Origin of the sequence: Rhodococcus sp. 7Tela_A2, from assembly GCF_049311045.1 — a bacterium.
Lineage (GTDB): Bacteria > Actinomycetota > Actinomycetes > Mycobacteriales > Mycobacteriaceae > Rhodococcus.
Genome location: NZ_JAXION010000021.1, coordinates 1 through 45966, shown reverse-complemented (window position 1 = coordinate 45966; position 45966 = coordinate 1). Strand labels below are relative to the sequence as shown.

Annotated in this window: 37 protein-coding genes and 1 pseudogene; 10 read left to right on the top strand and 28 right to left on the bottom strand. The window is 68.3% G+C overall.

Annotation, left to right across the window (positions count from 1 at the left end):
• Positions 1-90: 90 nt before the first annotated feature.
• From ffh to TVH25_RS06265, 18 genes and pseudogenes are all read right to left on the bottom strand, one after another.
• Positions 91-1659 (bottom strand): signal recognition particle protein, encoded by a 1569-nt coding sequence (ffh, locus tag TVH25_RS06350; RefSeq protein WP_169652434.1) that lies wholly within the window; start codon positions 1657-1659, stop codon positions 91-93.
• Between the two features lie 112 nt (positions 1660-1771).
• A pseudogene (locus TVH25_RS06345) lies at positions 1772-4287 on the bottom strand ([protein-PII] uridylyltransferase).
• Positions 4277-4615 carry a P-II family nitrogen regulator gene (locus TVH25_RS06340; RefSeq protein ID WP_169620532.1) on the bottom strand — a complete coding sequence of 113 codons (339 nt, stop codon included), beginning with the start codon at positions 4613-4615 and terminating at the stop codon, positions 4277-4279. Before TVH25_RS06340 ends, TVH25_RS06345 begins: the two are co-directional and overlap by 11 nt.
• An 89-nt stretch (positions 4616-4704) precedes the next feature.
• Positions 4705-6012, bottom strand: coding sequence for an ammonium transporter (locus TVH25_RS06335; protein WP_169620531.1), 1308 nt, complete (start codon positions 6010-6012; stop codon positions 4705-4707).
• A gap of 268 nt (positions 6013-6280) precedes the next feature.
• On the bottom strand, positions 6281-7783 hold the full coding sequence (gene ftsY, locus TVH25_RS06330; RefSeq protein ID WP_378527885.1) for a signal recognition particle-docking protein FtsY: 1503 nt from the start codon (positions 7781-7783) through the stop codon (positions 6281-6283).
• Positions 7784-7795: 12 nt separating this feature from the next.
• Entirely contained in the window at positions 7796-11422 is a 3627-nt protein-coding gene (gene smc, locus TVH25_RS06325; RefSeq protein WP_422423612.1) for a chromosome segregation protein SMC, read from the bottom strand.
• Between the two features lie 22 nt (positions 11423-11444).
• Positions 11445-11726, bottom strand: coding sequence for an acylphosphatase (locus tag TVH25_RS06320; protein ID WP_296550953.1), 282 nt, complete (start codon positions 11724-11726; stop codon positions 11445-11447).
• A gap of 7 nt (positions 11727-11733) precedes the next feature.
• Entirely contained in the window at positions 11734-12171 is a 438-nt protein-coding gene (locus TVH25_RS06315) for an OsmC family protein (protein WP_169620527.1), read from the bottom strand.
• 57 nt (positions 12172-12228) lie between these two features.
• On the bottom strand, positions 12229-13092 hold the full coding sequence (gene mutM / locus TVH25_RS06310; RefSeq protein WP_296550952.1) for a bifunctional DNA-formamidopyrimidine glycosylase/DNA-(apurinic or apyrimidinic site) lyase: 864 nt from the start codon (positions 13090-13092) through the stop codon (positions 12229-12231).
• Positions 13093-13096: 4 nt separating this feature from the next.
• Positions 13097-13870 (bottom strand): ribonuclease III, encoded by a 774-nt coding sequence (gene rnc, locus TVH25_RS06305; protein WP_169620525.1) that lies wholly within the window; start codon positions 13868-13870, stop codon positions 13097-13099.
• A gap of 13 nt (positions 13871-13883) precedes the next feature.
• Positions 13884-14066, bottom strand: coding sequence for a 50S ribosomal protein L32 (rpmF, locus tag TVH25_RS06300; protein WP_006551208.1), 183 nt, complete (start codon positions 14064-14066; stop codon positions 13884-13886).
• A gap of 2 nt (positions 14067-14068) precedes the next feature.
• Positions 14069-14593, bottom strand: coding sequence for a YceD family protein (locus TVH25_RS06295; protein WP_240952119.1), 525 nt, complete (start codon positions 14591-14593; stop codon positions 14069-14071).
• Positions 14594-14794: 201 nt separating this feature from the next.
• Entirely contained in the window at positions 14795-15553 is a 759-nt protein-coding gene (locus TVH25_RS06290; RefSeq protein ID WP_422423610.1) for a DivIVA domain-containing protein, read from the bottom strand.
• A gap of 140 nt (positions 15554-15693) precedes the next feature.
• Positions 15694-16197 (bottom strand): pantetheine-phosphate adenylyltransferase, encoded by a 504-nt coding sequence (gene coaD / locus TVH25_RS06285; protein ID WP_422423609.1) that lies wholly within the window; start codon positions 16195-16197, stop codon positions 15694-15696.
• Positions 16194-16760: a 16S rRNA (guanine(966)-N(2))-methyltransferase RsmD gene (gene rsmD / locus TVH25_RS06280; RefSeq protein ID WP_422423608.1), complete on the bottom strand. Its 567-nt coding sequence runs from the start codon at positions 16758-16760 to the stop codon at positions 16194-16196. The genes coaD and rsmD overlap by 4 nt, the downstream gene beginning before the upstream one ends.
• Positions 16757-20026 carry a pyruvate carboxylase gene (locus TVH25_RS06275; RefSeq protein ID WP_422423607.1) on the bottom strand — a complete coding sequence of 1090 codons (3270 nt, stop codon included), beginning with the start codon at positions 20024-20026 and terminating at the stop codon, positions 16757-16759. The genes rsmD and TVH25_RS06275 overlap by 4 nt, the downstream gene beginning before the upstream one ends.
• A 196-nt stretch (positions 20027-20222) precedes the next feature.
• Positions 20223-22541 (bottom strand): ATP-dependent DNA helicase RecG, encoded by a 2319-nt coding sequence (recG, locus tag TVH25_RS06270; RefSeq protein WP_422423606.1) that lies wholly within the window; start codon positions 22539-22541, stop codon positions 20223-20225.
• Positions 22542-22587: 46 nt separating this feature from the next.
• Entirely contained in the window at positions 22588-24300 is a 1713-nt protein-coding gene (locus TVH25_RS06265) for a DAK2 domain-containing protein (protein ID WP_296550949.1), read from the bottom strand.
• A gap of 177 nt (positions 24301-24477) precedes the next feature.
• Between TVH25_RS06265 and rpmB the strand changes: the two genes are divergently transcribed.
• Together rpmB and TVH25_RS06255 are read left to right on the top strand one after the other, a co-directional pair.
• Positions 24478-24666, top strand: coding sequence for a 50S ribosomal protein L28 (rpmB, locus tag TVH25_RS06260; RefSeq protein WP_072698660.1), 189 nt, complete (start codon positions 24478-24480; stop codon positions 24664-24666).
• Between the two features lie 112 nt (positions 24667-24778).
• Positions 24779-25573, top strand: a complete 795-nt coding sequence (locus TVH25_RS06255; RefSeq protein WP_169620517.1) for an enoyl-CoA hydratase/isomerase family protein — start codon at positions 24779-24781, stop codon at positions 25571-25573.
• Between the two features lie 24 nt (positions 25574-25597).
• Here TVH25_RS06255 and TVH25_RS06250 read toward each other — a convergent pair whose 3' ends face one another.
• From TVH25_RS06250 to TVH25_RS06240, 3 genes are all read right to left on the bottom strand, one after another.
• The gene (locus tag TVH25_RS06250; RefSeq protein WP_346765086.1) at positions 25598-26293 is read right to left on the bottom strand and encodes a uracil-DNA glycosylase; all 696 of its coding nucleotides are present in this window, start codon (positions 26291-26293) and stop codon (positions 25598-25600) included.
• A 73-nt stretch (positions 26294-26366) separates the two neighbouring features.
• Positions 26367-26888, bottom strand: coding sequence for a gamma carbonic anhydrase family protein (locus tag TVH25_RS06245; protein ID WP_378527917.1), 522 nt, complete (start codon positions 26886-26888; stop codon positions 26367-26369).
• Between the two features lie 10 nt (positions 26889-26898).
• Positions 26899-27870 (bottom strand): thiamine-phosphate kinase, encoded by a 972-nt coding sequence (locus TVH25_RS06240; RefSeq protein WP_296550968.1) that lies wholly within the window; start codon positions 27868-27870, stop codon positions 26899-26901.
• Between the two features lie 109 nt (positions 27871-27979).
• Between TVH25_RS06240 and TVH25_RS06235 the strand changes: the two genes are divergently transcribed.
• Complete coding sequence (locus tag TVH25_RS06235; RefSeq protein WP_169620515.1) at positions 27980-28618, top strand: DUF3515 domain-containing protein; 639 nt, start codon at positions 27980-27982, stop codon at positions 28616-28618.
• 31 nt (positions 28619-28649) lie between these two features.
• Here TVH25_RS06235 and TVH25_RS06230 read toward each other — a convergent pair whose 3' ends face one another.
• Positions 28650-30236: an acetyl-CoA hydrolase/transferase family protein gene (locus tag TVH25_RS06230; protein ID WP_169620514.1), complete on the bottom strand. Its 1587-nt coding sequence runs from the start codon at positions 30234-30236 to the stop codon at positions 28650-28652.
• 365 nt (positions 30237-30601) lie between these two features.
• Here TVH25_RS06230 and TVH25_RS06225 point away from each other — a divergent pair, with 365 nt between their 5' ends.
• The 5 genes from TVH25_RS06225 to TVH25_RS06205 all read left to right on the top strand — a co-directional run bounded on the left by TVH25_RS06225 (position 30602) and on the right by TVH25_RS06205 (position 36210).
• Positions 30602-32740, top strand: coding sequence for a RecQ family ATP-dependent DNA helicase (locus TVH25_RS06225; RefSeq protein WP_169620513.1), 2139 nt, complete (start codon positions 30602-30604; stop codon positions 32738-32740).
• Positions 32741-32881: 141 nt separating this feature from the next.
• A complete protein-coding gene (ectA, locus tag TVH25_RS06220) occupies positions 32882-33400 on the top strand; it encodes a diaminobutyrate acetyltransferase (RefSeq protein WP_169620512.1) in 519 nt (172 codons plus the stop codon).
• 61 nt (positions 33401-33461) lie between these two features.
• Complete coding sequence (ectB, locus tag TVH25_RS06215; protein WP_169620511.1) at positions 33462-34745, top strand: diaminobutyrate--2-oxoglutarate transaminase; 1284 nt, start codon at positions 33462-33464, stop codon at positions 34743-34745.
• A 57-nt stretch (positions 34746-34802) separates the two neighbouring features.
• Complete coding sequence (locus TVH25_RS06210; protein ID WP_422423605.1) at positions 34803-35201, top strand: ectoine synthase; 399 nt, start codon at positions 34803-34805, stop codon at positions 35199-35201.
• A gap of 73 nt (positions 35202-35274) precedes the next feature.
• Positions 35275-36210 (top strand): D-isomer specific 2-hydroxyacid dehydrogenase family protein, encoded by a 936-nt coding sequence (locus TVH25_RS06205; protein WP_169620509.1) that lies wholly within the window; start codon positions 35275-35277, stop codon positions 36208-36210.
• A gap of 18 nt (positions 36211-36228) precedes the next feature.
• Here the strand turns inward: TVH25_RS06205 and ligD are convergent, their stop codons facing one another.
• Complete coding sequence (ligD, locus tag TVH25_RS06200; protein ID WP_422423604.1) at positions 36229-37191, bottom strand: non-homologous end-joining DNA ligase; 963 nt, start codon at positions 37189-37191, stop codon at positions 36229-36231.
• 129 nt (positions 37192-37320) lie between these two features.
• Between ligD and TVH25_RS06195 the strand changes: the two genes are divergently transcribed.
• Together TVH25_RS06195 and TVH25_RS06190 are read left to right on the top strand one after the other, a co-directional pair.
• Entirely contained in the window at positions 37321-38859 is a 1539-nt protein-coding gene (locus TVH25_RS06195) for an ATP-dependent DNA ligase (RefSeq protein ID WP_422423603.1), read from the top strand.
• Positions 38860-38867: 8 nt separating this feature from the next.
• On the top strand, positions 38868-39716 hold the full coding sequence (locus tag TVH25_RS06190; protein WP_422423613.1) for an NAD-dependent protein deacetylase: 849 nt from the start codon (positions 38868-38870) through the stop codon (positions 39714-39716).
• Between the two features lie 3 nt (positions 39717-39719).
• Here TVH25_RS06190 and proB read toward each other — a convergent pair whose 3' ends face one another.
• The 5 genes from proB to TVH25_RS06165 all read right to left on the bottom strand — a co-directional run.
• Positions 39720-40820, bottom strand: a complete 1101-nt coding sequence (proB, locus tag TVH25_RS06185; RefSeq protein WP_296550944.1) for a glutamate 5-kinase — start codon at positions 40818-40820, stop codon at positions 39720-39722.
• A 17-nt stretch (positions 40821-40837) separates the two neighbouring features.
• The gene (gene obgE / locus TVH25_RS06180; RefSeq protein ID WP_169620504.1) at positions 40838-42295 is read right to left on the bottom strand and encodes a GTPase ObgE; all 1458 of its coding nucleotides are present in this window, start codon (positions 42293-42295) and stop codon (positions 40838-40840) included.
• 169 nt (positions 42296-42464) lie between these two features.
• Positions 42465-42728 carry a 50S ribosomal protein L27 gene (rpmA, locus tag TVH25_RS06175; RefSeq protein WP_169620503.1) on the bottom strand — a complete coding sequence of 88 codons (264 nt, stop codon included), beginning with the start codon at positions 42726-42728 and terminating at the stop codon, positions 42465-42467.
• A gap of 37 nt (positions 42729-42765) precedes the next feature.
• Positions 42766-43077 (bottom strand): 50S ribosomal protein L21, encoded by a 312-nt coding sequence (gene rplU / locus TVH25_RS06170; RefSeq protein ID WP_072698676.1) that lies wholly within the window; start codon positions 43075-43077, stop codon positions 42766-42768.
• A gap of 221 nt (positions 43078-43298) precedes the next feature.
• Positions 43299-45966, bottom strand: a 2668-nt coding sequence (locus TVH25_RS06165; RefSeq protein ID WP_422423602.1) for an Rne/Rng family ribonuclease, incomplete at its 5' end; no start/stop codon positions are given.

The window sequence follows — 45966 nt, the reverse complement described above, 5'->3', positions numbered from 1 at the left end:
GTCCGAGCCGACCCACAGTTCGACGGGCTCACCGTCGAGCGTCTTTCCCCGAACCGCGAATGCCTCGGCGGTCCCCCCTGCCACCGGTCGCTACTTCTTCGGCAGCTTGAACTGCGAGAGGTCGAATCCCTCGAGGCCGGGCGGCAACTCGTCGAGACCCTTCGGCATCTTCGACAGATCCGGCATGCCACCCGGAAGTCCGCCGGGCAGGCCCGGGAAGCCGCCGGGCAAGCCGCCCCGCACCTTCGGCGGAGTGGGCCCGCGGCCGCCCTTCTTGCCCTTCTTGCCCTTCTTGGACCGCTGGTTCTTGCGAGAGCCCATGCCCATCTGGCCGGCCATCGCCGTCATCATCTTGCGGGCTTCGAAGAAGCGGTCGACGAGCTGGTTCACGTCGGAGACCTTCACGCCGGAACCGTTGGCGATACGGAGACGACGCGAACCGTTGATGATCTTCGGGTTCGCCCGCTCGGCCGGGGTCATGCCGCGGATGATCGCCTGGATGCGGTCGAGCTGCTTCTCGTCGACGTTGGCCAGCGCGTCCTTCATCTGGCCCGCGCCGGGCAGCATGCCCAAGAGGTTTGCGATCGGCCCCATCTTGCGGACGGCCATCATCTGGTCGAGGAAGTCCTCGAGCGTGAGCTCTCCCGAACCGATCCGGTTGGCCGTGGCTTCGGCCTGCTCGGCGTCGAAGACCTGCTCGGCCTGCTCGATGAGGGTGAGCACGTCGCCCATGCCGAGGATCCGGCTCGCCATGCGCTCGGGGTGGAAGACGTCGAAGTCTTCGAGCTTCTCACCGGTCGACGCGAACATGATCGGCTGACCGGTCAGTTCGCGGACGCTCAGGGCGGCGCCACCGCGGGCATCGCCGTCCAGCTTGGTCAGCACGACGCCACTGAATCCGACGCCGGCACGGAAGGCCTCGGCGGTGCTGACGGCATCCTGGCCGATCATCGCGTCGAGGACGAACAGCACCTCGTCGGGATCGACCGCATCGCGGATCCCGGCGGCCTGAGCCATCAGTTCCTCGTCGATGCCGAGACGACCGGCGGTGTCGACGATCACGACGTCGTACTGCTTGCTCTTCGCCTCGGCGATGCCCTGCTCGGCCACCGCGACGGGGTCTGCCGCCGTGATGCCCAGAGCGTTCTCGCCGCCGCCGATGGACGTTCCGGGGTGGGGCGCGAACACCGAGACCCCGGCGCGTTCACCGACCACCTGAAGCTGCGTCACGGCACCGGGCCGCTGCAGGTCGCACGCGACGAGCAGTGGCGTGTGGCCCTGATCCTTCAGCCACTTCGCCAGCTTGCCGGCGAGGGTCGTCTTACCGGCACCCTGCAGACCGGCGAGCATGATGACCGTCGGAGGGGTCTTCGCGAAGCGCAGCCGGCGCGTCTCACCGCCGAGGATCGTGACGAGTTCCTCGTTGACGATCTTGACGACCTGCTGCGCGGGGTTGAGCGCGCCGTGCACCTCGGCACCCTTGGCGCGTTCCTTGATCTTCTTGATGAACTCGCGCACAACGGGAAGGGCGACGTCGGCCTCGAGAAGCGCGAGGCGGATCTCGCGGCACGTGGCGTCGATGTCTGCGTCGGACAGGCGTCCCTTGCCCCGCAGGTCCTTCAGGACCCCTGTCAACCTGTCGGAAAGGGATTCGAACACCGAATGCGCTCCTGGGCTATGACGAAGATGCGGACAATTCTGCGAACCAGGGTAGCCGCTCCCGATCCACAAGCATCGAGTGCGGCCACCCAGCCGGCAGGATCACGGTCGTTCAGGACTCCGTTGCGGGCTTCTTCGGCTCGGCCGTAGGCAGGACGGCGAGGAGCTCACGCTCGAGGCGCTCACGCGACGCTCGTGTGTCGAGCCCGGTCAGGTCCACTCCGAAGGCGTCGACCACGGTCGTGCCGAGCGTGGTCACCCGCGCCCAGCGCACATCGGCGCCGACCCGTTCGAACACATCGGCCAGCCGGCACAACAGTCCGAGGCGGTCCTCCGCGCGCAGTTCGAGCACCACCTGTCCGGGCTCGGACGCGTCGAACCAGATCAGGCGCGGTGGCGCCTGCGCGTACATGCCGGGCACGGCGTGCTCGGCCCGCTCCGGAGTCCGGCCTTCCCGCGCGGCGCGGTCTTTCGCGTCGAGTTCGGGCAGCAGGTCCAGGTCTCCGGATCGAGCTCGGCCGAGTTCCTGCCGGAGCAGGCTCGCCTCCGGTGGTGCACCGAATCGGGGCACCACCACGAAGGTGTTGACCGTGCTGCCGGCATGGCTGCCGATCGACGCGGACAGCACCCGGAGTCCGTGCAGGGCAAGGACACCCGCCTCGTCCGACAACACGCCTCGTTCGTCGGGAGCGATGAAGGTGGCCGAGTAGCTGCGGCCGTCCTCGCGGGGATCGAGCGCGACATGCGTGGCGCCCTCCGCGGCCAGCGCCGCCAGTTCCGGATCGATGGGGTCGGGAACGGGGAGCTCCTCACCGGCCATCATCATGCGGCACCGCCGCACCAGTTCCCGCATCAGCGACGCCTTCCAGTCACCCCACACCCCGGGGCCGGTGGCCTGTGAATCGGCTTCCGCGAGCGCGTGGAGCAGTTCGAGCAGGACGGGGTCACCGTCGAGCGCCTCGACCACCGACGCCACCGTCTCGGGGTCGTCGAGGTCGCGCCGGGTCGCGGTGTGCGGCAGCAGCAGGTGGTGGCGCACCATCGCGGTGAGCATGCCGAGATCCGACGGCCACAGTCCCATGCGCCTGCCGATCTGCTGGGCCAGTTCGGCCCCGACGACGCTGTGGTCTCCGCCCCTTCCCTTGCCGATGTCGTGCAGGAGAGCGCCGAGCACGAGCAGGTCGGGACGCGCGACGCGCGTCGTCAGTTCGCTCGCATACACCGCGGTCTCGACGAGGTGCCGGTCGACGGTCCACGTGTGGATCGCGTCGCGCGGCGGCAGGTCGCGCACCGCGCCCCATTCGGGGAGCAGTCGGCCCCACAGGCCCGTCCGGTCGAGCGACTCGATCACGTCCACTGCGCGTCGCCCGGAACCGAGCAGCACGAGCAGGTCGTTGAGCGCTTCCCGCGGCCACGGTTCCCGGAGTTCGGGTGCGTTGTCCGCGAGCCTGGTCAGGGTGGCCGCGGAGATCGGCAGGCCGGACTGCGCTGCGGCGGCAGCGACCCGCGTGATCAGTCCCGGGTCGCGACGCGGATGTGCGTCCCGCGCGAGAGCGACCTCTCCCCCGTGCTCGACGACGCCCTCGTCGAGTGGCCTGCGCACCGGTCCGCGCCGCAACCTCGACAGGCCCTTGCGTGGAAGCGAGTTCGCGGCGGTCCGGAGCCCGACGTCCACCGAATAGCTCACGGTGCGCGCGGATTCGGTGAGCACGCGCGCGAGGTCGAAGCGGTCGCCGATGCGGAGCGCCGCCCCGATCTCGTCGGCGTCCTGCGCACGGAGCTGGTCGCGGCCGCGTGCCGCGACGCGGTGGAGTTCGGTACGCACGTCGAGGAGCCGGCGGTGCGCGGCGGCGAGACCGCCACCGGGCACGTCCGGACCGAGTCCCGGCATGCCGTCGGTGAGCTGCGCGACGGACAGGGCATTGAGCAGCTGTACGTCCCGCAGCCCTCCGCGGCCGCTCTTGAGGTCGGGTTCGGCGCGGTGCGCGATCTGCCCGCTGCGCCGCCATCGGGTCTCTGTCATCTCGAGCAGTTCGTCGAAGCGGGAGCGGATCCCGGTACGCCACTGGCGCCGCACCCCGCCGATCAGCAGGTTGCTCAGCTCCACGTCACCGGCGATGTGCCGGGCTTCGAGCATCCCCAGCGCCGCCGTGAGGTCCGAGGAGAACACCTGCAGCGCCTGCGGGACCGTGCGCACACTGTGGTCGAGTTTGATGTGGGCGTCCCACAGCGGGTACCAGAGCTTGTCGGCGACCTGGGACACCACGGCGCTGTCCATGTCGTCGTGAAGGAGGATCAGGTCCAGATCCGAGTACGGCAGCATCTCGCGACGGCCCAGACCACCCACCGCGACGATCGCGAATCCACAGTCGTGCTTGATGCCGAGCTCGGCACCCTTCGTGGTCAACCAGAATTCGTGCAGGTCGACCAGTGCGTGCCGGAGTGCGGGCGTATCGAGGCGCCGGTTTCGGGAGGTGCCGGCCAGGAGGGCATCGCGGGCGGCGGCGAGGTCGGCCGCTCCGGAGTGTGCGGTGTTGTGGCCCGAAGCCACCGAGGGCCCCGGTCCCCCCCCCCGGCGGGGGGGGGGCCAGGGCCTCGAGTTCCGGACCCGTGGGGGTCAGAGTGCATCCGTTCCTCGTTCTCCGGTACGAACTCGGACCACCGACTCGACGGGGGTGATCCACACCTTGCCGTCGCCGATCTTGCCGGTGCGGGAAGCCTCGACGATGGTCTCGACGACCTTCTCGACCGCCGAGTCGTCCACGACGACCTCGACGCGCACCTTGGGCACGAAATCGACGGAGTACTCGGCGCCGCGGTACACCTCGGTGTGACCCTTCTGGCGCCCGTAGCCCTGCACCTCGCTGACGGTCATGCCGAGCACGCCCGCCTGTTCGAGACCCGCTTTGACATCCTCGAGCGTGAACGGCTTGATGATTGCCGTGATCAGCTTCATATCCTCATCCTTCCCAGTGCCCACTGGCTACTGCGATCACTGCCCGCTGTCTTGGTCTTCTTATCACTTCGGTGCGTTGGAGAAGTCGTTCACTTCAACGCGGTGGCGAAGTCGTATGCGGATTCCGCATGCTCGGCTTCGTCGATTCCGCGGGCTTCTTCCTCGTCCGTCACACGCCAGCCGAGCGGCTTGAGGGCGTATGCGATCACGAGCGTGACGACACCGGTGAACACCAGGGCGACGACCGCGATGACGATCTGGACCACGAGCTGCTTGTAGTCGCCGCCGTAGAACAGGCCGGTCTCGGTTCCCAGGAACCCGATGGCGACGGTGCCCCACAGGCCGGAGACGAGGTGCACGCCGACGACGTCGAGCGAGTCGTCGTAGCCGAACTTGTACTTCAGGCCGACGGCCAGGGCGGACAGCACACCGGCGATGACACCGAGGGCGATCGAGCCGACCGGGCTCAGCGAGCCGGCTGCCGGAGTGATGGCGACCAGGCCGGCGACGGCACCCGACGCGGCACCGAGGCTGGTGGCCTTGCCGTCACGCAGTCGTTCGGTGAGGAGCCAGCCGAGGATCGCGGCGGCGGTTGCGGTGGTGGTGTTGACCCAGGCGAGACCCGCGGTTCCGTCTGCGGCGAATGCCGAACCGGCGTTGAAGCCGAACCAGCCGAACCACAGCAGGGCGGCGCCGAGCATGACGAACGGGAGGTTGTGCGGGCGGAACGCGGTGCGTCCGAAGCCGGCGCGCTTGCCGACCACCAGCGCCAGCACGAGGGCTGCGACACCGGCGTTGATGTGGACCACGGTGCCACCGGCGAAGTCGATCGGTGAGACCGTGGCAACGAGCCCACCTTCACCGTCGTCCGACGTGCCGAACAGCTTGGCCGCGAGTCCGTCTTCCGAACCGGAGAGCAGGCCGCCACCCCACACCATGTGGGCGAGCGGGAAGTAGGCGCAGGTGACCCAGATCGCCGCGAACGCCATCCAGGTTCCGAACTTGACGCGCTCCGACAGAGCACCGCTGATCAGCGCGGTGGTGATGATCGCGAAGGTCACCTGGAAGCCGATGTCGATGATCTGCGGGTAGTTTCCGAGACCGGGCAGGAACTCGCCGCTCTCGTCGTAGATCGCACCCTGCAGACCGAAGTGCTGGAACGGGTTCGCGAAGATGCCGGCGATGTCTTGCGAGCCGTAGGACATCGACCAGCCCCACAGGACGTAGACGACGCCGATCACGGCCATCGCCCCGAACGACATCATCATCATGTTCAGGACGGATTTCGCCCGGGACATTCCGCCGTAGAAGAACGCCAGGCCCGGTGTCATCAACAGCACGAGCGACGCTGCCATCAGCATCCATGCTGCGTCCCCGGTGTTCACCACTTCCTCCACTTGCAACCTCCCTGTTGGTCGCGCCGGACGGCGCGTCGTCATCGAGGGAAAGCTTGGCGGCGTCATGTTTCATCGGAAGCGCCGCACTGTTTCGGAGGTGTGAACGACGAACCGGACTGTGTTTCGTCTGTGTTTCGCCTGTGGAGAACAACGGCGCGCGCACGGCGTATTCGCCGATTTCGCCCGATTCATGCGAGGCCCGACATGCGAGTGGCCGCTCCCCTCCGTCGAGGGAAGCGGCCACATCGAGCGTGTCGCAGCGGGACCGTCAGCCGAGCAGAGCGTCCACGAATGCCTCCGGCTCGAACGGCGCGAGGTCGTCCGCGCCCTCTCCGAGACCGACGAGCTTGACCGGCACACCGAGCTCGTGCTGAACCTGGAACACGATGCCACCCTTGGCGGTGCCGTCGAGCTTGGTGAGGACGACACCGGTGATGTCGACGACGTCGGCGAACACCCGGGCCTGCATGAGACCGTTCTGGCCGATGGTCGCGTCGAGCACGAGCAGTACCTCGTCGACCGCGGCCTTCTTCTCCACGACGCGCTTGACCTTGCCGAGTTCGTCCATCAGGCCGATCTTGGTGTGCAGGCGCCCCGCGGTGTCGATCAGGACCGCGTCGACACCGTTCTCGATCCCCTTCGCCACCGCATCGAATGCGACGGCGGCCGGGTCGGCGGAATCCTTGCCGCGCACCACTTCGGCGCCCACGCGTTCCGCCCAGGTCTGCAACTGATCTGCCGCAGCGGCACGGAAGGTGTCTGCGGCGCCGAGGAGCACCCGGCGGCCGTCGGCGACGAGCACGCGGGCGAGCTTGCCGGTGGTGGTCGTCTTTCCGGTGCCGTTGACGCCCACCACGAGCAGCACGGCCGGATGGTCCTTGTGCGGCAATGCGCGGATCGAACGGTCGAGTTCGGGTCGCAACTCGTCGACGAGGACGCTGCGCAGCAGGGCGCGCGCCTCCGCCTCGGTACGGACCGTGTTCAGTGCGATCTGCTCACGCAGACGATCGACGATCTTGGTCGTGGTCGCGGCACCGAGGTCTGCGACGAGCAGCGTGTCCTCGATCTCCTCCCACGAGTCCTCGTCGAGGTCGCCGCCGCCGAGCAGCCCGAGCAGGCTCTTGCCGACCGCGGACTGCGAGCGGGCGAGGCGCCCGCGCAGGCGCACGAGCCGGCCGGCTGTGGGGTCGATCTCGTCCAGGTCGGGCGCGGCCGGTGCGGCAGGCTCGACCGGTGCCGGCGCCAATTCCGTCTCGACGGTCGTCTCGGTCGTCGGCTGCGTCACGACGACGGGCTCGACGGGCTCCGTGGTCTCGGGAACTGCCTCGGGTTCGACGGTCTCCGGCGCCGTCTCGGGTGCAGGAGCGGTCTCGGGAGCGGTCTCGGGAGCGGTCTCAGGTGCGGGAGCGGTCTCGGGAGCTGCTGCGGGCTCGGCCGGACCGGTTTTCGGCGGGGTCGGCGTGGTCGGCGGCGCCGGAGCCTCCGTGACCTCCTCCGGCAACGGCACCGTGGGCGGTGCGGGCGCCTTGTCGGGCACCGGCCGCTCGACAGGCTGCGGCGGCGCCGTGGCGGTGGGCCCCTGGGTGAAACTGAACCCGCTCTGCGCCGTGTAACCGCCGGAGCGGTCCTTGGTGTCGGCGGCGTCGAGCTCAGGCGTGTCCTTCACCTGGAGCGACACCTGTCGGCGCCGGTACAGCGTCAGACCGACGACGAGCGCAACGAGAACAACCGCCAGGGCGGCCGCGATGATTATCCAAGCTCCGGTACTCACGCCCCCATACTGTCAGGCTTGCGCCTCTTCCTCCGGCCCGGGGACGGGTGTCGGGACGTTCTGGCCGCGCATGCGCTGGGAGATGACACGGGTGATGCCGTCGCCGCGCATGCTGACCCCGTAGAGCGCGTCGGCCACTTCCATCGTGGCCTTCTGGTGCGTGATCACGATGAGCTGGGATTTTTCCCGCAACTGCTCGAACAGTCCGATCAACCGCCGGAGATTGGTGTCGTCCAGTGCGGCCTCGACCTCGTCCATGACGTAGAACGGGGACGGCCGGGCCCGGAAGATCGCGACGAGCATCGCCACTGCGGTCAGCGACTTCTCGCCACCGGACAGCAACGACAACCGCTTGACCTTCTTGCCCGGGGGCCGGGCCTCGACCTCGATGCCTGTGGTGAGCATGTTGCCGGGCTCGGTGAGCACCAGCCGACCTTCACCGCCGGGAAACAGCTTCGCGAACACCTGCTCGAACTCGCGTTCGACGTCGACCCACGCCTCGGTGAAGATCTGGAGGATGCGGGCGTCCACTTCGTCGACGACGGCCAGGAGGTCCTTGCGGGCGTTCTTGACGTCCTCGAGCTGAGTGGCCAGGAAGTTGTACCGCTCTTCGAGGGCTGCGAACTCTTCGAGTGCGAGGGGATTGACCTTGCCCAGCGTGGTGAGATCCTTCTCGGCGCGCTTGGCTCGCCGCTCCTGGGTCGTCCGGTCGTAGGGCATGGGTTGAGGCGCGACCACCTGCTCCCCCCGCTCACGAGCTTGCTCGTACTCCGCGATCTCGACGTCGCTCGGAGGCAGCGGCACATCGGGTCCGTATTCCGAGACCAGATCGTCGAGCGCGATGCCGTACTGCTCGAGAATCGTCTGCTCGAGCTGCTCGATTCGCAGCGCCGCCTGAGCACGGGCCACCTCGTCGCGGTGAACGGAGTCGGTGAGCTGGTCGCGCTGCGTGGTGAGTTCCCGCACGAGTGCACGCGCGTGTTCCAGTTTCTCGGTGCATTCGGTGCGCAGGCGCGTGAGTTCCTCGCGGTGGGCGAGTGCCTCTGCGACCACCGTCTCGAGATGCGCAGAGACCCGGCCTCCTGCTTCCGCGACCGCCGCGGCGACCGCAGCGGCCTGTCGCCGGCTGCGGCGGGCACGCTCTGCGCGGGCGCGGGCCTCCCGTTCGGCCTGGGCGGCGCGACGAAGAGAATCAGCTTTTCCGCGAAGGGATTCCGCGCGTTCCTCGGCCGTACGGGCCGCGAGCCTGGCTTCGACCTCGACTGCGCGCACTTCGGCGAGGGCCGCAGCGGTCATCTCACGCTCGGCCGCGGTCGAGTCGGTGCCGCTGCCGTCTCCGGTGCCGGACTGTTCGTCTTCTGCGAGCCGCAGCCGCTCTTCGAGTTCGACGAGCTTCTCCCGCGCGGTGTCGCGTTCCTTCTCTGCCGCCGAACGCTGAGCGGCGAGCCGTTCCGATTCGGCGTGGGCGTTTCGCGCCACCTGCCCGAGCCGCCCCAGCTGCTCGTACACCGCCGACATCGCGGCATCCGACTCGTTGAGAGCGGCGAGGGTCTGCTCGACGTGCTCGGCGCGATCCTTCTGTTCGGTGAGCGCGCCGGCGAGCGCCGCCGCGAGTTCTTCGGACCGCCGGACCGCGCGGTCGAGACCGTCGCGCGACGTATCGATCGCGGCCTGGATCTCGAGGGTGCTCGGTGCACGATCCGATCCGCCGATCACCCAGCCGGAACCGGCGAGATCTCCCCCACGGGTCACCGCGCGCAGGTCGGGGCGCTGGGCACACACGTGTGCCGCCGCGTCGAGATCGTCGACGACGACGGTGCGGGCAAGCAGTGCGTCGAGCGCTCCACGTAGGTCCGGGGGGCAGTCGACGACGTCCCGGACCCAGCGCGCGCCGCTCGGTGGATCGCCCGCGTCGCCGGGGCCGGACGCGTCGGCGGCGACGAACGCGACCCGCCCTTGGTCGGCTGCCGCGAGGGCGGCCACCGCGTCGTTTGCGGACCGCACCGACGCCACCGCGAGGGCATCGGCGGCGGGTCCGAGCGCGGCCGCGACCGTGGCCTCGTACCCGGGTGTCACCCGCAAGCGCTCGGCGAGGGATCCGAGCAGTGCTCCTCCGGTGTCGTTGCCGAGCAACCAGGCAGCGCCGTCCTTACGTTCGAGTCCCATCGACAGTGCGTCGATGCGGGCCTCGAGCGAGGCGACCTCCTTGCCGGCCGCACGTTCGGCTTCCTGCAGTTCGGTGACCCGCGCGTCGGCGAGGCGCTGCGCAGCGACTGCCCGTTCGTGTTGCGCGTCCGCGTCGATCTCCCCGGCGTCGAGGTCGGCGATGCTGCGTTGCGCGGTTTCGAACTCAGCCTGGGCCTCGACGCCGCGCAGGCGTGCTTCTTCGATCGCGACGGTCAGGCGCGCGATCTCCGAGTCGACGGAGTCCGCCCGGGTGCGGAACGTGTCGACCTGCCCGGCGAGGCGTGCGAGCCCCTCGCGTCGGTCGGCGATGGCACGCACCGCCGCCATGTGTGCCCGTTCGGCGGCAACTGCGAGTTCTTCCTGAGCGGCGAGTTGTTCCCGCGCGGCCTCGAGCGTTCCGTGCGCGATCTCGACGGCTTCGACGAGTTCGGCTTCCTCGGCGGCGATCCGGTCGGCGCGGGCCTCCATCTCGTCGGGGTCCTGCCCTGAGCGGTCCTCGGGTTCGCTATGAAGGTGGCGGGCGCGCTCCTGCGCGACCCGCACTGTCGCCGACACCCGTTCGGCGAGCGCCGACAGCCGGAACCAGGCCTGCGACGCGGCCTCGGCGCCCGGGGTGAGCTGGGCGAGCGACTGCTCGAAGTGGGCGAGTTCGATGTTGGCGTCGTCGAGCGCGGACAGGATGTGGTCGAGGCGCTCCCGGATGGTGCGTTCCTCCTCGTCCTGACCGGCGAGTTCGGCGCGGCGGGTGACGAGGTCGTCGGCGGCGAGCCGCAGCCGCGCGTCGCGCAGATCGGCCTGGATGCTCTGTGCACGGCGCGCGACCTCCGCCTGCCGGCCCAGCGGCTTGAGCTGGCGGCGCAGTTCCGCGGTGAGGTCGGTGAGCCGGGCGAGGTTGGCCTGCATCGAATCGAGCTTGCGGACGGCCTTTTCCTTGCGGCGGCGGTGTTTGAGAACCCCGGCAGCCTCTTCGATGAAGGCGCGGCGATCTTCCGGGCGCGACTCGAGGATCGCGGCGAGGCGTCCCTGGCCGACGATGACGTGCATCTCACGGCCGATGCCGGAGTCGGAGAGCAGTTCCTGCACGTCCATGAGCCGGCACGAACTGCCGTTGATCTCGTATTCGCCGGCGCCGTCGCGGAACATGCGCCGGGTGATGGAGACTTCGGAGTATTCGATGGGCAGTGCGCCGTCGGCGTTGTCGATCGTGAGGGTCACTTCGGCGCGGCCGAGTGCCTGCCTGCCCGCGGTGCCCGCGAAGATGACGTCCTGCATCTTGCCGCCGCGCAGCGCTTTGGCGCCCTGCTCCCCCATGACCCAGGTGAGGGCATCGACGACGTTGGATTTGCCGGAGCCGTTCGGTCCGACGACGCAGGTGATACCGGGCTCGAAGCGCAGAGTCGTCGACGACGCGAAAGACTTGAAGCCCTTCAGCGTCAGACTCTTCAAGTGCATGGGAGAGAACCTTACCGGCGACTCAGCGCTCGACGAACCCGGTCAGCCCGCCCCGCGCAGGTTCCCAGCTCTCGACGACGAGCCGGACCTCGCCCGGCGTCCCCGGCGAGCGGAGCAGGTCGAGGAGCCGTTCCAGGTCGGCGAGCGGACCCTCGGCGATGACGAGGACCCGCCCGTCGGGGTGGTTGGTGGCGTGACCGACCAGACCGAGTTCGAGTGCGCGCGCCCGCGTCCACCAGCGGAATCCGACGCCTTGCACGCGTCCGTGCACCCACGCGGTCAGGCGCTGCGGTGTCTCGGCCACGATGTCCCTACGCGTCCGGGGTGATGGTCAGCGTCACCTGGGTGCCGCGCTCGAGAGTCCGTCCCACCGTGCACACCTTGGCGATGGAACGCTCGACGAGTGCGATGAGGCGTTGCTGCGCGTCGGCGTCGAGTTCGGACATGTCGACCTCGAGGTTCTCGGCCAGGTGCGGGTAGACCTCGTTCTCACGATCGGCGGCACCCGCGACGCGGATGGTGGCGTCGTAATCGTCGCCGAGCCTGCGGGAGAGCGGAAAGTCCGAGCTCATTCCCGAGCATGCGGCGAGTGCGATCTTGAGCAGTTCTCCGGGGGTGAACACCCCTTCGACGCCTTCGGAACCGATGGCCACTTCGGCGCCGCGTGAGCTGCGGCCGGTGTAGCGACGGGTGCCGGTGCGCTCCACCCACAACTCGGTGGGCGCGGTATCAGGAGTCGGGTCAGCCATACGGAGAATCCTGCCATGCGCGGCCGACACGGGCCGCACGCAGGACCTCGGATCCGCTCACCGCCCGGCGCGCGGCCGCGGCTGGCACTTGGGGCAACTGTACGAGGAGCGGTTCATGAACTTCTCACGCCGGATGGGAGCCCCGCACCGCCTGCACGGCAGGTTCTCCTGGCCGTACACGTTGAGCGACCGCTCGAAGTAACCCGATTCACCGTTCACGTTGACGTACAGCGCATCGAACGAGGTGCCGCCCTGGTCGAGCGCCTCCCCCATCACCTCTCGCGCTGCCTCGAGGACCGATTTCAGTTTCGGTCCGGACAGGCTGTCGGTGAGGCGGTTGCCGTGGATCTTGGCGCGCCACAGCGCTTCGTCGGCGTAGATGTTCCCGATGCCGGACACCACCGTTTGATCGAGGAGTGCTCGTTTGATCTCGGTGTGCTTGCCGCGCAACACCTTTACGACCGCATCAGGGTCGAACCGCGGATCCATGGGGTCGCGCGCGATGTGCGCGACCGGCAGCGGGAGGCGTGCTCCGTCGACGTCGAGGAGCGGCGCGAGCGCCCATCCCCCGAACGTCCGCTGGTCGACGAAGCGCAGTTCTGCCCCGTTGTCGAGGACAGCCCGGATGCGTAAATGCTTCTCCTGGGGCACCGTCGGGGGTTGCACGAGCATCTGACCGCTCATTCCGAGGTGTACGACGAGTGCGATGTCGCCGGGCTCGAGCACGAGCCACATGTACTTGCCGCGCCGCTCCGCTGCGGTGATGTGCTGCCCGGTCAGTTGCAGCGCGAGATCACGCGGTCCCGGTTCGTGCCGGCGCACCGCGCGTGGGTGCAGAACCTGAACGGACTCGATGGTCGCGCCGAGGATGTGCGCCTCGAGACCCCGACGGACCACTTCCACCTCGGGGAGTTCGGGCACGTGCTCAGGCGTCCTCGGAAGAAGCGTCCGTCTCTGCGGTCTCGCCGGCGGACTGATCGGAGAGCGCCTGCCACGCCGTGGCTGCCGCCTTCTGTTCTGCTTCCTTCTTGGTCCGGCCTATGCCGACACCGAGTGGAGTACCGCCGATGATCGCGGTGGCGGTGAATTCCTTGTCGTGATCGGGACCGGTCGCGGTGATCTCGTACACCGGAACACCGAGGCCTCGCTCCGCAGTGAGTTCCTGCAGGCTCGTCTTCCAGTCGAGACCGGCGCCCAGGCGCGGGCCGCGCTCGAGGAGATCACTGAACAGACGCAGTACCACCTCGCGGGCCACGTCGATGCCGTGCTGCAGATGCACGGCGCCGAGCAGGGATTCCATGCCGTCGGCGAGAATGCTGGCCTTGTCCTTGCCTCCTGTGAGTTCTTCACCCTTACCGAGAAGCAGGTGTGCGCCGAGTCCACCGGGGCCGAGCTTGCGCGCGACCTCCGCGAGAGCGTGCATGTTGACGACGCTCGCACGGATCTTCGCGAGCTCACCCTCGGACTTGTCCGGGTGGGTCAGATAGAGCTTTTCCGTGACGGCGAGTCCGAGGACCGCGTCGCCGAGAAACTCGAGACGTTCGTTGGTGGGAAGACCGCCGTTCTCGTACGCGTACGAGCGGTGCGTCAACGCCAGGATCAATAATTCGGGTTCCAAAGTCACGCCGAGGGCGACGAGGAGAGGTGTGTACTGCTCCTCGTCGCCCACGGGTGGTGTATTGGTCGACTTGCTCGTCACGTGAATACCGTTACTAGACGGGCGCGGTCACCTGACGGCCGTTGTACGTACCGCACGACGGGCACGCCACGTGGGGCAGCTTCTTCTCGCCGCAGCCACGGTTCGGGCAGGTAACGAGCGTCGGCGCAGTGGTGTTCCACTGGCTGCGCCGCGACCGGGTATTGGAACGCGACATTCTGCGCTTGGGGACGGCCACGTCTACTTCTCCTCGTTGTTCATGCTGACGATTTCACTGCTGGATTTTTCGGAGCCTGCACCGAACTTGGCTGCCAACCCAGCCCAGCGAGGATCCATTATCTCATGCCCGTGCCCGGATTCCGCAATCGCCAGGCGAATGCCGCATTCGGGACACAAGCCCGCACAGTCGTCGCTGCACAGCGGCTGGAGCGGAAGCTCCAGGCCCACGGCATCGACGAGGACGGGTTCGAGGTCGATCAGGTCGTCTTCGACCCGGTAGACCTCATCTTCGGCGGAAGTCTGATCCGTGACGCTGTTCGGGTAGGCGAACAACTCGGTGAGAAACAGATCGACAGGTTCGGTGAACTGCTCGAGACAACGCGAGCACTCACCGACAGCCTCGGATCGAACTGTACCCGTGACCAGAACACCTTCGGACACCGCCTCCATCCGAAGATCGAGTGCGATATCGGTTCCTGGCTCGATCGCGATCAGATCGAGCCCGATCCGAGAGGGAGACGGAACGACGCGCTCTACCGTACGCATGGAGCCTGGGCGCCTGCCCAGGGAGAGCGTATCCAGAACCAGACCGCCCTCTCGATCGCGACGAGACGCGTTGGTATGGCGGGAGGACACGAAAACTCACTTTCGGATAGACGGCACTGCCAAGTGATTGGGCAACCGTTCTATAATACGCGATCACACCCCCGGCAGGAAACCGTCGGATACTCCGGCTCGCTGCGTCGGTCAGCGCCGGCGTACAGCGCGATGATCGGCTTCCGCGTAGTCGGGAACGCCGGAGGTACGCAACTGCTGACGTCCGCGGCCTACCGACCGCAGCGTGCCTCCGAGGAGTTCCTCGAACTCCGCGAGCTTGCTGTCGATGTATTCGTCGCATTCGGTGCGCAACCGGTCCGACTCGGCGTGGGCGGAGTCGATGACCCGGGCCGACTCCGCGTGCGCGGCCTGCACCACTTCGGTCTGCGACACCAGGCGTGCCTTCTCCGCCTCACCGTCGGCCACCGACCGCTCGTACGAGGCCTGCCCGGCCTCGGCCAGACGTTCGGCGTCGGCGCGTGCCCTGCCGGTGAGAAGTTCGTACTGCTGCTTGCCGTCGGTGATGAGATCGTCCGCTTCGACCCGCGCGTCCTGCACCAGTTCGTCGGCGTGCGCACGCGCCTCCCCGACCATGCGATCGGCCTGGGCCTTCGCGTCCGCGAGCATCCGGTCGGCGTCGGCGCGCGCGGTCTCGCGGAGCGCGCGGGCCTCCTCGTCGGCGTCTCCGACGGTCTTGTCGGCTTGCGCACGCGCGTCGTCGATCAGCTTGTCGCGATGGTCGAGGACGTCCTGTGCATCGTCGAGTTCGGGCGGCAGTGCGTCGCGGACGTCGTCGAGAAGCTCGAGTACGTCACCGCGGGGAACCACACAGCTCGCGGTCATCGGGACGCTGCGCGCCTCTTCGACGATCGCGACCAGTTCGTCGAGTGCCTCGAATACCCGGTACACGTTCTACCCCAATCACTCGCTTCACCCGGCCGCTGCGACCGTGCCGCATCCAGTCTGCCGCAGCGCGGCCCCAGCAGGTGTTCCCCGCGCCGGTGTGTCGAGAAACCGCGAGAAACCGGAGAGAGTGTGAAAAGTCTCGCTCAGCGGCCGCCGTTGCGGACAGCGGCCCGTTCGGCAATGCGGGCGAGCAGCCGTTCATGGACGGCCGCCGGCAGCATGTCGTGCACGTCTCCCCCGTACGTCGCGACCTCCTTGACCAAGGAACTGGAGAGGTAACCGAAAGCAGGATTGGTCGCCACGAACAGGGTGTCGACACCGGTGAGCTTGTGGTTCATCTGGGCCATCTGCAACTCGTAGTCGAAGTCGTTGGCGCCGCGCAGACCTTTGACGATCGCGGAGATGTCGTTCGCCTTCGCGTAGTCGACGAGAAGGCCCTGCCACGAATCGACAGTCACGTTCCCCAGATGCGATGTCGCTTCGGCGAGCATGTCGAGTCGCTCCGGAACGGTGAACATCCCCTGCTTGTTCGGGTTGATCACCACCGTCACCACGACCTCGTCGAACTGGAGGGAAGTCCGTCCGATGACGTCGAGGTGCCCGTTGGTCACCGGGTCGAAGGATCCTGGGCAGACCGCACGGCTCATGACCCAGCACCGTAGCAGGTAGCGATTTCGATCCTGCTCTCCCCATATCTACGTGTACGTCCCGGCTCGAATGCGTCCGGCCACACCGTTTCCGGTGATCGTGACGACCGCTCGAGCACCACGACGGAGTCCTCCCCTACCCAGCCGCCGGCAAGGAGCGCGTCCAGTATCGCCGCGATCTGCTGCTCGTCCACGGCGTAGGGCGGATCGGCGAGCACGAGGTCGTACACCCGATCGGCAGGAGCGGCGAGCACCGCCGCCACCGGTGCCGTACGCAAGACGGCTCCCGGCACCCGCACGGTCGCGATGTTCTCCCGGATCACCGCGGCCGCTTTCGCATCCGATTCGACGAGCAGGGCATGAGCAGCGCCCCTCGACAGTGCTTCGAGGCCGAGTGCGCCCGACCCGGCAAACAGGTCCAGGACCGCGGCACCGTCGAGGTCCATTCGTGCTTCGAGCGAACTGAAGAGCGCCTCGCGCACCCGCTCCGAGGTAGGCCGGGTCCCGCGGGGCGGCCCCCCCCGGCCCCCCCCCCCGGCCGTCCCGGCAACGATGCGTGTCACTCGGCGCTGTCCGCGGTGGACACCTCCACGAGCAGGTCGCCGCCTTCGACCTGCTGCACGGGACCGATCGCGACCCGCGCGACGCGGCCTCCGCGAGGAGCGGTGATCGCCGCTTCCATCTTCATCGCCTCGATGGTCGCGACGGTGTCGCCGGCCGAGACGGTCTGGCCTTCGGAGACCACCAGGGTCACCATTCCGGCGAACGGCGCCGCGACGTGGCCGGGGTGGTTCCGGTCGGCCTTCTCCGCCGCGGGCACCTCGGACGCGACGGAGCGGTCACGCACCGCCACCGGGCGCAACTGCCCGTTGAGAATGCACATCACCGTGCGGAAACCGCGCTCGTCGGCGTCCGAGATCGCCTCGAGTCCGATGAGCAGTTCGACGCCCTTGTCCAGGCGCACCCGGTGTTCGTCACTCTGCCGGAGCCCGTAGAAGAACTGGTTGGCGGACAGCTCTGTGGTGTCCCCGTACTGCTCGCGGTGGTTCTCGAAGTCCTTGGCGGGGCCGGGAAACAGCAGCCGGTTGAGCGTGCGCCGGCGTTCGGACGACGACGCGACCAGGCCTTTTTCTTCGTCCGCGGTCAGCTGCTTTTCCGGCTTCGCGTCGGCACGGCCCGCCAGCGCCTTGCTGCGGAACGGCTCGGGCCATCCGCCCGCCGGCGTGCCCAGGTCGCCGCGCAGGAATCCGATCACCGAATCCGGGATGTCGAACTTGCCCGGGTCCGCCGCGAACTCGTCGACCGACACGCCCGCACCGACGAGGTGCAGCGCGAGGTCGCCGACCACCTTCGACGACGGTGTGACCTTGATGAGCCGCCCGAGCAGGCGGTCGGCTCCGGCGTACGCCGCCTCGACGTCTTCGAAGCGGTCGCCGAGACCCAGTGCGATGGCCTGCTGACGCAGGTTCGACAGCTGACCACCCGGAATCTCGTGGGTGTAGACGCGACCGGTCGGAGCCGGAAGGCCCGACTCGAACGGCTTGTAGACCTTGCGCAGCGCCTCCCAGTACGGCTCGAGGTCGCACACGGCCTGCAGATCCAGGCCTGTGTCGAACTCGCTGTTCGCCGCTGCGGCCACGATCGCCGACAACGCCGGCTGGCTCGTCGTTCCGGCCAACGCCGCCGACGCACCGTCGACCGCGTCGGCGCCCGCGTGCCACACCGCGAGGTAGGTCGCCAGCTGGCCACCGGGGGTGTCGTGGGTGTGCACGTGCACCGGGAGGTCGAAATTCTTGCGCAATGCCGACACGAGAGTGGCCGCGGCGGGTGCGCGCAGAAGTCCGGCCATGTCCTTGATGGCGAGCACATGCGCGCCGGCCTCGACGATCTGCTCGGCCAGCTTCAGGTAGTAGTCGAGGGTGTAGATCGTCTCGTTCGGGTTCGACAGATCACCGGTGTACGACAGGGCGACCTCGGCGATCGTCGTGCCGGTCTCCCGGACCGCGTCGATCGCGGGGCGCATCTGATCGACATTGTTGAGTGCGTCGAAGATGCGGAAGATGTCGATGCCCGTGGCCGCGGCTTCCTGCACGAAGGCACGGGTCACGGCCTCGGGGTACGGGGTGTAGCCGACGGTGTTGCGGCCCCGCAGGAGCATCTGGAGATTGATGTTCGGGATCGCTTCGCGCAGTGCGGCGAGCCGTTCCCACGGATCCTCGTGCAGGAAGCGCAGTGCCACGTCGTAGGTCGCGCCGCCCCAGGCCTCGATCGAGAGCAGTTCGGGCGTCATCCGGGCGACGTGCCCGGCGACGGTGAGCAGGTCCTTGCTGCGGACCCGCGTCGCGAGCAGCGACTGGTGCGCATCGCGGAAGGTGGTGTCGGTGACGCCGACCGCCTTCTGCTCGCGCAGGGCGCGTGCGAACCCCTCGGGGCCGAGTTCGAGAAGCCGTTGCCGCGAGCCTGCCGGCGGCGGGGTGCTCAGATCGATGTCCGGCAGCTTGTCGTGCGGGTAGACCGTGGTCGGCCGCTCACCGTGCGGTTTGTTGACCGTGACGTCGGCCAGGTAGGTGAGGATTTTCGTTCCGCGGTCCGCCGACGAGCGCAGCGTCAGAAGCTGCGGGCGCTGCTCGATGAACGAGGTGTTGACGCGCCCGGCCCGGAAGTCCGCGGCGCCGCGGCCGGCCGGGAGGGGCGGGGTGTTGGGGGGGCCCCCGCGGCGGCGGAACCCGGCGCCCCCGGGGGTCCGGTAGCCGGTGATGCGTCCGGTATCGGGCCGGAACCCGTTGGCGGGATCCTCCGTCGTGATGCGGCACTGCAGCGCGGCACCGCGGATGGTGATCTTGTCCTGGCTCAACCCCAGATCCTCGAGCGATTCGCCGGCTGCGATGCGCAGCTGTGCCTGGACGAGGTCGACGTCGGTGATCTCCTCGGTGACCGTGTGCTCGACCTGGATGCGCGGGTTCATCTCGATGAACACGTGGTTGCCGCGCTCGTCGACGAGGAATTCGACCGTGCCTGCGCACTGGTAACCGATCTCCCGTGCGAACGCGACCGCGTCCGCGCAGATGCGATCGCGGAGTGCGGGGTCGAGGTTCGGCGCGGGCGCCAACTCGATCACCTTCTGGTGGCGGCGCTGAAGCGAGCAGTCGCGCTCGTAGAGATGGATGACGTTGCCGTAGTTGTCGGCGAGGATCTGCACCTCGATGTGCCGGGGGTTGACCACGGCCTGCTCGAGGAACACGGTCGGATCGCCGAAGGCGGCGTCGGCTTCACGCGACGCGGCTTCGATGGACTCCCGCAACTGATCGGGCTCGGCGACGCGGCGCATGCCTCGTCCGCCACCGCCGGCGACGGCCTTGACGAAGATCGGGAAATGCATGTTCTCGGACGCGGCCACCAGAGCGTCGACGTCGGCGGAGGGTTCCGACGACGCCAGCACCGGCAGACCGGCGGCTTTCGCCGCTGCGATCGCGCGCGCCTTGTTTCCGGTCAGCTCGAGGATCTCGGCGGGCGGGCCGACGAAGGTGATGCCGGCGTTCGCGCATGCCGCTGCCAGTTCGGGGTTCTCCGAGAGGAAGCCGTAACCGGGATAGATCGCGTCGGCCCCGGCGGACACGGCGGCGTCGACGATCCGGTCCACGGACAGGTACGTCCGGACGGGATGGCCTTCCTCACCGATCTGGTACGCCTCGTCCGCTTTCAGGCGGTGGAGCGAGTTGCGGTCTTCGTACGGGAACACCGCGACAGTTCCGGCGCCCAGTTCGTAGGCGGCACGGAACGCCCGGATCGCGATCTCGCCACGGTTGGCGACAAGCACTTTGGAGAACATTGGACGACGGTACCGCGACGTAACAATCGATTCGCTGCCCCGGTTCCATATCCTGGGAAAGTGTGGCTACCTGTGACGACTGGAACAATTCAGACGTCTCAGAGGTAACACGCCGGCAATCCCCTCAGCCCTCTCGCCGTAACCTCTCGGCCCGCTCCCGGAGACGGTGCGCGAAACGTAACACCGGGATCGCGGCTCAGGACTTGTCCAGATACTCGATGCTCTCGGTGTCGAGCGCGGCCGTCACCATGCTCGCCAGACCCGGGTGCTCCCGTAGTCCCGGGTCCTGATCGGTGACGGTCCGCGCGAACGCCCGGGCGGCTTCGATGACGTCCCCGTCGTCGACGAGCGAAAGCAGACGCAGCGTGGTCACCGTGCCCGACTGCGCCTTGCCCAGAACATCGCCCTCGCGGCGCAACTGCAGGTCGAGTTGCGCGAGTTCGAACCCGTCGGTCGTTCCCGCGACCGCCTGGAGGCGGGTCATCGTCGGGGATCCCGGCTTCGTGTCGGTCACCAGCAGGCACAAGCCCTGGTGACCACCTCGGCCGACGCGCCCGCGCAACTGGTGCAACTGGCTCACACCGAATCGGGGGGGGGGGGCGGCGCCCCCCCCCGGCGGCGGGGGGGCCGCGGCCCCCCCCCCCCCCCCCGCGACGACGGTGGTGCAGACGAGCACGTCGACGGCACCGTCGTTGAACTCGCGCATGACCGCGTCCTTGTCGTCGGCGGGCAACCGGCCGTGGAGGAGCCCGACGTTCAGATCGCGGAGAGGGCCGGAGGCGAGCATCTCGTGAAGTTCGAGCACGGAGGTCGTCTCGGGGGGCTCCTGCGCACCGGACGCGCGTGCGCGCGACTTTCCGGCCGGCGCGGCGCCCTGCTCGCCCGGGTCGACGGGAAGGTCCTCGTCGGTATCTCCGTCGCCGATCCTCGAGCACACCACATAGGCCTGCCTGCCCTCCGCGACCTCCTCCCGGATGCGTTCCCAGGCGCGGTCGACCCACGTCGGATGCACTTTCGCCGGCACCACCCGGCTCACGATCGGCGAACGACCACGCGGCAGTTCCCGGAGGGTGGAGACCTCGAGGTCGCCGAGCACCGTCATCGCGATGGTGCGCGGGATCGGTGTCGCGGTCATCACGAGCACGTGCGGGGACGCGCCGTCGCGGCCGCGGGAACGCAGCGAATCACGCTGTTCGACACCGAAGCGGTGTTGCTCGTCGACGACGACCAGTCCCAGGTCGAAGAAGTTCACACCGTCCTGGATCAGCGCGTGCGTGCCGATGACGATCCCGGCGTCGCCGGTGACCGCCTCGTTGAGCGCCTTCCGCTTCCGGGCCGTACTCATCGAGCCGGTGAGCAGAGTCACGCGGGTCGCGAGTTCATGAGCTCCGAGTTCTCCGGCCGACGCCAGATCGCCGAGCATCGCGGTCAATGACCGGGCGTGCTGCGCCGCGAGCACCTCGGTGGGTGCGAGCAGCGCACACTGGTGTCCCGCGTCGATCACCTGCAGCATCGCCCGCAACGCCACGATCGTCTTACCGGAACCCACCTCGCCCTGTAGCAACCGGTTCATCGGGTGCGGACGCGACACGTCGGCGGAGATCTCTTCGGCGACGGCGAGCTGGCCCGCGGTCAGCTCGAAGGGCAGACGCCGATCGAACTCCTCGGCCAGTCCCCCGTCGCGGCGCGCGCACGCCGGTGCCGAGCGCACCTCCACGTCGTGGCGCCGTTGCGCCAGCACGAGCTGCACGGCCGTGGCTTCGTCGAACTTGAGCCGGTCGCGGGCGCGGTCCACCTCCTCCTTGGTGTCGGGGAGATGGACCGAGCGCAGCGCCTCGTCGAGGCCGATGAAACCCCGGTCGGCCAGCACCCAGTCGGGCAGCGGGTCTTCCACGGGATCGAGCTGGTCGAGGACTTGGCGCACACAGCGCATCACCGTCCACGACTCGACGTCGCGGGTCGCGGGGTACATCGGGATCAACGCGCGGTCGAACACCGACATGTCGACACCCGCCGCGTCCTGCGCGGTACGTGCGAGGCCGGCGAGCGCACCCGCACCTCGGACGCGCGCGGGGGCTGCGGAGACGAGGTCGTCGGCGGTGCGAGGTTCGGGCAGAACCACGTAGCTGGGGTGGGTCAGGCTCCACTTGTCGCGGAAGTACTTGACGGTGCCGGAGAACATCGCCCGGACGCCCGGTTTGATGTTGTGCTTGACCTTGTGCGGGTTGAAGAACGTGACGTCGATGGTGTGCCGGTCGGATCGCAGCCGGACCGCGAGTCGCTTGCCCGCGCGCGATTTCATCGGCACTTCCTGGGCGGATTCGACACGCGCGATGATCGTGATGTGCTGGCCTTCGACGGGGCGGCTCTCGCCGAGTTCCGCTCCTTGCGTCGCGTAACGGTGCGGGTAGTGCCGCAGCAGGTCCTCGACGGTGGTCATCCCGAACGCGTCGGACAGGGCATCCGCCGTCTTGTGCCCGAGGAGATGATCGAGCCGGTCCGCGAGTGTCGCCACTGCCGTCCCTTCCGCATTCCGTGTGGTGGCCCTCGCGGCGCACCGACTACTCGACGCCGAGCTGCAGCAGGTCGCTGCACTGGCCGCCCCGGTACACCACAACCTCCAGCGCGGGATGACGGCGATCGAGGTGCTCGGTCAGCTGCTCGGCAAGTCCGTCGGGAGCGTCGGAGCCGACCAGCATCGTCACGAGCTCTCCGCCCGCGGCGAGGATCTTGTCGAGCAGAGACACTCCCGCTGCCACCAGATCATGCTCGATGACTACGACATCATGTCCCGACAAGCCGAGGCTGTCGCCCGGCTCGCACGTTCCCACCCAGGTCAGAGCCCGTTCCTCTGCTATGCGCAACGAACCCCACCGGACGGCGGCCGCGGCTTCGGACATCGCGAACGCGTCGTCGACCGTCGCGCGGCCGGGATCGTGGACGGCCAGCGCCGCCAGCCCCTGCACCATCGACGAACTCGGCAGGAACATCACGTTCCGGTTCTCGGACCGAGCCTGCACACCCACGGCGACGACGTCCTGCGCCGACAGTGAACCGTTCGGCAGGACCAGCACGTCACCGCTGGGCAGGGCGCGAATCGCCTCGAGGAGGAGGTGCGGACCGAAGTCCGTGTCCGCGTGCAACACGGCGGCACCTTCGGATTCGAACAACTCCCTCGTGCCGTGGCCTGCCACCACAGCGAGTACAGCCCGCGGCGCGGTACCGACTGCCGTGAGCGGCACCACCGTGGCGGGAATACCGGGCTGCGCCGAGCACGCGTCGCCTGTCGCGGCGTCCAGCGCGAAGCACGTGATGTCGATGCGGATCAGGGAACCGGCGGCGAGTCCGGCTTCCACCGCAGCGCCGGGATCGCAGCAGTGCACATGGACCGACCAGGACCCGGCGCCGTCCCCGACGACCGCCACCGAGTCGCCCAGCGCGTCGAGCCGGACCCGGAGGACGTCGATGTCCTCGATCTCGGCGCGCTCGACGACGTACATCACTTCGTAGTCCTGCTGCGTCTCGGTCCGCGGTGCACGGGAGGGTTCGGACGCGGAACTCGCCGCCGCCGGGACGGGTGGTCCGGTGACCTGGATGCGACGGCGGGGCCGTTGCCCGGTGGTGACTTCGACCAGGCAGTCGAGGAGTATCACGAGTCCGAGGCCGCCGGCATCGACGACTCCCGCTTCGGCCAGTACGTCGAGTTGCGCAGGGGTTCGCTGCAGGGCGTCCGCTGCAGCGTCGGCGGCGGCCACCGTGACGTCGCAGACCGTGGCACCGGGGTCACGGGCCGCACGTTCCGCACCGTCCGCCGCGGCGTCGAGGACACTGACGATGGTGCCTTCGGCGGGCGTGCTCAGCGCTTTCATCACCAGTGTCGACGCCCGCGCCAGTGCGTCCGCGAGTCCGCGGCCGTCGACGGTGGTGTGCCCGGACATGGCGTCGGCGACTCCTCGCAAGGCCTGGGCGACGATGACTCCCGAGTTCCCCCGGGCGCCGAGAAACGCGCCGCGTGCCAGGCGCTCCGACACGTCCCACGCGGTGAGCGCACCGTCGACGGGGCCACCGATGTTCTCGACGGCGGACTGGAGAGTGAGCACGAGGTTGGTGCCGGTATCGCCGTCCGGAACAGGGAAGACGTTGAGGGTGTTGATCTCGTGGCGGCGCTCTTCGAGGGCTTCGAGCGCGATCTCGGCCCATCGCCGCAGCGCGCGCCCGCCGACCGTGTCCCCGACCTCGAGCACCAGCTCACACCCCTCTACGTCGCTGTTCATCCTCTGCCCGAAAGAGTAGCCGGGGGTCGTGCATACGTCCGGTTTGGTCATCCGCCGTGGAGTTCGCTAAGCTGATTGGGTTGCCTCGCACGGGTGACCCTGTTCCCCGTGTTTGTAGGACGCGAAGCAAGACCAGAGAAGATGCATTATCCACTAGACACACAAGGAGTTCGCGACATGGCTGCCGTCTGCGACGTATGCGCCAAGGGCCCCGGCTTCGGGAAGTCGGTCTCGCACTCGCACCGGCGTACCAATCGTCGCTGGAACCCGAACATCCAGAGCGTCCGCGCTCAGGTTGCCCCGGGCAACACCCGCAAGATCAACGTGTGCACCTCCTGCCTGAAGGCAGGCAAGGTTACGCGCTGACCTAGGTCGAGCTGCAGAGCCACCCCCCCCCCGCGCAATCGGCCCGGGCCCCCCGCGGTGACCGCGGGGGGGGCGTCCGTCGTTCGCGTCGGGTGCCGGATAGTGTGCCGGAATGAGCGAAAACAATAAGTCCCTCGTGCAGATCGAGGACGGCGTGCTGCAGATCGCCGTGGCCACCGCCGAGCACGGCACTTCCCTGTCCCCCGCGGGGATGGAACAGGGCACCGCGGCACTCCGGGCCGCCGGTCCCGAGATCGGTGCGGTCCTGCTCGTCGGCGAGGGCAGCAATTTCTGCGCGGGCGGCAACGTCCGCGGCTTCGCGGGTGCCGAGGACCGGGGCGCGCATCTGTTCGACATCGCGAACCTGTTCCACGATTTCATCCGGGAGATCGACGCGATCGGCGTTCCGGTCGTCGCGGCTGTGCACGGCTGGGCCGCCGGCGCCGGCATGAGCATCGTTCTGCATGCCGACATCGCGCTCGCCGGTCCCGGCACCAAGATGCGTGCCGCCTACCCGTCGATCGGATTTTCCCCCGACGGCGGCATGTCGTGGACCTTGCCCCGGATCGTCGGTCCTGCACGCGCGCGGGAGATCATCATGACCGACGCGGTGATCAACGCCGACGAAGGCGTCCGGCTCGGACTGCTCAGCAGGTTGGTGGCCGACGACGAGATCGGGAGCGAGGCGCTGCGTATCGCCCGGACCCTCGCTCACGGTCCGACCCAGTCGTACGCGTCCATCCGGAAACTCGTCGCCGAGTCCGATTCCCGGTCGCTCTCCGATCATCTCGACGCCGAAGCCGCTGCCATCTCGGCAGCCGCGACCACACCCACGGGCATCGAAGGCGTCGACTCGTTCGTCGAGAAGCGCCGCCCCGACTGGTCTGCTGTGCGCGCTCGCTCCTGACGACGTGCGGTGCGGTGCCGGTGGTCAGGCCAGTCGCCAGTCCACCGGCTCCGCGCCCTGTTCGACGAGCAGCGCGTTCGCCCGGCTGAAGGGCCGCGACCCGAAGAATCCGCGCGACGCCGACAACGGCGACGGATGCGCCGACTGCACCGTGGGCACATCACCGAGCATCGGTACGAGAGTCCCGGCGTCGCGACCCCACAGGATGGCGACGAGCGGTGCCCGACGGGCAACCAGCGCGCGGATCGCTTGCTCGGTGACTTTCTCCCAGCCCTTGCCCCGATGTGAGGCGGCCTGTCCCGGAGCTACGGTGAGAACCCGGTTGAGCAGCAGCACGCCGCGTTCGGTCCACGGTGAGAGATCACCGTTCGGGGGCAGCGGCAATCCGAGATCCTCGGTGTACTCGCGATAGATATTGGTCAGGCTGCGGGGAATGGGCCGTACCGCCGGATCCACCGAAAAGCTCAGCCCCACAGCATGTCCCGGAGTCGGATACGGATCCTGTCCGACGATGAGCACCCGCACCTCGTCGAAGGGTTGCGCGAATGCCCGCAAGACATCGGCCCCGGCCGGAAGGTAGGAACGCCCCGCTGCCAGTTCCGCCCGCAGGAACTGTCCCATCGAGGCGATGTCGTCGGCGACCGGAGCGAGCGCCTGCGCCCAGCCGGGCTCGATGATCTCGGACAACGGCTTGCTCACTCGGGCGGCCTGCTCTGTCACGTTCTCCTGCTCCTGATTCGTGCTTGTTGTCGCGGGTCGTGCACTGGTTTCCCCCGACACGATGGTGGCCCGGTCAGTCGAGGCGACGCAGTGCGGTGCGGTAGTACTCGGCGTTGGCCGCATACATCTTCGCGTTCGCGTCGAAGTGGCCTTCCGGGACCTCGACTCCGTCGCGAACCTTTGCGGGCACGCCCATCGCCATCCGGCGGGCCGGCAACTCGAATCGCGGCGGGATCAGCGCTCCGGCGGCAACCTGGGCGCCGGCGCCGATGGTCGATCCGTTGAGGACGAGCGATCCGGATCCGATGAGAGCGCCGTCGCCGATCGTCGCGCCCTCGATGTGCACGTTGTGCCCCACCACACACCGCGCGCCGATGACGGTGGGCTCGATCGCGGTGCAGTGGACGATCGTTCCGTCCTGGATGTTGGTTTCCTCACCGATGGTGATCGTCCCGTAGTCCGCGCGCAGGACCGCCGTGGGCCATACCGACGCGCGGGCACCGAGTGTGACGTTTCCGATCACGACCGCATCGGGATGAATCCAGGCATCGGGGTGGATATCGGGAACGCGATCACCGAGTGCATAGAGAGCCATGTCGCCCAACCTATCTCGAGGTACCGGGCGAAAAGCTGTGCCACCCTCCGGGACCGGCCGGAGGCCTGCCGTCGACGGTCACCCCGCGCCCCTGCCGCACGGTTCCGATGCGCCGCCACCCGCTGGGCAGCATCACGCCCGGCGGGAAGCACGCTGCCAGCGCGTGATCCTCGCCGCCTGCGAGCACCCATTCCCACGGGTCCGCGCCCAACTCCGCCCCGGCGGCGACGAGACGCTCGTCGGGTGTGATCGCGGCGCGATCCACATCGATCGCAACGTCCGACGCGGTGGCGATGTGCCCGAGGTCGGCGACGAGACCGTCGGAGATGTCGGTTCCGGCGCGGGCACCGGCATCGGCGGCGGCGGGGCCGGCGTCGTACGGGGGTGAGGGCACGCGGTGCGCGTCGACGAGATCCCGATAACCGTCGAGGCCGGCGACGAGCACGGCGAGACCTGCTGCCGACCGCCCCACATTCCCGGCGAGAGCCACGACGTCCCCGGGGCGGGCACCCGAGCGCAGCAACGGCGCACGACCCTCCAGGTCACCGAGGACCGTGACCGACACGATCACCTCGCGCGCCTGGACGAGATCGCCGCCGACAACTCCTGCTCCGAGCGCTTCGGCTGCTTCACCGATGCCTGCGGAGATCTCGTCGAGCACGGCGGCGGGCGTCTCCGGCGGGCAGCCGAGTCCCACGACGAACGCGACCGGCCGGGCCCCGATCGCGGCGACATCGGCACCGTTCTGCGCGACGGCTTTGCGTCCGACCTCGTGCGGGCTCGACCAGTCGAAGCGAAAGTGCCGGCCCTCGACCAGCATGTCGGTGGATACCGCGATTCTCCCGTCGGCCGCGGCGACGACCGCAGAGTCGTGCCCCGGTCCTACCAGGGTCGTGCGGGGTTGCCGTCGTCCCGCGATCGCACGGGCGATGGCGGGAAACTCGCCGATGTCGGAGACGGTGGGGCCGGTCTGATCTGCCACGGTGATGGGCGCCTCTTTCTCGGTCGGCAGCGGATACGGGCCGGTACGCCCCCTGCTACGTTCGTTCCACGCTACCGTTGCCGACATCATCCCTCCGACGCTGGACACCATGAACAACACACATTCTTCCGAGCAGGAACCCGGCGACCAGGGTCCTGACGAGCAGGAACCCGCCGACACCGCCGGGTCCGAGCAGACGACACCCTCCGAACCGCGTCGCCATCCCGCACTGATCGCGACTGCGATCGCGCTGCCGGTGGCACTGCTGGTGGGCGTGGTGGTTGCCGCCGTGTTCGTCGCGCGCACCCCGGTCAACTCTCCGGTCGGGCTGGGTCCGGTGCCCGCCCCCGACGCCGAGTCGGAATCCTGCACCTCACTGCTCGGCGCGCTGCCCGAGGATCTCGGCGACTACACGCGCGCCGAACTCGCCGATCCCGCACCGGCCGGCGCCGCGGCGTGGCAGTCCGCAGACGGCGCGGAGGTCGTGTTGCGATGCGGACTCGAGCGGCCCGCCGAATTCGATCAGGCCGCGGCGCTGACGGTCATCGACCAGGTCCAGTGGTTCGAGATCTCGGGCGCACAGCAGGGCATCGACGCGAGCACGTGGTTCGCCGTCGACCGTCCCGTCTACATCGCGCTGACGGTACCCAACGGGTCGGGACCGACACCGCTGCAGGACGTTTCGGCATCCATTGCCGAGACGCTCCCCCAGCAGGAGATCGATCCCGCCCCGATCGGCGGGCCCTGAACCGTCACCCGCTGCCGATGCGGCTGTGCCGTTACTGTCCGGCGGCCGCGCGCATCGTGCCGGTGCGCTGGAACCGGCTGTGGAACGAGAACGCCTCGTCGAGAAGGTGTGGCGTCTGACCGGCCCCGGGCAGCGCCTCGGCCCGATCGACGTAGTCGTGTAGTTCCGCCCGGAAATCGGGATGGGCACAACGCTCGATGACCACCCGGGACCGCCGGCGCGGCGACAGGCCGCGCACGTCGGCGAGGCCCTGTTCGGTGACGATCACCTGGACGTCGTGTTCCGTGTGGTCGACGTGCGGCACCATCGGCACGATCGAGGAGATCGCGCCGTTGCGCGCGGTCGACGGGCTGAGGAACATCGACAGGTAACCGTTGCGGGTGAAGTCACCCGAGCCACCGATGCCGTTCATGATGCGCGTGCCCATGACATGGGTGGAATTGACGTTGCCGTAGATGTCGGCCTCGAGCATCCCGTTCATGGCGATGATCCCGAGCCTGCGCACGATCTCGGGATGGTTGCTGATCTCCTGGGGGCGCAGCACGATGTGGTTGCGGTAGAAGTCGATGTTGCGCACGAACTCGTCGAGGCCCGCCTCGGACAGCGCGAGGGCGGTGGACGACGCGTAGCGCACCGTCCCGTTCGCGATGAGTTCCAGCATGCCGTCCTGGATGACCTCCGAGTAGCACGTCAGCCCGCGGTACGGCCCGCTGGAGAGCCCGGCGAGCACCGCGTTGGCAACGTTGCCGACACCGGACTGCAGCGGCAGCAGAGTGTCGGCGGGGAGGCGCCCGGCGGCCACCTCGTGCGCGAAGAAGTCGAGCACATGCCCGGCGATGGCCTGACTGGTCGCGTCCGGCGCCGTCAGCGGGTTCGCGCTGTCCGACACATCGGTCTCGACCACCGCGACCACGCGCGCCGGGTCGACCCGGAAGGTCTGCTGCCCGATCCGGTCCTCGACATCGGTGAGGTGGATCGGGGTGCGGTGCGGCGGGAGCGCGGTGCCGTAGTAGATGTCGTGGACACCGGCCATGGCATCGGGGATCCAGGAATTGACCTCGAGCACGATCTTCTCGGCGACATCGAGCCACGTCTTGTTGTTTCCCACGGAGGTGGCGGGGATCAGTTCACCGGACTCGGTGATGCCGGAGACTTCGACGACCGCGACGTCGACGTGCCCGTAGTAGCCCTCCCACACCTGCTGCGCCACGTGCGACAGGTGGATGTCGACGTAATCCATGCGGCCGTCGTTGATACGTCCGCGCGCGGTCGGCTCGGCTTGGTACGGCATGCGCAGAGCGATGCCGTCCGCCTCGGCGAGCAACCGTTCGGTCTCCGTCGACACCGAGGCTCCGGTGAGAAGATTGATCGTGAAGTCGTCACCGCCCGCCCGAGCACGGCGAATGTGCTCGGCCAGTGCCGGAGTGACCCGCTTGGGGGTACCCGCGCTCGCGAAGCCACTGATCGCGACGGTGTCGCCGGAGCGAATGTGCCGCACCGCCTCCTCTGCGGAAACGATCTTGCGCCTGAAGGATTCGTTGCGGATGCGGCCCGCGGAGGTGACTCCGGCGACTGTCTCCGCCTTCGACGGCGCAGAGGAAAGGGTGGGTGCGTGCATGGCGATGAGGATAGAGGGGCCGAGAGACTCGCCGATCACACTCGCCGAACGGGCGCGATCCCGATCACGTTGCGGCCGGCGTCCGGCGTCGTATCGTATACGCCACCTTGTCGGGCAAACATCTTGTGTGACAGATACTTTCGGCTCTGCGCACAAGGTTCCCGGGCGCCGCGCGTCGCGCGGACGGTGGCGCAGGGCAGGCGGACGGAGGACAACCGTTGGATGCGTTCGTCGCTCACTCGGCACCGCTCACCGAACGAACGCGCCACTCGTCGTGAAAAAACGCGTACCCGACCCGCCGACGGTGGGCCGCTCCGATTCGCAGTGCCACCGTACGAGTCGGTGATGTCGGGCACGATGGGGCAATGAGCATCCCCACCGACGGTCTGCGCGACGACGCCGAACACCTCCTCCGAGAGCTTGCCGGACCGGACGCCCGCTTGCGCGACGACCAGTGGACCGCGATCGAGGCGCTCGTCGTCCAGCGCCGCCGGGCACTCGTGGTCCAGCGCACCGGTTGGGGAAAATCCGCCGTCTATTTCATCTCCGCCAAACTGCTGCGGGCGCACGGACACGGCCCGACGGTGATCGTGTCCCCACTGCTGGCACTGATGCGCAACCAGGTCGCCGCCGCCGAACGAGCAGGTGTGCGGGCCGCGACCATCAACTCCGGCAACATGACGGAGTGGGACGAGATCCACGAACGGATCCGGTCCGGTGATGTCGACGTCCTGCTCGTCAGTCCGGAACGGCTCAACAACCCCGACTTCCGCGATCAGGTGCTCCCGGCTCTCGCACGCGACGCGGGTCTCGTCGTCGTGGACGAAGCGCACTGTGTATCGGACTGGGGCCACGATTTCCGTCCCGACTACCGGCGTATCCGCACGCTCGTCGCCGACCTCGGCGACGGAGTGCCGGTTCTGGCCACCACCGCGACCGCCAACGATCGGGTGGTCGCCGACGTCGCCGCGCAACTGGGAGTCGGCGCTCAGGTCCGGTCGGGTGTGCCCGGAGAGCCGGCGTCGTCGTCCGACGGAACACTCGTTCTGCGCGGCGGACTGGACCGCCCCTCACTGCACCTGTCGGTGGTCCGCATCGACGAACCGGCTCGTCGTGCGGCCTGGCTGGCCCAGCATCTGGACGAGCTTCCGGGTTCGGGCATCGTGTACACGCTGACGGTGTCGGCCGCACGCGATCTCGCGGCACTGCTGTCGGACCACGGCTACGCCGTCGCCGCGTACACCGGTCAGACCGACCCGGCCGAACGGGAGCAGCTCGAGTCGGACCTTCTGGCCAACCGCGTCAAGGCGCTGGTCGCCACGTCGGCGCTGGGCATGGGGTTCGACAAGCCCGATCTGGGCTTCGTCGTCCATCTCGGGGCGCCGTCCTCTCCTATCTCCTATTACCAGCAGGTCGGCCGGGCCGGCCGTTCGACGGACCGCGCGGAAGTCGTGCTTCTCCCCGGCCCCGAGGACCGGCAGATCTGGCAGTGGTTCGCCTCCGTGGCGTTCCCGGAAGAGTCGCTGGTGCGCCGGGTCATCGAGGCGCTCGACCCGGAACGGCCGCTGTCGACCCAGGCATTGGAGCCGCGTGTCGACCTCAACCGGTCACGGCTCGAGATGGTGCTCAAGGTGCTGGACGTGGACGGAGCGGTCCGCCGGGTGAAGGGCGGTTGGATCGCGACGGGACAACCGTGGGTGTACGACGCCGAGCGGTATGCCCGCCTCGAAGAAGCCCGCACCGCCGAACAGAACGCGATGATCGAGTACGAGCGCACCACCGAGTGCCGCATGGTCTTCCTTCGCCGCCAGCTCGACGATCCGGAACTCACCGCGGACACCCCGGGATGCGGCCGGTGCGACAACTGCACGGGGTCGCGATGGTCCGACGTCGTGGACGAGGCGGAGGTGGCCAGGACGAAGGCTCGCCTCGAGCGCCCCGGCGTCGACCTCCCCCCGCGACGGCAGTGGCCGACGGGCATGGCGACGCTCGGTGTGAAGCTCTCGGGCCGCATCACCGACGGCCCCGAGCCCGGGCGCGTTCTGGGAAGACTGTCGGATCTGGGCTGGGGTCCCCGCCTGCGTGCGCTTCTCGACGCTCCGGACGGTCCCGTTCCCGACGCGGTGGTGCAGGCGTCGGTGGCAGTGCTCGCGTCCTGGGATTGGGCGCAACGACCCACCGCGGTGATGGCCGTCGAGTCCCCGGACCACCCGGTGCTCACCGCCTCGCTCGCGTCGCGTCTGTCACAACTGGGCCGACTTCAGGATTTAGGTGTATTACGTCGCCGAACGGGGCATCCCCCTGCGACGGCCGCGAATTCGGCATACCGGATCGCCGCGCTCGTCGATGCGTGGGAGACGCCCGATCTCAGCGGAGTGCGCGGTCCGATCCTTCTCGTCGATGCGGTGACCGACACCGGCTGGACGCTCACGATGGCGGCGAGGACTCTCGTCGCCGCCGGAGCCGACGCGGTGCTGCCGTTCGCGCTCGCGAGCCCGAAGTAATCGCTACGAGGAGACCAGACGCTACATGTTCGTGACCGGTATCACACCACATGTCCTACCTGCACGAAGCGCGGACTTTAGCACCCGAGCCAGGCGAAACGGGTGAATTCGACATCAAATCTTGTTAAGTTACGAGGACTTATGAAGCCCGTTACGGAAAGTAGTACCCCATCTGTAGAGCCGGCTGAATTGAGTTTCCGGAGTCCGCGCATCGCCGACGGAAAACGGCTGTGGCAGATCGCCCGCGACTCCCAGGTACTCGATGTCAATTCCGGTTACGCGTATGTGTTGTGGTGCCGTGATTTCGCCGAGTCTTCCGTGGTCGCCACCGACGAGCACGACCGCGCCGTCGGTTTCGTGACCGGATACCTGCGACCCGAGTCGCCACAGACGTTGTTCGTATGGCAGGTCGCCGTCGACGCCGACCAGCGCGGTCGTGGCGTCGCAGGCCGCATGCTGGACACTCTGCTCGACAGGCTCGCCCCCCTCGGCGTCACCCGCCTCGAGACCACGGTGAGTCCCGACAACGCAGCGTCGATCGCGATGTTCACCGCATTGGCTCGCCGCCGCGGAACCCATATCACCCGGAGCGATTTGTTCGCGCCCGACGATTTTCCGGATTCTCATCTGGCTGAGGATCTTTACACGATCGGAGAGTGATCACCCGAGATTCGGGTATCGATCACTTCGAGTTTCTTAAATATCGCAGGAGGACCACCACATGACCATCCTGGAACACAAGCCCGGCACGACGGGCGACATGGATATCTTCACGCATCTCGAGTCGGAAGTGCGCAGCTACAGCCGCAGCTGGCCCACCGTATTCGAAAAAGCGTCCGGATCCTGGCTCCGCAGTGAGAGCGGCAAGGACTACCTCGACTTCTTCGCGGGCGCCGGCGCCCTCAATTACGGGCACAACAACCCGATCCTCAAGTCCGCGCTCGTGGACTACATCATGAGCGACGGCATCACCCACGGCCTCGACATGAACACCGTCGCGAAGCGGCGCCTTCTCGAGACGTTCGAACAGCTCGTGCTCAAGCCCCGCGGGCTCGATTACAAGGTCCAGTTCCCCGGTCCTACCGGCACGAACTCGGTCGAGGCCGCACTCAAGCTTGCCCGCAAGGTCACCGGGCGCGAGTCGGTCATCAACTTCACCAACGCCTTCCACGGTATGACGCTCGGCGCTCTGTCGGTCACGGGCAACTCCATGAAGCGCGCGGGTGCCGGCGTCCCGCTGGTGCACGCGACCCCGATGCCGTTCGACAACTACTTCAACGGAGTCACCGAGGACTTCCAGTGGTTCTCCCGCGTGCTCGACGACGCCGGCAGCGGCCTCAACCGCCCCGCCGCGGTCATCGTCGAGACCGTTCAGGGTGAAGGCGGCGTCAATATCGCGCGCCCCGAATGGCTTCGCGCGCTGGCGGATCTGTGCCAGGAACGCGACATCCTGCTGATCGTCGACGACGTGCAGATGGGATGCGGCCGCACCGGCCCGTTCTTCTCCTTCGAGGTCGCCGGGATCACCCCCGACATCGTCACGCTGTCGAAGTCGATCGGTGGCTACGGTCTGCCGTTGGCGCTGACGCTGTTCAAGCGCGAACTCGACGTCTGGGGTCCGGGCGAGCACAACGGCACCTTCCGTGGGAACAATCCGGCGTTCGTCACCGCTACCGCCGCCCTCGAGCACTACTGGGCCGACGACAAGCTCGAGCGCGAAACGCTGCGCAAGGGCGAGCGCATCCGGCAGACGTTCATGAACCTGTCCGACATGTTCGACGGCGTCTCGACGCGCGGTCGCGGTCTCGTCCAGGGACTGGTGTTCGAGAAGCACGAGAACGCACAGAAGGTCTGCGAGCTCGCCTTCGAGGAGGGTCTTCTCGCGGAGACCTCGGGGCCGTCCGACGAGGTGGTCAAGCTCCTTCCGCCGCTGACCATCAGTGACGACGAGCTGGAGTTCGGACTCAATATCCTCGCCGAGGCCACCGCGAAGGTGCAGGCCTGAGCGAAGTCCGCTCCCCCTTTCCCGAGAAACCCTCACCCCTAAGGATTTTCGACACCCATGATCGTTCGTACGACTGAAGAGATCTCCGGTACCGATCGCGACGTCACGTCCGAAGACGGCAACTGGACCAGCAAGCGGATCGTGCTCGCCGGCGACAAGGTCGGTTTCTCGTTCCACGAGACGACCATCAAGGCGGGCACCGTCAACGAGTTCCACTACGCGAACCACATCGAGGCGGTGTGGCTGGTGGAAGGCGAGGGCACCCTCCAGGACCTGGACAACGACGTGGAGTACGAGCTGGGTCCGGGTTCGATGTACCTGCTCAACGGCCACGAACGCCACCGCGTCCTGCCGCGCACGACGATGCGGATGATGTGCGTGTTCAATCCTCCGGTGACGGGTCGCGAGGTCCACGACGAGAACGGTGTCTACCCGCTCGTCGAAGAACCTGCCTGATACCCACCCGGGTGGTCGCCGCGCGCGACGCGAGCACGTGACCAATTGCGGGGCGGGCGCTTAGAGTCGAATCATGACTTTCGAGCGCTCGCCCCGCATTGCTGTCGGTCCGGCGCCGGACGAGCGCTTCGTCCGAGCCGTCACCAGTGGCGGTGGGGTGGTGTGCGACCTGGACGACGCGCCCGACGCGCTGGTCTGGACCGGCGGACCCGACTCGTTTCCCGAGTCGCTCCCCCGGTCCGTGCGCTGGGTTCAGCTTCCGGCGGCCGGGGTCGAGCGCTGGCTGTCCGAAGGAATCGTCCGGGCTCATCCGCAAGTGATGTGGACCTCCGCCGCGGGTGCGTACTCGGCGACCGTTGCCGAGCACGCGCTCATGCTGCTGCTCGCCGGGGTGCGGGCACTGCCGGCCCACCTCGAGGCAACCTCCTGGGAGCCCGAGGCCTTCTTTCCCACCCTCGGGACGTTGCGAGGGTCCACCATCGGCATCATCGGTGCCGGTGGCATCGGCAGGGCACTGATCCCCATGCTCGCGGCACTGGGCGCACGCGCCCTGGCCGTGACCCGCAGCGGCCGTCCCGTACCCGGCGCTGTCGAAACCTACCCCGTCGAGAGGATCGACGAGATCTGGCACCTCGCAGATCATTTCGTCGTCGCCGCACCCTCGACCACCGAGACCGAACAACTCGTCGGCGCCCCGGAACTTGCCGCCATGAAACCCACCGCGTGGGTGATCAACGTTGCCCGGGGACGCCTCATCGATACCGAGGCACTGGTGGAGGCGCTACGACAGGGCACCATCGCGGGAGTGGGTCTGGACGTCACCGACCCGGAACCTCTCCCCGACGGTCACCCCCTCTGGTCGATGCCGAATGCGATGATCACACCCCACGACTCCAACCCCCCGGCGGTACGCATCCCCGCCTACCTCGAGCACGTCACGGAGAACGTCACCCGGTTCGCGTCCGGGCTCGATCCCGTCGCTGTGATCGACCCGAGCGCCGGGTACTGAGCGCGCCTCGGTGCGGGGTCACGAACCGGCGCGACCGATATCCCCGTTCTCCGCCTCGTCCCGGTCGGCCCATTCGAGAAGAGCGTCGAGCGAGAAGACGGCGTCGTCGATCCCCGCGTGCAGGTCCCCGTATTTCGCGAACCGGTCCGGGACGGTCGCGACCGTGAATTCCCGCGGGTCGACATCGGGCACTTCCTCCCAGCGGACCGGCGTCGAGACACGGGCGTCGGCCACCCCGCGAATCGAGTACGCGCTCGCGAGGGTGTGGTCGCGCGCGTTCTGGTTGTAGTCGACGAACACGGCCGACTGGTCGCGGTCCTTACGCCACCAGGTGGTCGTCACGTCCCGGGGCGCTCGTCGTTCGACTTCCCGCGCGAATGCCCATGCGGCCCGGCGTACGTCGTCGAACCCCCATCGGGGCTCGATCCGGACGTAGACGTGCAGTCCCCGGCCACCCGACGTCTTCGGCCAGCCGACCGCGCCCAGTTCGGCGAGGACTTCCTGTACCACTCCGGCCACGCGCACCACGCGATCGAATCCGCAGTCGGGCATCGGGTCCAGGTCGATGCGCCACTCGTCGGGACGTTCGACGTCGGCGCGGCGCGAGTTCCAGGGATGGAACTCGACCGTGGACATCTGGACGGCCCACACCACGTCGGCGACGCGGGTGACGCACAACTCGTCCGCGTCGCGGTTGTAGCGCGGAAAGTGGACCCGGACGGTGTCGACCCAGTCCGGCGCGCCCTGGGGAAGCCGCTTCTGGTGCACCTTCTCCCCCTCGATGCCGGACGGAAACCGGTGCAGCATGCACGGCCGTTCCCGCAAGGCGCGGACGATGCCGTCGCCCACGGCCAGGTAATAGTTCGCGATGTCGAGCTTGGTGACACCGACTTCGGGGAAGTACACACGCTCGGGATGCGACAGCCGAACCGTACGGCCGTCGGCTTCGAGTTCGACGGCTTCCGACGAGTCCTTCCCCATGCGGTCCCTCCTCGTGTACCCACGGGCCACCGCGTGCGGCCCGCCGGCGTGCACCCATCCTCGCGCGCCGGACACCACACCGCAGCACTTTCCGGTGCCGTGCTCCCTGCCGCGCGTTACCGTCGAGCTGTGTTGCTCGAGAGCGTGGTGGAGACATCGGACGCGGTGGCGGGGACCCGCTCACGGCGCGCGAAGACCGAGGCGTTGCGCGCATTGCTCGTGCGCGCCGATCCGGCCGAAGTCGAATCGGTGGTGTCGTGGCTGTCCGGGGAGCTGGCCCAAGGACGGATCGGAGTCGGTTTCCGCACGCTCGCGGGCCTCGATCTGTCGCCGGCCGGCACGGCGACGCTCGAGGTCTCCGAGGTGGCCGCGATCCTCGACTCCCTCGCGACGACGTCGGGCCCGGGTTCTGCTGCGACACGTCGAGCACAGCTCGACGAATTGTTCTCACGCGCAACCGCCGGCGAACAGCATTTCCTCGTTCGTCTGCTCGGCGGCGATCTACGTCAAGGGGCGCTCGAAGGGGTGATGACCGATGCCGTGGCCGCGGCAGCAGACCTTCCCCTCGACGCGGTGCGGCGCGCCTTCATGCTCTCCGGACAACTCAGCGGCACGGCAGCGGCGGCCTTCGAGGGCGGGCTCGACGCCCTGGCCGCGTTCCGGATCGAGGTGGGCCGGCCGGTACGGCCCATGCTTGCCTCGCCGGCCGAGTCCCTCACCTCCGCGCTCACCGAACTCGGCGGCGAGGTGAGTGTGGAGTACAAACTCGACGGCGCACGCATCCAGGTACATCGTGCGGGAGACGAGGTACGGATCTTCACGCGTACGTTGCGCGACATCACCGGGTCCGTACCGGAACTGGTCGACCTCGTCGCCGGCCTGCCGTGCACCAGTGTGGTGCTCGACGGGGAGACGCTCGCCTTGACCGATTCCGGCCGTCCCCGCCCCTTCCAGGAGACGATGAGCCGATTCGGCGCACGCAGCGAGCGCGAACTGCTGCTGCATCCGTACTTCTTCGACTGCCTGCACCTCGACGGAGACGACCTCCTCGACGCTCCCCTGTCCGAACGACTCGCCGCCCTCGACCGTGTGGCCGCGCGACACCGGATACCTGCGGTGACGGCGCCCGGCCCGGAGCGTGCGCAGGCGCACCTCGCGGCGTCGCTCGATCACGGGCACGAAGGCGTCATGGTGAAATCCCTCACGTCCCCCTACAACGCGGGTCGGCGCGGACGCGCGTGGCAGAAGGTCAAACCCGAGCACACACTCGATCTGGTGGTGCTGGCCGCCGAGTGGGGTTATGGGCGCCGGACCGGATATCTGTCGAACCTGCATCTGGGCGCGCGCGATCCCGACGGCGGCCCGCCGATCATGGTGGGAAAGACGTTCAAGGGCCTCACCGACGAGTTGCTGCGGTGGCAGACAGCCGAATTCCCGCTACACGAGTCGCACCGGGACGAGCACACCGTCTATCTCGAACCGCGCCTGGTAGTGGAGATCGAACTCGACGGTGCCCAGGTCAGCACGCGCTATCCGGGCGGGGTGGCGCTCAGATTCGCGCGGGTACTGCGCTACCGCCCGGACAAATCGCCGGCAGAGGCGGCCACGATCGACGCGGTGCGTGCACTGCTCCCCCGCTCGCCGGTCGGCAACGACGGCCTACCGTAGAAGGGGTGATCGACGTTCGACCTTCCCTCGACTCCCTGTGGTCCCTGGTGGACGGCAAGCGGGTCGCCGTGCTCACCGGCGCCGGCGTCTCCACCGACTCCGGCATTCCGGACTACCGCGGACCGGATTCTCCGCCGCGTAACCCGATGACGATCCAGCAGTTCGTCGGAGACCCGGTGTTCCGGCGCCGCTACTGGGCACGCAACCACGTGGGCTGGAGGCATATGGACGCCGCCCGCCCCAACGTCGGTCATCGCGCCCTGGCCGCGCTCGAGCACGCCGGGTGCGTCACCGGCGTGATCACCCAGAATGTCGATCTCCTGCACACCAAGGCGGGCAGTCGCCGCGTCATCGATCTGCACGGCACGTACGCGCAGGTTCGCTGCCTGGCCTGTCAGCATAGGATCTCCCGATTCACCCTCCACGAACGCCTCACCGGCGCCAACCCGGGGTTTGCCGAACGCGCCCGCGCGATCACGGGACTCGAGGTGGCGCCCGACGCGGACGCGGTCGTGGCCGATACCGACGGCTTCGTCGTGGTCGACTGCGAACGATGTGGCGGGATGCTGAAACCGGACATCGTGTACTTCGGCGAGATCGTGCCCCGGCCGCGCGTAGACGAAGCCTTCCGGGTGATAGACGAGGCCGACGCACTCGTCGTCGCCGGGAGTTCCCTGACCGTGCAGTCCGGGTTGCGGTTCGTGCGGCACGCCGTTGCACGCGACATACCGGTGGCGATCATCAACCGGGGACCGACGCGCGGTGACTCTCTCGCCGCACTCAAGATCGAGGCAGGAACGTCGGAATCGCTCGCGGCGTTGACATCCCGCGTCGCCGAGCCGACACCGACTGCGTAACAGCTAGATTCGCACCAGATCGTCCGCGTGCACCACGGGACGATGCAGATCGGCCGGCAGGTTCCGGGTGGAGAAACCGATCATGAAATCGAGTTCGGCCACGTCGTAGGCAACCACGCCGCGGGCCACGGTGCGGCCGTCCGGAGCGATGAGGGCAACAACATCGCCGGCGTGGAAATTGCCACTGGTACCGGTGATTCCGGCGGGCAGCAACGACCGGCGGCGATCGACGACCGCGCGGACGGCACCCTCGTCGAGATGCAGCGCGCCGTGGGTATCGGCGGCGTGCCGCACCCAGAACAGCCGGGCAGACAGACGATCGGGGCGGGCCGAGAACGCCGTCCCGACGTCCGCGGTGGTCAGTGCCCGGGCAGCGTCCGATGCCGCGGCAAGCAGCACCGGCACACCGGAGTCCGCGGCGAGCCGCGCAGCGGACAGTTTGGAGGCCATGCCCCCGGTACCGAGTGCGCCGCCCGACCCGGCGACGACACCGTCGAGGTCTTCCGGACTGGTGACTTCCGGAATGAAGTGAGCCCCACCCTTCCGTGGATCACCGTCGTACAGTCCGTCGACGTCCGACAGCAGGATCAGCGCGTCCGCACCGACGAGATGCGCGACGAGAGCCGCGAGCCGGTCGTTGTCACCGAACCGCAGTTCCGCGGTCGCGACGGTGTCGTTCTCGTTCACGATCGGCACGGCCCCGAGGGCGCGCAGACGATCGAGGGTGCGCTGGGCGTTCCGGTGCTGGGTGCGGCGGGCGATGTCGTCCGCGGTGAGCAGCACCTGTCCGACGGTCCGGTCGTACCGGGCGAAGGAGGTGCCCCACGCGTGAGCGAGGGCGAGTTGCCCGACGCTGGCCGCCGCCTGCTTCGTGGCCAGATCGCGGGGCCGCGTGGTGAGTCCCAGCGGCGCGAGTCCGGCGCCGACAGCCCCGGACGACACCACCACGACGCTCGAACCCGACCGCATCCGCGACTCGATCGCGTCTGCGAGCCGGTCGAGCCTGCCACGATCGAGGCCGCCCACCAGGCTGGTGATCGCCGACGAGCCGATCTTGACCACCACGCTGCGTGCGTCGGAGATGACCTCTCGCGTGTCGCTCACAACTCTCCTCGAAAAGATCAGAAGTCGTCGTCGTCGGAAGCGAGCCCCCGACGGACCTTCTTGGCATGGCGGCGTTCTTCGGCGCCGACGCGATCGACCTGGTCCAGGCGGGCGTCGGTGCCTCGCCCGGTGCGCACGACGTCGACACCGGCTGCGGTCTGCGGCTCCCAGTCGAAGCTGACGTCGCCGATGGTGACCGAGGCGCCGGGCTGCGCGCCCATCTTGACCAGCTTGGCCTCGACGCCGAGCCGTGCCAGCCGGTCGGCGAGGTAGCCGACGGCTTCGTCGTTGTCGAACGCCGTCTGGCGGACCCAGCGCTCCGGGCGCTCGCCGCGCACGATGAATCCACCGGGAACTTCGGGATCGGGAACGACGGTGAAGCCGGTCTCGTTGCGCGCGATCGGGCGGATCACCGGACGGGTGGGCTCCGCGGGCGGATGCGCCTCGCGGTACTCCTCGACCATCTTCGCGAGCGCGAACGTGAGGGGCCGCAGACCTTCGTGGGTCACCGCGGACACGGTGAACACCGGCCAGCCGCGCTTCTCGAACTCGGGCAGGACGAACTCGGCGAGTTCGGCGGCGTCGGGAACATCCGCCTTGTTGAGGACGACGATGCGGGGCCGGTCCGCGAGGTCACCGAGGCTGTTGTCGCCGGACAGCGCGGGCTGGTATGCCGCGAGTTCGGCTTCGAGGGCGTCGACGTCGGAGATCGGGTCGCGACCCGGGTCCATGGTCGCGCAGTCCACGACGTGCGCGAGCACCGCGCAGCGCTCGATGTGCCGCAGGAAATCGAGGCCGAGACCGCGGCCCTGGCTTGCGCCCGGGATCAGTCCGGGCACATCGGCGACGGTGAAGGTGGTGTCGCCGGACTGGACCACACCGAGGTTCGGAACGAGCGTGGTGAACGGGTAGTCGGCGATCTTGGGTTTGGCCGCGGACAGCACGGACACGAGCGACGACTTGCCGGCCGACGGGAACCCGACCAGACCGACATCCGCGACGGATTTCAGTTCCAGGACGAGTTCACGTTCTTCGCCCTCCTCGCCGAGCAGCGCGAAGCCGGGGGCCTTGCGCGCCTTGGAGGCGAGGGACGCGTTGCCGAGGCCGCCTCGGCCGCCCTGCGCAGCGATGAACCGGCTGCCGACGCCGACGAGGTCGGCGAGGACGTTGCCGTCGGTGTCGAGCACGACGGTTCCGTCCGGGACCTCGAGCACCAGGTCGTTGCCGTTGGCACCGCTGCGGTTGCCACCGGCACCCTGCGTGCCGTTGGTTGCCTTCGCGTGCTGGTGGAAGTGGAAGTCGAGCAGCGTGTGGACGTTGCCGCTCACCTCGAGGACGACGTCACCGCCGTTTCCTCCGTTGCCGCCGTCGGGGCCGCCGAGGGGCTTGAACTTCTCGCGATGGACGGAGGCGCAACCGTTGCCACCCTTACCGGCGCTGACGTGCAGCACAACCCGGTCGATGAAGCGGGACATGGATGGACCTCTTTCCGTGCGAGAACTGGCGAAGCTTCCCGATATGTACTGGCGAAACGTGCTGTGTGGAAAACCAACAAGGGCGGGACAGGGTGTGTGCGACCCTGGCCCGCCCCTATTGGGAGTATGTCGCGAGGAAACCCTCGCAGTGTCCTGTTCGGACGGCAGATCAGGCGTCTGCCGCGACCGGGACGATGTTGACCGTCTTGCGTCCACGCTTGGTGCCGAACTCGACAGCACCCGCTTCGAGGGCGAACAGCGTGTCGTCGCCGCCGCGTCCCACGTTCACACCGGGGTGGAAGTGGGTGCCGCGCTGACGCACGAGGATCTCACCGGCGCTGACGGACTGGCCGCCGAAACGCTTGACGCCGAGGCGCTGGGCGTTCGAATCGCGACCGTTACGGGAGCTTGATGCACCCTTCTTGTGTGCCATGACGAACCCTCCTGGGGGTTGAAGCTCGAAGCTCGAGTTACTTGATGCCGGTGACCTTGACGACCGTCAGCTTCTGACGGTGGCCCTGGCGCTTGTGGTACCCGGTCTTGTTCTTGAACTTGTGGATGTGGATCTTCGGGCCCTTGGTTTGCTCGACGATCTCGGCGGTGACCGATACCTTCGCCAGCTTGTCGGCGTCGGTGGTCAGCTCGGATCCGTCGACGACGAGGACCGGAGCAAGCGAGACAGCAGCGCCGGGCTCACCCTCGATCTTCTCGACCTTGACGAGGTCGCCTTCAGCGACCTTGTACTGCTTACCGCCGGTCTTGACGATCGCGTACGTTGCCATCGGACGGCTACCCCTTGCTTCTTCGAACGTGCTCGCGCCACAGTCTTGCGGTCGCGACTGGTCTGTATGGTGCTTACTCGGTCCCGCCGCCATCCTGAGTCCAGGCGCGGCTGGGCAGTATCGCCGAGTAGCGACTGAACAAGATTACGGGAAAGTGGCGGCCAGGGTCAAACCGGGCCGAGCTCCCCCGGCCCGGGCCGGGCCGGGGCGGGGGAGACCCGTCATGCTTCGGCGTCAACGGGCGGACCCGCGGGGCGTCCCGCAGCCCGCCGTGAACGTGTCCTGCGGACCACCTTGACGGCAGGTTCGTCGGCGCTCGAAGGCGCGTCCTCGGGCGTCGACACCGGCGTGGTGGCCGGAGGCGTCACCGGCGTCGAGTCGGCGGCCGGGGCCGGCAGGACGAACACCGTCGCAGCGGCGTCCGCGTCCCCGGCAGGTGCTGCCGGGCGTGCCACACGGCGCGCGCGACGACGACGGGGAGCGGGCTCCGAGTCGGATTCCGGCGCGGAAACCTGCTCCGCCTCAACACTCTTCGGGGCCGACTTCGCGACCGCAGCCTCGGCCGCAGCGATCTCCTCCGCGACCTCCTCCGGCTCGTCCGCAGGGGTCGTGACCGTAGTCGCGTCCTCTCCGGTGCCGGATTCGCTCCGGGCGGCGTCGGCGATCCGGCCGGGATCGGCTGCCCGCAACGGCTCGGAGATCTTCACCGGGTCGCCCTCCTGGCCGGCCGGTGGCTGCGTCGCCGGAGCGTCTGCTCCCGCGTTCGCGGACTCGGCGACAGGAGCGTCGGTGGAGTCGGCCACAGCAGCATCAGCGGAGTCGGAATCGCTGTGCTCCGGGTGGTGCGAGGCCATGGCGAGCGCCACAGGATGAGCCGCGCGCCTGGCCAGCTCCTCCTGCGAGGGTGCCGGGGCGACGGTCTCTTCCACGACCACCTCGGCGACGGGTTCCGGAGCACTCTTGTCGCGCCCCCGCTTGCGCCGCGAACCGCCGCCCTGCGAACGCGTCGACTCCTCGTGCGGCTTGGACTCGATCGGCTCCGAGTGCACGATGATGCCGCGTCCGTTGCAGTGCTCACAAGTGGTGGAGAACGCCTCGACCAAACCGGTACCGAGACGCTTGCGCGTCATCTGCACCAAGCCCAGTGAGGTGACTTCCGACACCTGATGGCGGGTGCGGTCCCGTCCGAGGGCTTCGGTGAGACGGCGCAGCACCAGGTCGCGGTTGGACTCGAGCACCATGTCGATGAAGTCGACCACGATCATGCCGCCGATGTCGCGCAGCCGCATCTGACGGACGATCTCTTCCGCCGCTTCGATGTTGTTGCGGGTGACGGTTTCCTCGAGGTTGCCGCCCGAGCCGGTGAACTTGCCCGTGTTGACGTCGACGACGGTCATTGCTTCGGTGCGGTCGATCACGAGCGTGCCGCCCGAGGGCAACCACACCTTACGATCGAGCGCCTTCGCCAGCTGTTCGTCGATGCGGTGAGCACCGAACACGTCCACCGAGTTGTTGGAGCGGTACCGCTCCACGCGCGGCAGCAGGTCGGGTGCGACCGTGCGGATGTAGGACTCGACCGTGTTCCAGGCGTTGTCGCCCTCGATGACCAGCTTCGAGAAGTCCTCGTTGAACAGGTCGCGGACGACCTTCACAAGAAGGTCGGGCTCCTCGTACAGCGCCTTCGGCTGCCCGGAGGCCTCGGCCTGCACCTTGTCGGCCTGGGCGCTGATCGTGTCCCACTGCGACTGCAGACGGGTCACGTCGTGCGCCAGTTCGTCCTCGCTGACGCCTTCCGCAGCGGTGCGGATGATGACCCCGGCTTCTGCCGGAACGATCTCCCGCAGGATGTCCTTGAGCCGCTTGCGCTCGGTGTCCGGCAGCTTCCGGCTGATCCCGGTCGACGATCCACCCGGGACGTAGACGAGGAATCGGCCGGCCAGGCTGATCTGGGTGGTCAGACGCGCGCCCTTGTGGCCGACGGGGTCCTTGCTGACCTGGACCACCACCATGTCGCCCGGCTTGAGCGCCTGCTCGATCTTGCGGGAGTTTCCTCCCAGGCCGGCAGCCTCCCAGTTGACCTCACCGGCGTAGAGCACGCCGTTGCGGCCGCGTCCGATGTCGATGAAGGCGGCTTCCATGGACGGCAGCACGTTCTGCACGCGACCGAGGTAGATGTTGCCGACCATCGACGCCGACCCGGAGGTCGTGACGAAGTGCTCGACGAGGATGCCGTCTTCGAGCACGGCGACCTGCGTCATTCCCGCATGGGCACCGGAGGTGCGCTCGCGGACCACCATGACCCGGTCCACGGACTCACGGCGTGCCAGGAACTCCGACTCGGTGAGGATCGGGGGACGGCGACGGCCGGCTTCCCGACCGTCCCGGCGACGCTGTCGCTTGGCTTCGAGGCGCGTCGAGCCGCTGATGCCCTGCACCTCGTCCTTGACGCGCGCCTTGGGCCGCGGCTCCCGCTCGTGCACGACGGTGGGAACTGCATCGTCGTCGCCCGACGTGTCGGTGTCGGAATCGGCCGATCCGCGGCGGCGACGACGGCGGCGACGGCGACGCGACGTGCCGTCGCTGTGCTCGTCGTCCTCGGAGTCGTCGTCCGAGTCGGCGTGGTCCGACTTGTTCTGGTCCGTCTTGGTCTGGTCCGACGGTTCCTCGTCTGCGGCAGCCGGCTTGCCGTGCCGGTCGTCGCCCGAGTCGGCCGCGGGGCCGGTCTCGGTCCGGTCGTCGTCCTTGCCGCTCTTCTCCTCGTGTTCGGAGGAGGTGTCGTCGTGCTGATCGTTCTCGCCGCTGTCACCGCGTCCACGGCCACGGCCACGACGTCCACGGCGGCGGCGACGGGGATGCTCGTCCTGATCGTCGTCGTCCGGGCCCTGGGCC

Bases quoted from the DNA above. Each gene is read 5' to 3' on its own strand.
- coaD (WP_422423609.1), bottom strand. From the start codon at position 16,197: ATGAGCCGTGCGGTCTGCCCAGGATCCTTCGACCCGGTGACCAACGGG.
- TVH25_RS06295 (WP_240952119.1), bottom strand. From the start codon at position 14,593: ATGCGTACGGTAGAGCGCGTCGTTCCGTCTCCCTCTCGGATCGGGCTC.
- TVH25_RS06315 (WP_169620527.1), bottom strand. From the start codon at position 12,171: ATGGCTGACCCGACTCCTGATACCGCGCCCACCGAGTTGTGGGTGGAG.
- TVH25_RS06205 (WP_169620509.1), top strand. From the start codon at position 35,275: ATGACTTTCGAGCGCTCGCCCCGCATTGCTGTCGGTCCGGCGCCGGAC.
- TVH25_RS06340 (WP_169620532.1), bottom strand. From the start codon at position 4,615: ATGAAGCTGATCACGGCAATCATCAAGCCGTTCACGCTCGAGGATGTC.
- TVH25_RS06265 (WP_296550949.1), bottom strand. From the start codon at position 24,300: ATGAACAGCGACGTAGAGGGGTGTGAGCTGGTGCTCGAGGTCGGGGAC.
- smc (WP_422423612.1), bottom strand. From the start codon at position 11,422: ATGCACTTGAAGAGTCTGACGCTGAAGGGCTTCAAGTCTTTCGCGTCG.
- ligD (WP_422423604.1), bottom strand. From the start codon at position 37,191: ATGGGGAAGGACTCGTCGGAAGCCGTCGAACTCGAAGCCGACGGCCGT.
- rplU (WP_072698676.1), bottom strand. From the start codon at position 43,077: ATGGCAACGTACGCGATCGTCAAGACCGGCGGTAAGCAGTACAAGGTC.
- TVH25_RS06245 (WP_378527917.1), bottom strand. From the start codon at position 26,888: ATGGCTCTCTATGCACTCGGTGATCGCGTTCCCGATATCCACCCCGAT.
- TVH25_RS06255 (WP_169620517.1), top strand. From the start codon at position 24,779: ATGAGCGAAAACAATAAGTCCCTCGTGCAGATCGAGGACGGCGTGCTG.
- TVH25_RS06275 (WP_422423607.1), bottom strand. From the start codon at position 20,026: ATGTTCTCCAAAGTGCTTGTCGCCAACCGTGGCGAGATCGCGATCCGG.
- ectA (WP_169620512.1), top strand. From the start codon at position 32,882: ATGAAGCCCGTTACGGAAAGTAGTACCCCATCTGTAGAGCCGGCTGAA.
- TVH25_RS06230 (WP_169620514.1), bottom strand. From the start codon at position 30,236: ATGCACGCACCCACCCTTTCCTCTGCGCCGTCGAAGGCGGAGACAGTC.
- obgE (WP_169620504.1), bottom strand. From the start codon at position 42,295: ATGTCCCGCTTCATCGACCGGGTTGTGCTGCACGTCAGCGCCGGTAAG.
- TVH25_RS06210 (WP_422423605.1), top strand. From the start codon at position 34,803: ATGATCGTTCGTACGACTGAAGAGATCTCCGGTACCGATCGCGACGTC.
- TVH25_RS06235 (WP_169620515.1), top strand. From the start codon at position 27,980: ATGAACAACACACATTCTTCCGAGCAGGAACCCGGCGACCAGGGTCCT.
- rpmB (WP_072698660.1), top strand. From the start codon at position 24,478: ATGGCTGCCGTCTGCGACGTATGCGCCAAGGGCCCCGGCTTCGGGAAG.
- rpmA (WP_169620503.1), bottom strand. From the start codon at position 42,728: ATGGCACACAAGAAGGGTGCATCAAGCTCCCGTAACGGTCGCGATTCG.
- TVH25_RS06225 (WP_169620513.1), top strand. From the start codon at position 30,602: ATGAGCATCCCCACCGACGGTCTGCGCGACGACGCCGAACACCTCCTC.
- ectB (WP_169620511.1), top strand. From the start codon at position 33,462: ATGACCATCCTGGAACACAAGCCCGGCACGACGGGCGACATGGATATC.